Origin of the sequence: Pseudomonas imrae (assembly GCF_046352735.2) — a bacterium.
Classification (GTDB): Bacteria; Pseudomonadota; Gammaproteobacteria; order Pseudomonadales; family Pseudomonadaceae; genus Aquipseudomonas; species Aquipseudomonas imrae.
This window is the reverse complement of record NZ_CP110853.2, coordinates 3,502,175-3,559,845: the sequence shown is the minus strand read 5'-3', so window position 1 is coordinate 3,559,845 and position 57,671 is coordinate 3,502,175. Positions and strand designations below refer to the sequence as shown.

Genomic DNA, 57,671 nt, shown 5'->3' with positions numbered 1-57,671 from the left:
ACGCGCGAACTCATCGCCGGGAATGAACGCTTGTACTTCCACCGGGCACGGTTCGCCCCGCAGGTGCGCCGCCAGGCAATTCACATACGCCACATGGCGGCGCAGCAAGGTCGATTTGATCGGATTGACCTCGTGGCCCGGGTCATCCAGCAGCGTCAGTACCTGGCGGGCAAAGCTGCGAGAGTTATTGACCATCGCGCCCCATAGCGTGCGCGCTTCCCACCAGCGGTTGTAGGCACTGCTGTTGCGAAAACTGATCAGCACCACCAGCGCCGAACCCAGCAGTGTGAGGGGCATCAGCGGCAGGCTGATCTTGGTGTTGAGGAACAACATGAACTCCACAGTGACCGCAATATCCCAGAGCAACAGCCAGAACAGGGCCCAACCGACATAGCCCATGGTCTTGATAATCAGTCGGTACTTTTTGATGATGGCAGCTTTCAAACGGAAACCTCGCGGCGAGCGTTGGGCATCAGTGCCTTAGCTCGGACGGTGTTGCCGGACAAAGGTTCGCCGGGAAGTTACAACCAATGATCACAGGACCTGAAACGATTCAGGCTGAGCGGGCGCATACTCTGTAGTTGGTCAACGCTGACCGCGCCTCGCCTCCAGAATTCTCGGCCCCGGGCCATCCAGGCCAAGCGTGTCGTCGGGGTTGCGCAGGGGACAATCGTTGAGTGACAGGCAGCCGCAGCCAATGCAGTTATCCAGACTGTCGCGCAAGGCTTCCAGGGTTCTGATGCGCAGGTTGAGGCTTTCTCGCCAGGCTGATGACATCTCTCTCCACTGGGCGGCCGTCAGTTTGCTGTTGGGCGGGTAGCGGCCCAGCGCGTTCTTGATTTCTGCAAGTGGGATACCGGTACGCTGGGCCACCTTGATAATCGCGATGCTGCGCAGCACCAAGGCAGGGAAACGCCGTTGATTGCCGGCATTGCGGGTGCTGGCGATCAAGCCCTTTGACTCGTAGAAATGCAGGGTGGAGACCGTCACCCCACTGCGTTTGGCGACCTCACCGATGGTGAGTGATCGCATGCCATCAATGGTCTTTTCGGCTGTCATGGGGATTAACCTCAATATAGGTTGAGGTCTTATAGTCCCGCCCGATCTTTCCGGCAACTGCTTTGCGTCGCCGGTCTTTCAATCGATTTTGCGCCGGTACTTTACCCAGGGGGCCTCACCCAGCATCATGCGCCGCCAACAGTGCTGCACATCTGTACCGAAAAGGACCTGCAGTTGAACGAACATACATTGTCCATGCGCCTGGAGCAGGTGGCGGCGCATGTGCCAGCCGGTGCGCGACTGGCCGATATCGGCTCGGACCACGGTTACCTGCCGGTTGCGCTGATGCGCCGCGGTGCCATCGCGGCGGCGGTGGCCGGCGAAGCGGCCTTGACGCCGTTCCATGCGGCCGAGCGTACCGTGCGCGAGAATGGCCAGGATCGGCACGTCAGTGTGCGCCTGGCCGATGGCCTGGCAGCGATCGAGTCGGCGGACGGAATAACAGTGATCAGTATCTGCGGCATGGGTGGAGAGACCATCCGCGATATCCTCGAACGAGGCAAGGCGCGCCTGAGTGGCCACGAGCGCCTGATTCTGCAGCCCAACGGCGGCGAACAGCCGCTGCGACAGTGGCTGATGGAGAACGGTTACCCTATCTGCTGCGAGCAACTGCTGCGGGAAAACCGTTTCGACTACGAAATCATCGTCGCCGAACGCGGCGAGCCAGTGACCTACACCGCCGAGCAACTGTACTTCGGCCCACTGCACATGCAGGCCCGAAGCCCTGCATTCCTGGCCAAGTGGCAACGTATGCTGCGCCATAAGCAGCGGACCCTGAATGATTTTGCGCGAGCGCGCCAAGCAGTGCCCGTGGAGAAGGTGCAGGATATCGCTCGCCAGGTACGTTGGATCACCGAGCTGCTGGCGTGAGGCCAAGCCCAAGTGGCCCCGGCAAATGAGATATCATTCAAGCGTTTACCCGTTGAGTACAAACCATGAATCGCCGTAAAAAAATAAAGCAGTTGCTCAAGGCCCACGCCAAAAAGGCCAGTGCCAAATTGGCACCGGCCAGCAAGAATAGCTATGTGAGTAAAGCCGACCGATTGAAGCTGGCCGCCCAGGCCAGTGAAGATTCAACCACTTCTTCTGAAGAAACGGTTTCAGACCACGTTTAAATGCAATCAGGCAGAGGCCGCTTATTAAAGCCGACTGTGGCTATCTGCAACGCCTCCAACCAGATCAAGCTCGACGAGCCATCAATAACATCGACGCCGCAGCCGCCAACAGTCCAGCGCAGCAGCGGTTGAAGAGTCGTTTGCCACGGGGCTGGGCGAACCAGCGTCGCATGTGCAGGCCAATGTAGGCATAGATGCCGATGGCTATCCATTCCAGCATCAGGAACAGCAGTCCGAGCAGCGCAAACTGCGGGGCGACCTCCAGCGATGGGTCAACGAATTGCGGCAGGAATGCAGTAAAAATCAGGATCGCTTTAGGATTGCCCGCAGCAACCAGGAACTCCTGGCGTGCCAGCGTGAGGAGGCCGGTGGTTGCGGTTGTCGATTCATCTTGTGCCTGGGGCGCCGCGTTCCACAACTGATAGGCCAGGTAGAACAGATACGCCGCGCCAACAATCTTGATCCCGTAGAACACCAACTCTGAGGTTTGCAGCACCACTGCGAGCCCGGCCGAAGCCAATGCAATCATCGCTGTGAACGCCAGCAGGCGGCCGATACCCGCCAAACACGCAGTGCGGTATCCATAACGGGTCGCATTGCTGATCGACAGGAGGTTGTTGGGGCCTGGTGCCATATTCAGGGCAAAGCAGGCGGGAAGAAATAACGCCAGGGTCGATAGGTTCATGGAAATATCCATCGCTGTTTCGCGCCCAAGTGCAAGGCACTGAGTATATTGTCGGCTCACCGGGTTGCAGAGAGATTAGTCTGTTTTTTCAAGGCTGGACTGAGCATCCTTTGCGCGCTCAATCGCCGCAGTGATCGCGGCGCGGGCCTGGGGGCTGTTTTTCCAGCAAGTCGAACCGACGGCGGCTGAAGCCTGAGCCAATATATCGCTCACATTCGCTTGGCTGAGCAGTTCCAGAGAGTCTATGCCCATCTGTTCGAGGCGCCTGATAACGGTCGGCCCTACGCCTTTGAGTGCCAGCAAGGCACGTTGTTCTTCCAATGAAAATGGCATCGCTAAATTCCCTTTATTGAACGATGAGGTTTCTCACATCCGTGTCTTCAAGACAAGCCCCGACGGTGACAGGCAACCCAAGTCCCCCTTTAATCGCTTTACCGGTCTACCATGTGCTCCCCGGCGGCGTTGCAAGCGCTACCGACCTCCATCCTCCAAGGTAACGCCAATGACCTCGCTAGCCCGTACTGCCCGATTTCTTCTCTTGTCCGAGGTAGCACAATGAGCATCGATCAGATCAGCCTGCCCAAAGGCGTTGGTCCGCATGCCGCCAAGCTGATGGATGCTATCACCGGTGCTGACACGAAAGAGGACCTGAACCGCGCCGGCGGCAAGGCCGAAGGTTTTGTATTGGGCCTGGAAAGCACCAAGGCCATCAAAAGCCAGGTCGCCGAATCGCTGTATGTGGCGTATGACGACGCGGCGAGCCATCGGTTGAGCGAGTTGAAAGGCTAGGCGCCCGGCACGCGGTTTATCGCTGAGCCCATCGCGCACCACGCGGTGTACTCGGACAATGATGCCGCGGTACCCCTGTACCAGAAATTCGGCTTTGAAGTTGAAGGAACGCTGCGCAGATATGCCGTTCGTGATGGTGTGTTTGTAGGCGCACTTACCATGGCTCGCTTACGTTAAGCTTTAACTTGAATATGGAACGCTTGCTACATGCTTACACTGCCGAGAGGAGAAACCCAGGGAACCAAGGTGAGTCCTCGATGGCCATCCTCTAACGTGCTGCTGGTTCGTGGGTACGAAAACAAAGGCAGTCATCTTGGGTTCTTTAGAACACTGTCGCGGTGGACGGCTCACATATAGACGTTTCCATTTTAGGAGGAGTGTCGGGGGAGGGGCGATTTCTGTCGGTCAACACAGGCTATTCTGCCGATTCACAAGTCCTTTGCAACTGACACCAGTCCATCAAAGGCTGGGTTCGGAGCTTACGAGATAATTGATGTTTCCCGACCATTACAAATGAGAACTGCAGTGGTTTCATTGGCCTCTTGCTCAAGCTCGATCTGTGCTCTTTTGAGATAGCGTCGAATTCGAGAATCACGCGTTTGAACGGTTCGAAAACCATCAAGCACCAAGGACACTACAACGGACAAAGATGCGATAGCCCAGACATAAACCAAGCCTTCTGCCGACCAAGCTTGAGTTTTTTGAATATAGGCGCTGAAAAGACTTACAAGCAACGAGATCAAAATTACCGTAGTAAAATGCTGATTGATCATAAAGGGTTTAGGTGGAGAGATGAGGGTTTCGGAGTAGTCCACAATTGCTTTCAGCTTCGCTGGTGCATAACCCGCCTGCTTGATTTCCTGTAGAAAAATAGCATAGGCCAGGAAGTCGATTCGCTCTGACCACGGCTGATTGGATATATCGTACTGCTCGTACTCTACAGGGTAGTATTTTGCTAACCGTGACTCCATCGACTTGAAAAACACCAGCATGGAAATGGCAACGCCCGTTAGGCATACTATTGGCCAGAGGGGGTTTTGAAATACGTAGAGGGTGGACGATATTGCAATAATTGCCAGCGATGTTGCCAGCGCCGGCATGATATCTCGCTTACGGCCCTTTGCTTTTAATCGTTGATAGCTGAATACACGATTACTGTCGATATAGATGTTTTTTATCTGACACCAGTGCTTATGCATATCGTTATTCCTTCAGGCAGCAAGTATAGGCCGTTCACCTCGGTGTTTCAGATAATCTATATCGCTCCAAGGGTTGAATAGTCAATCGTTGGCAGCTAGACCTGCGAGTTCCCTGACCAGCCGTTTTAGGCCTGCCGACCGGCCTCAGGCGACGTATGAGTACCAGAGCTGCGGCGGCTCCCTTCCGAGCACCGTTCAATGGCAGAATCCTTTTATCTGAATCGTTTTGGAGAACATCATGCTTGGCGCCTTTGAACGCAGGCTCGACCCCTTTCCCCCTGACGAGGCGCCACCTCCACCCGACGGCCTGGGCCGGTTCCTGTGGGCCTGCACGCGGGGTGCCCGCGGTTACATCCTGGCGCTTGCACTGCTCAGTGCCGCTGTGTCGATTTACGAAGCCTGGCTGTTTTCCTTCCTCGGACAAGTCGTGGACCTGCTCTCGACCTGGCAGGCCGGCGGTGAGGCAGCGGCCCAGGAAAGTCGAGTGCTGTGGGGCATGGGTATCGTCATGGTAACCAGCGTCGGGCTGGTGGCATTGCGCACTATGGTCCAGCACCAGATAGTGGCCATCAACTTGCCGTTGCGGCTGCGCTGGGATTTCCATCGCCTGATGCTGCGGCAAAGCCTTGCATTTTTTTCCGATGAATTTTCCGGCCGAGTCACGACCAAGGTGATGCAGACTGCGTTGGCCGTGCGCGACGTGCTGTTTACCCTTATCGAGATCGTGCCCGGGATCGGGGTTTATTTCATCGCGATCATTGCATTGGCCGGCGGCTTCGCCCTCAAGCTGATGCTGCCATTCGTTGCCTGGGCCGTGTTGTTCGGGCTGGCCATGTGGTACTTCGTGCCCCGCCTTGGGAAAGTTGGGCAGGAACAGGCCAATGCGCGATCGATGATGACCGGGCGTATCTCCGACGCCTACACCAACATCACCACAGTGAAGCTGTTCTCCCACTCCAATCGTGAAGCGCATTTCGCGCGAGCGGCGATGGAGGACTTCAAGCAGACCGGCTTTCGGCAGATGCGCCTGGTCAGCCAGTTCGAGATCGTCAACCAGGCGTTGGTGGTGGGGTTGATCATGGCGGCAGGTGGTTATGCCCTGTGGCTCTGGCATCAAGGAGATGTCGGCGCCGGTGCCGTGGCGGCTATCACCGCCATGGCATTACGTATCAATGGCATGTCGAACTGGATCATGTGGCAAATGACCTCGCTGTTCGAGAGCATCGGCACCGTTCAGGATGGCATGGCGACGCTGACACTGGGTACCAAGGTCCAGGACGCGCCAGATGCGGGCGTGTTGGTGACGTCCGGCGGCGCGGTAACCTTCGATAATGTGCGCTTCAACTACAACGGCGAACGACAAGTGCTCGATGGGCTCAGCCTGAGCATCCGCCCGGGCGAGAAAATCGGCCTGGTCGGCCGTTCGGGTGCCGGTAAATCCACGCTGATCAATCTGCTGCTGCGTTTCTATGACATCGACAGTGGAGAGATTCGCATCGATGGGCAAAACATCGCACACGTGACGCAAGACAGCCTGCGCGGTGCTATTGGCATGGTCACTCAGGACACCTCGCTGCTGCACCGCTCCATCCGCGACAACATCGCCTACGGCCGCCCCGATGCAACCGACGCGCAAATTCGCGGCGCCGCGGCCAGCGCCCAGGCCGACGAATTCATCCGGCAACTGAGCGATCGTCAGGGCCATGCCGGTTACGACACCCTGGTGGGGGAGCGCGGCATCAAGCTGTCGGGTGGCCAGCGCCAACGCGTCGCGATTGCCCGCGTGATACTCAAGAACGCCCCGATCCTGCTTCTTGACGAAGCCACCAGCGCGCTGGATTCGGAAGTCGAAGTCGCCATCCAGGAAAGCCTCGATAAAATGATGCAGGGCAAGACTGTGATCGCCATCGCCCATCGACTGTCAACCATTGCCGCCATGGAGCGACTCATTGTCATGGATGAAGGACGCATCGTTGAACAGGGCACCCATTCTCAATTGCTCGAAAAGAACGGGGTCTATGCGCGGCTGTGGCAGCATCAAAGCGGCGGGTTTCTGGGGGAGGGCAATGGAGTGCTCGAAACTATGGATCAGGTGTGACTGCGTCGCGCTTATGACTGAGCGTTGGGTTCGAAAAATTTTACTTGGCTGGTCATCACATGGTCGAGCAGGCGCCGGTCGAATTGGCCCGCGCACTTAAGACATTCTTCAGCGAGGGCTGAGCGGTGCGACGGGCCAAAGGCGCGCGGTAGAGGCTATACTGGTCTCACCTTTTCAGTCTGATCCTCCTCGTGATCGCACAGCCCACCAGGCAGAGCACATGAAACCCTCGATACTCACCGCGGCGCTGCTCTGTCTGTTGCTTGGCACTGCCGCCAGGGCCGAGCAGTACCGGGTAGTCACTGAAGAGTGGGCGCCGTATAACTATCAAGAGAACAACCAGCTTACCGGCATGGCCACGGAAGTTGTCCGGGGCATCATGGCGTTGACCGGGGATGACTTTGCAATGGTGCTGCTACCCAGCATGCGTAGCCTCCATGTGCTCGATACCCGGACCAAAACCATCATGTATACCCTGTTCCGTACGGCAGAGCGCGAAGCGTTATACAAATGGGTCGGGCCGATCGTGGAAGAGTCGATTTATCCCTATCAACTCGCCAGTACACGCCAACCGGTGAATACCCTGGAGCAACTACTGCATGCTCCACGGGTCACTACCCGACATGCAGGCCTGATACCCGAGACCCTGCAGTCGCAGGGCTTCGGTAACCTTGAAAAAAGCGCAACCGAAAGTGTGCAGCTCTATCGCATGCTGCTGGCCGGACGCACCGACATCATCGTCGGTGACACCGCTGCCGGTGTGGCTTACTACAGCCGCCAGCTAAAGATCGCCCCCGGCACGCTGCGCCAGATTCCCGTCGAACTCTATCGCTCATCGTTGTACATCGCCTTCAGCCCCGACAGTGACGACAGACTGGTAGCCAACTGGGCCAATGCCCTGGAGCAACTGCGCCACTCGGGCGAGCTCAAGCGCATCCAGGATCGGTACAGTCGCCCCGTCGGCTTATAAGCGCGCGGAGCAAGCGTGGTCAGAACCGCCGTGATGGTCTACACCCAGCCCTCTAGGCGCATGGTCGCGCGCACCAGGCGTTGCTCTTCCAGTTCGATCTCCTTGAGATTGTCGCGGATGCTGTGAATATGCTCGCGTGCAGCGCGTTGGGCCTGTTCTGGCATGCGCGCGATGACCGCGTGATAGAGCCGGGCGTGCTGGCGGTCAATCTGGCGTTTTTGCAGTGGGCGGTGGTAGAGGTTGTTGACCGAGGCGAATACCGTGGTAAGCATCAGTTCGGTCAACGACTGCAGGGTGTGTAGCAACACTGGATTGTGCGAGGCCTCGCAGACTGCTAGGTGAAAGGCGTGGTCCAGGCGGGCATGCTCGCGTGGCTCGATCGGCACTGCCTGGCTATGAGCGGCGAGCATTTCCTCGTAGCGGCGCTTCAATAGGACGAAGTCGGTGTCTGTGCCGCGCAAGGCGGCCAGGCGGGCGGATTCGGCCTCCAGCAGCGCGCGCACCTCCAGCAGGTCATACAGGGTGCGCGGCTGCGAATTGAACAAGTGCATCAGCGGGCTGGCATCGCGGGTTCCGTTCAGCGTGGCAACCCGTGAGTCACGGCCGTGGGCGGTCTCGATGATGCCGCGCCCGCGCAATACCTTCAGCCCTTCACGCAGCGCCGAGCGGGATATCCCCAGTTTTTCGCACAACCGGCGCTCCGAAGGCAGTGCCTGGCCGACCTTGAGCACACCGTCGACGATCAGCCGCTCAATCCGTTCGGCAACGACATCACTGACCTGGCGGCGAATGCCAGACTTCTCTTCGAGCATATTGAGTACCTCGTACAACTGGTAGTACCAGTTCTGACTGGGCGATCACGCACCTTCCAATATAGCTATCAATACCTTTGCCTGTGGGGCTTTGGCTGCGATTGGCGGGGCGTTGCCTTGAAATAACTGGTCATACCAGCTTGCAAGGGAATAGACGGCGCATAGGCAAGGCTCTACACATAGCGCATAACAAGTGGACCGGCTCGCTACCGGTACTGCACAAAACAACATCAAGCGAGAAAGCCTGCCATGAGTATTCTGTACGACGAGCGTGTCGACGGTGCGCTGCCCAAGGTCGATAAGACAGCCCTGCTGGCTGAACTGCGCGAGCAGCTTCCGGACCTGGAAGTGCTGCATACCCGGGAAGATCTCAAACCCTACGAGTGCGACGGGCTTTCGGCCTACACCACCACGCCGATGCTGGTCGTATTGCCTGAGCGCATCGAGCAGGTCGAGCAGCTGCTCAGACTCTGCCATCAGCGCAATGTGCCGGTAGTAGCACGTGGGGCCGGAACGGGGTTGTCAGGGGGCGCGTTGCCGTTGGTCCAAGGCATCTTGCTGGTTATGGCGCGCTTCAAGCACATTCTTGAGGTCAATCCAGAGGGGCGCTTTGCCCGCGTCCAGCCAGGCGTCCGCAACATGGCCATCTCCCAGGCGGCGGCGCCTTACGACTTGTATTACGCACCCGATCCATCCTCGCAGATCGCTTGTTCGATCGGCGGTAACGTCGCCGAGAATGCCGGGGGCGTGCACTGCCTTAAGTATGGGCTGACCGTGCACAACCTGTTCAAGGTAGACATTCTCAGCGTCGAAGGAGAGCGCATGACGCTGGGCAGTGATGCCCTGGATTCACCCGGCTTCGACCTGCTTGCCTTGTTCACCGGTTCCGAAGGCATGCTGGGGATCATCACCGAAGTCACGGTCAAGCTGCTGCCCAAGCCCCAGGTGGCCAAGGTGCTGCTGGCCAGTTTTGACTCAGTGGAAAAAGCCGGGCGCGCGGTGGGTGAAATCATCGCGGCCGGTATCATCCCCGGCGGCCTGGAGATGATGGACAACCTGGCCATTCGCGCCGCTGAAGATTTTATTCACGCCGGCTATCCGGTGGACGCCGAGGCTATCCTGCTGTGCGAACTGGACGGTGTGGAAGCGGACGTGCATGACGAGTGCGAGCGCGTACGCGCGGTGCTGGACAACGCCGGCGCCACCGAAGTGCGCATGGCTCGCGATGAGGTTGAACGCGTCAAGTTCTGGGCCGGACGCAAGAATGCCTTCCCTGCGGTCGGGCGTATTTCGCCGGATTACTACTGCATGGACGGCACCATCCCGCGACGGGAATTGCCCGGCGTGCTCAGGGGCATCCGAGAGCTGTCAGAGGAATTCGGCCTGCGGGTGGCCAACGTGTTCCATGCCGGTGACGGCAACATGCACCCGCTGATCCTGTTTGATGCCAACCAGCCTGGCGAGCTTGTGCGCGCCGAGTCTTTGGGCGGCAAGATTCTCGAGCTGTGCGTCAAGGTCGGCGGCAGCATCACCGGCGAACATGGCGTGGGGCGCGAGAAGATCAATCAAATGTGTGCTCAGTTCAACAGCGACGAGCTGACCTTGTTCCACGCAGTCAAAGCAGCCTTCGATCCGAAGGGGTTGCTTAACCCCGGCAAAAACATTCCGACCCTGCACCGCTGTGCCGAATTCGGCGCCATGCACGTGCACCACGGCCAGTTGCCCTTTCCTGAACTGGAGCGTTTCTGATGGTTATGCAGCATGACTGCGACGCCAGTGCGGCGCTGCTGGAACAAGTCAATCACGCCCTTAACAGCTCACGTGCGTTGCGTATTCAGGGGGGCAACAGCAAGGCGTTTCTTGGTCGCAAGGTCGAGGGCGAAGTGCTCGACACCCGTGCCCATCGTGGCATCGTCAGCTACGACCCCACCGAGCTGGTCATTACCGCCCGCGCCGGCACGCCGCTGGCCGAGCTGGACGCAGCGCTGGACGCGGCAGGGCAGATGCTCACCTGCGAACCTGCGCTATTGGATGGCGCCGCGACCCTTGGCGGAATGGTCGCGGCAGGTCTTTCGGGCCCGCGCCGTCCCTGGTCCGGCGCGGTTCGCGACCTGGTCCTAGGCACTCGCTTGATCACCGGCACGGGCAAGCATCTGCGTTTTGGTGGCGAGGTGATGAAGAACGTTGCCGGCTACGACCTGTCGCGTCTGTTGGCCGGCAGCCTTGGCTGCCTGGGAGTCATCACCGAGGTGTCGCTTAAAGTACTGCCCAAGCCGCGCCAATGCCTCAGCTTGCGCCTGGAGATGGACACCGCCCTGGCCCTGCGCAAACTCGCCGAGTGGGGCCAGCAGCCCATTCCGTTGAGTGCCGCCAGCCATGACGGCCTGGCTTTGCACGTGCGTCTGGAAGGCGGGGAGGGCTCGGTGGCAGCCGCCCGCGAACGCCTCGGTGGCGAGCTGCTTGAGAACACATATTGGGCTGACCTGCGTGAGCAGCGTCTGGATTTTTTTGCGGGCTCGCCGCCGTTGTGGCGATTGTCAGTGCCGACCAACACCGGCGTCCTGGCGTTGCCCGGTGAGCAATTGATCGACTGGGGAGGCGCCCAGCGCTGGCTGAAATCCGAAGCCGATGCCGCACTGATCCGCCAGATCGCCGCCGAAGTCGGGGGCCACGCTACCTGCTTCACGGCTGGCCATTGCGATAGTCCATTCCATCCGCTGGCTGCGCCGTTGCTGCGTTATCACCGGCAGTTGAAAACCCGGCTCGACCCCCAGGGCGTTTTCAACCCTGGTCGCATGTATTGTGAGGTGTAGCCGTGCAGACCAATCTGAGTGAACAGGCCAAACAGCTACCGCGCGCCGAGGAAGCCGAACGCATTTTGCGCAGCTGTGTGCATTGCGGCTTCTGCAACGCGACTTGCCCGACCTACCAACTTATTGGCGACGAACTGGACGGCCCGCGTGGGCGTATCTACCTGATCAAGCAAGTGCTGGAGGGCAATGAAGTCACGGCCAAGACCCAACTGCACCTGGATCGCTGCCTGAGCTGCCGCAACTGTGAAACCACCTGCCCCTCGGGCGTGCAATATCACAATCTGCTGGATATCGGCCGCGCCGTGGTCGATGCTGCCGTACCGCGCCCGCTGGCTCAACGCGTATTGCGTGAAAGCCTGCGGGCGGTAGTGCCGAATGCTGCTTTGTTCAAGGGCTTGACCCTGGCGGGCCAGGTTTTCCGCCCACTGTTGCCGGCCAGTCTCAAGGCCAAGTTACCGCGCGCCCCGGTTACCTCCAAGCCACGGCCACAGCCACGTCATCCTCGTCGCGTGTTGATGCTTGAGGGCTGCGTGCAGCCCGGCCTGGCGCCCAACACCAATGCCGCCACGGCGCGAGTGCTCGATCGCCTCGGCATCAGCGTCACGCCGATCAATGAGGCCGGTTGTTGCGGTGCGGTGGACTATCACCTCAACGCCCAGGAGCAAGGCCTGCAACGTGCGCGGCAGAATATCGACGCCTGGTGGCCCGCCATTGAGCAAGGCGCCGAGGCGATAGTGCAAACCGCCAGCGGTTGCGGCGCCTTCGTCAAGGAGTACGGGAACCTGTTGGCGCAAGACCCGGCGTATGCCGAGAAAGCCAGGCGCGTCAGTACGCTGGCCAGGGATCTGGTCGAGGTGTTCGGCGCCGAACCCTTGGAGCAGCTCGCTGTGCGCGCCGACAAGCGCCTGGCTTTCCATTGCCCATGCACCCTGCAGCATGCACAAAAGCTTGGCGGCGCGGTGGAAAGCGTGCTCGCACGCCTCGGTTTTGGCCTGACGGCCGTGCCCGACAGCCACCTGTGTTGTGGTTCGTCCGGGACCTATTCGTTGACTCAGCCAGCGCTGTCCAGGCAGTTGCGCGACAACAAGCTCAACGCCCTTGAAAGCGGTAAACCGCAGGTGATTGTCACCGCCAACATCGGCTGCCAGACCCATCTCGACGGCGCCGGTCGCACCCCCGTGCGGCACTGGATCGAACTCGTTGAAGAAGCCCTGAACTAACCCGGAGAAAACCATGCTCAGCAAAGCCGTATTGAGTCAGGCCGAAGTCAGCAAAATGCTCACTGCCGCCCGCGACGAAGCCGAGAAAAACCATTGGTCCGTGACCATCAGCGTGGTCGACGACGGTGGCCATCCCCTGGCCCTGGAGCGTCTCGACGGTTGCGCTTCGATCGCGGCCTACATCGCCAGCGAAAAGGCGCGCAGCGCGGCCATCGGCAGGCGCGAAACCAAAGGCTACGAAGACATGGTCAATGGCGGGCGCAGTGCATTTCTGTCGGCGCCGTTGCTGACCTCGCTGGAAGGGGGCGTGCCGGTGATCGTTGACGGCCAGGTGATTGGCGCCGTGGGGGTTTCCGGGGTCAAGGCCGAGCAAGACGCGCAAGTGGCAAAGGCCGGTGTCGCCGCACTGGGCGGCGTCCAATCGTGAGGCGGCCTCCCTGTGACTCGCGCGTGCCGACTGGCGCCGCGCATGGAGCGTATTTTGGAGACTGAAAATGACTGAACGTGTGAATTGCCATCGCCTGCAAGTAGCCGCCAACCTGCAACGTTTCGTCGACGAGGAAGTGCTGCCCGGCAGCGGCATCCAGCGTGAGGCGTTCTGGGCCGGCTTCGACGCCCTGGTGCATGACCTGGCGCCACACAACCGTTCGCTGCTGGCCGAGCGGGATGCGCTGCAGGTAAAGCTGGATACTTGGCACCGCGAGCATCCCGGCCCGGTCCGCGACATGCCGGCCTACCGCGACTTCCTGGAATCCGTCGGCTACCTGTTGCCGCAACCCGACAGCGTGCGGGCCAGCACCGCCAATGTCGACAGCGAGATCACCGATCAGGCCGGTCCACAACTGGTGGTACCGGTGATGAATGCACGCTATGCACTGAACGCAGCCAACGCGCGCTGGGGCTCCTTGTACGATGCGCTGTACGGCACAGATGCCATCTGTGACGACGGTGACGCACAGAAGGGGCCGGGCTATAACCCGCGGCGTGGCGCCAAAGTCATTGCCTTCGCTCGCACCTTCCTCGATCAGGCTGCGCCGCTGTCCGATGGTTCGCATGCCGACTCGGTGGGTTACCAGGTGAGTGAAGGCCGACTTCAGGTGACCCTGGCCAACGGCAGCCGTAGCGGCCTGGCCCAGGCCGACAAGTTTGTCGGTTACCAGGGGGTGGCCAATGCGCCGACCGCCGTGTTGCTGAAAAACAATGGCCTGCATGTGGAAATCCAGATAGACGCCGCCAGCCAGGTGGGTGCCACCGATCCTGCAGGGGTCAAGGACTTGCTGGTTGAGTCTGCGCTGTCGACCATTCTTGATTGCGAAGACTCTGTCGCGGCGGTCGATGCGGCCGACAAGGTGCTGATCTATCGAAACTGGCTCGGCCTGATGAAAGGCGACCTCAGCGAAACCCTGGAAAAGGCCGGCAAACGAATCGTGCGCCGTCTCAACCCGGACCGTGAATACACCGCTGCCGACGGTGGCGAGTTGAAACTGCACGGCCGCTCGCTGCTGTTTGTACGTAACGTCGGGCATTTGATGAGTAACCCGGCGATTCTTGACAGTGAAGGCCGTGAGATCCCCGAAGGCATCCTCGACGCAGTGATGACCAGCTTGATCGCGGTGCATGACCTCAAGCGTCACGGTAACTCGCGTACCGGCAGCATTTATATCGTCAAGCCGAAGATGCACGGTCCGGCCGAAGTAGCCTTTGCCGATCAGTTGTTCAATCGCATCGAAGCGCTACTGCAGTTGCCTCGTCACACTCTGAAGATGGGCATCATGGACGAAGAGCGGCGTACCAGTATCAATCTCAAGGCCTGTATTGCCAGTGCAAGTGCACGGGTGGCCTTTATCAACACCGGTTTTCTCGATCGCACCGGTGATGAAATGCACACGGCCATGGAAGCCGGCGCCATGTTGCGCAAGGGCGACATGAAGAGCAGTGCCTGGATCCAGGCCTACGAGCGCAACAATGTGCTGGTTGGCCTGAGCTGCGGTTTGCGCGGACGGGCACAGATCGGCAAGGGCATGTGGGCCATGCCGGACCTGATGGCTGCCATGCTCGCGCAGAAGATCGCTCAACCCAGGGCCGGCGCGAACACGGCCTGGGTCCCGTCGCCGACCGCCGCCACGTTGCATGCCTTGCACTACCATCAGGTGGACGTGCAGGCGGTGCAGCGCGAGCTGGAAGCCATTGACCTGAACGGTGAGCGGGACGAACTGCTCCATGGCCTGCTCAGTGTGCCGGTGGCTGCCGAGCCGAATTGGAGCACCGGCCAGATCCAGGAAGAACTGGACAACAATTGCCAGGGCATCCTTGGCTATGTAGTGCGCTGGGTCGAGCAGGGCGTCGGTTGCTCCAAGGTGCCGGATATCCACAACGTCGGCCTGATGGAAGACCGCGCAACCCTGCGTATTTCCAGCCAGCACATCGCTAACTGGCTGCATCACAAGGTGGTCAGCGAGGCTCTGGTGCGCACCACTCTTGAACGTATGGCCAAGGTGGTCGACCAACAGAATGCGGGTGATCCCCTGTACCGACCGATGGCGCCCGATTATGCGGCCTCGATGGCGTTCCAGGCCGCCTGCGACTTGGTGTTCAAGGGCCGCGAGCAACCCTGCGGCTATACCGAGCCGCTGTTGCATGCCTGGCGGCTGCGGTTCAAGCAACAGGTCGGAGCGTAACGCCGGATAGCCGGCAACTGTGGTTCACAAAACAATAAAAAGGAACCAAAACCATGAGTCAAACACTACTGTCCATCCTCGCGTTCGTGCCGCTGGTCTTGGCGGGCGTGTTACTGATCGGCTTTCGCTGGCCAGCCAAATACGCCATGCCGGTGGTCTTCCTGCTCACGGCATTGATCGGCCTTGGTGCCTGGGATATGACGTTCAATCGGGTCTTGGCCTCTACGCTGCAGGGCCTGATTCTCACTGCGGCGATCCTGTGGATTGTGTTCGGCGCCATCTTGCTGCTCAACACGCTCAAGCATTCCGGTGGTATCAGCTCTATTCGCCGCGGCTTTGCCAATATCAGCCCCGACCGTCGGGTTCAGGCGCTGATCGTGGCCTGGCTGTTCGGCTGCTTCATCGAAGGTGCCTCGGGCTTCGGTACGCCAGCGGCGGTGGTCGCGCCGTTGATGGTTGCCCTGGGCTTCCCTGCCATGGCAGCGGTGGTGCTCGGCATGCTGGTGCAGTCCACGCCGGTCTCTTTCGGTGCGGTCGGCGCACCGATGGTCGTCGGCGTCGCGGGCGGACTCGACCAGACTGGTATCGGCGCGCAACTGGCCGCGGTCGGAAGCAGCTGGGATGTGTTCTTTCACCTGATCTTCTCGCGAGTGGCAATCGTCCATGCCCTCTGCGGGATTCTCATGCCGCTGATCATGGTCTGCATCATGACGCGCTTTTTCGGCAAGAACCAATCCTGGCGCGAAGGCCTGGTCATGGCGCCATTCGCGATCTTCACCGGGCTCGCCTTTGTCATTCCCTACGCCGCAGCCGGGGTATTCCTGGGGCCGGAATTTCCGTCGATGATCGGTGCGCTGGTGGGCCTGGGCATTGTGATCCCTGCGGCCAAGGCCGGCTTCCTGCTGCCAGGGAAAGCCTGGGATTTCGCCCCGGCCAGCGAGTGGCCGGCCGAGTGGATGGGCAAGATCGAGATGAAACTCGATGATATGGCCGGCAAGAAAGCGATTTCCGTGCCTATGGCATGGGCGCCCTATGTGTTGCTGGCGCTGTTGTTGGTGCTGTCGCGCAACATTGCGCCGCTGAAGGCCTGGCTGCTGTCGCTGAGCTTCGGTGCGAAAGACATTCTGGGCGAAGCGGGGGTCTCTGCCAGCCTGGAATTGCTCTACCTGCCGGGCGGCCTGCTTTGTGTGGTTGCGCTGATGACCTTTTTTCTGCACCGCATGCGCGCAAGCGAGTTGATGGCGGCCCTGGGCGATTCGAGCAAAACCTTGTTGGGCGCGGGCTTTGTGCTGATCTTCACCATACCGATGGTGCGTATTCTGATTAACTCCGGGGTAAATGCGTCGGACCTGGTGTCGATGCCGGTCGCCATGGCGCGTCTGGTCGCAGACAGTGTCGGCAGTGTCTACCCGATCTTTGCCCCGGCGGTGGGCGCGCTGGGTGCGTTCATTGCCGGCTCCAACACGGTGTCCAACCTGATGCTGGCGCAGTTTCAGTTCAATACTGCACAACTGCTGGGACTCTCTGGAGCGCTGATGGTGGCGTTGCAATCGGTGGGAGCGGCGGCCGGTAACATGATCGCCATTCACAACGTGGTGGCGGCATCGGCGACGGTCGGTTTGCTGGGGCGCGAAGGCATCACCCTGCGCAAGACCCTGCTGCCAACCCTGTACTACATCACCCTGGCCGGTATCATCGGCATGATTGGCTTTTATGTCCTGGGTATCAGCGATCCGCTGCAAGTGAAACCCTGATGTAGCCTGCCGGCAGCCCGTCTACAGGCGGGCTGCCCGCGTACTCAGCGACGATTGAGCCACACCGTCTGAGCATTACAGAATTCCCGTACACCAAAGTGTGACAACTCTCGGCCAAAACCACTTTTCTTCACGCCCCCAAACGCTACCCGAGGATCAGAAACGCTGTAGGCGTTGATAAAGATCCCGCCGGTTTCCAGTTGGTCAGCGATGTTGTATGCCTTTTCCAGGTCGACGGTAAATACGCTGGCCGTCAGCCCGAATTCGCTGCCGTTGGCCAAGTCCACGGCGTGGTCGGCGTCACGGGCGGTGATGATGGAGGCCACCGGGCCGAACAGTTCCTGTTTGAACGAAGTCATCTGGTGGGTGACGTCAGCCAGTACGGTGGGGGCGTAATAGTTGCCCGGGCCTTCGACTTTGTGACCGCCCAGCAGCAGGCTGGCGCCTTCTTCGAGGGTGGCCTGGACTTGCCCGTGCAGTTCGTTGCGCAGGTCCAAGCGTGCCATTGGGCCGACGTAGGTATCGACCGATGTCGGGTCGCCCATCACCAGTTGGCGGCTGGCTTCGACGAATCGGGCTGTGAAATCCTGCACCACGCCTTCTTCAATAATCAGGCGCTTGGCGGCGGCGCAGACTTGGCCGCAGTTCTGGAAGCGGCCGATGACTGCGGCTTGTACAGCTTCGTCGAGATTGGCGTCGTTGAGCACGATAAACGGATCGGAGCCACCGAGCTCCAGGACACATTTTTTCAGCGCTGCGCCGGCCTGGGAGCCGATAGCGATACCTGCGCGCACGCTACCGGTGAGGGTGACGGCAGCGATACGCGGGTCGGCGATGGCTTTGGACACGCCGTCCTGTGTGACGTTGATCACCTCGAACAGGCCGTCGACAAAGCCCGCGCGCTGTACGGCTTGTTTAATCAGGTAAGCGCTGCCCATTACGTTGGGTGCGTGTTTAAGTACGTAGGTGTTGCCACTGAGCAGGGTCGGTACGGCGCCACGCAGCACCTGCCAGACCGGGAAATTCCATGGCATGACGGCAAGGATCGGGCCCAGCGGGCGGTATTCGATATGGGCCTGGCCGTTATCCACCAGAGTCGGCTCCGGGGCGAGCATGGCCGGGCCGTGAGTGGCGTACCACTCGCACAGTTGGGCGCATTTCTCGATCTCCCCACGGGCTTGGGTGATGGGTTTGCCCATTTCCAGAGTAATCATCTGCGCCATCACGTGTGCCTGGTCGCGCAGGGTGGTGGCCAGTGCCCGCATCAACTCGGCGCGTTTGTCCACCGACGTACGGCGCCAGGTGCCGAATGCATGGGTGGCGCGGGTGAGGGCGGCGTCCAATTGCGATTCGGTTTCATACGGGTAGCTGCCGACTGTTTCGCCGGTGGCGGGGTTGATCGACAACGCGTGGCTCTGGTGGGAAATAGTTTGCATGGCACCGTCCGACTGAATGAATGGAATGGCATCAGCGTACGGGGCTGTATGTTTTCTAGAAACTGAATAATATTAAGCAATACATTCACAATTGGAGAATGACTTGGATCTGGTGCAGCTGGAAATTTTCAAGGCCGTTGCCGAGCAGGGCAGCATCAGCGCCGCCGCACAGTTGATTCATCGCGTGCCGTCGAACTTGACCACCCGAATCAAGCAACTGGAGCAGGATCTGGGCGTTGAGTTGTTTATCCGTGAGAAAAGCCGCCTGCGCCTGTCACCCGCCGGATGGAATTTTCTTGGCTATGCACGGCGTATTCTCGACCTGGTGCAAGAGGCTCGGGCGACGGTGGCAGGGGATGAACCCCAGGGGCCATTTGCCCTGGGTTCGCTGGAGAGCACCGCCGCAGTACGTATCCCGGCGTTGCTCGCGGCCTATAACCAGAAACACGCCAAGGTCGAATTGGACCTGAGCACCGGCCCCTCGGGGACGATGATTGAAGGGGTATTGTCAGGCCGGCTGGTGGCGGCGTTTGTCGATGGACCGGTATTGCATCCGATCCTGGAGGGCGTGGCGGTGTTTGAAGAGGAAATGGTCGTGATTGCGCCGCTGCATCACCCACCGATCACGCGGGGGCGGGATGTAAGCGGGGAGAGCATCTATACATTTCGCTCCAACTGCTCGTACCGGCATCACTTTGAGCGCTGGTTCTCCCAGGACGCAGCCGTGCCCGGCAAGATCTACGAAATGGAGTCGTACCACGGCATGCTCGCGTGCGTCAGCGCCGGGGCAGGCCTGGCGCTCATACCGCGCAGCATGTTGGAAAGCATGCCGGGGTTTACCACGGTGAGTGTGTGGCCACTGACGGACGCGTTCCGGGTTTTGCATACCTGGCTGATCTGGCGTCGGGGGACGGTGTCGCAGAGCCTGAACAGCTTTGTACGGCTTCTGGAGGAGCAGGGGCTTTGTAGGCGCGAGCGTGTGCCTATCCACCAAACTGCAGGGTGCTCATTGCCAGTCTAGCCATCAGCGCGGTTGCGCCCAATTGCACCAGCCACAGCGCCAACCCGCCGAGGAATACGCCGAGTGCTACTTGCACTACCAGGTTTTTCTGGCGCTTGGCTTGTGGTGTGCGGGGGCTGAAGTGCTCCAGTTCGTCGCGGTCGGCACGCAGGTTCAGGTCGTCGTTTCTCATGGGAATCTCATCGCAAGGGGCGGTTGTATCATCAGTCTAGGGGCTGTGTGCTGGAAGCAGGGAGTTTTCTGCAGGCACTAAAAAGGGGAAGCCAGTGGCCTCCCCTTTATGACATCACCAGCAGGTTTACAGGACCTGGACGATGGCCTTGGTCACCGCACCAATGTTCGCCTGGTTCAACGCTGCTACGCAGATACGGCCGGTGTCCAGCGCGTAGATACCGAACTCGGTACGCAGGCGGGTAACTTGTTCAACTGTCAGGCCAGAGTAGGAGAACATCCCGTTCTGTTGACCGACGAAGCTGAAGTCGTGGTCGGGAGCGGCCTTGGCCAGGTCAGCGACCATTTGCTCGCGCATACCGCGAATGCGCAGGCGCATTTCGGCCAGTTCCGCTTCCCATTGGGCGCGCAGTTCCGGGCTGTTGAGCACTGCAGCCACAATCGCCGCGCCGTGGGTCGGTGGGTTGGAGTAGTTGGTGCGGATCACGCGCTTGACCTGGGACAGGATGCGCGCGCTTTCTTCTTTGGACTCGCTGACGATGGACAGCGCACCTACGCGTTCGCCATACAACGAAAACGACTTGGAAAACGAGCTGGACACAAAGAAGGTCAGGCCCGACTCGGCGAACAGGCGCACAGCGGCGGCGTCTTCGTCGATGCCGGCGCCGAAGCCTTGGTAGGCCATGTCGAGGAACGGCACGTGGTTCTTCGCCTTGACCACTGCCAGTACGTCTTTCCAGTCCGCCGGGCTCAGGTCGACGCCGGTCGGGTTGTGGCAGCAGGCGTGGAGCACAACAATGGACTGCGGCGGCAGGGCGTTGAGGTCTTCGAGCAGGCCAGCGCGGTTTACATCGTGAGTAGCGGCGTCGTAGTAGCGGTAGTTCTGCACCGGAAAACCGGCGGTTTCAAACAGCGCGCGGTGGTTTTCCCAGCTTGGGTCGCTGATGGCCACGACGGCGTCGGGCAGCAGCTGCTTGAGGAAGTCAGCACCGATTTTCAGCGCCCCGGTGCCGCCCACTGCTTGGGCGGTGATAACGCGACCGGCAGTGAGCAGCGGCGAATCGTTGCCGAACAACAGCTTCTGTACGGCCTGGTCGTAGGCGGCGATACCGTCGATCGGTAGGTAGCCACGGGCGGCGTGTTGCGCCACGCGAATGGCTTCCGCTTCGGCAACGGCACGCAAGAGTGGAATCTTCCCCTCCTCATTGCAGTAAACGCCCACGCCAAGGTTGACCTTGGTGGTTCGGGTATCGGCGTTGAATGCTTCGTTGAGGCCCAGGATAGGATCGCGTGGTGCCATTTCGACAGCGGAGAACAGGCTCATTTTTGCGGCGGCTCTGAGTGGGGAAAGGAGGGTCGTGTCGCGCTCCAGCCGAATGCACTAGAGCGATGCACAAACGGGGAGCTAGTATAGAGGCCATCACTGCTCGCTGCGACAGCCGAAACGGCTTTTTGGCCAAGTTTTTTGGTTTATTTCTCGACCGTTAGTCTTATTGCAACATCAATGATGGCTGGCGTGCGGGACGATTGCCTTGAAACCACGCATGTTCGCCTCCACTTCTACAGCTATCATGGTTTTTTCCTGCAACGAGCGCTCCTTGAGCCTTCGTCGCATGTTGTCTTTTCCGTCCCTGCCGGCTGCATCGTGCCGGGGTGGCTTCAGAGGTACGTTATGTCGCAATTCCAGCTCGTCACCCGCTTCGAGCCCGCCGGCGATCAACCGGAAGCCATTCGCCTGATGGTCGAAGGTATCGAAGCCGGCCTGGCCCACCAGACCTTGCTTGGAGTGACCGGTTCGGGCAAGACATTCAGCATTGCCAACGTTATCGCCCAGGTCCAGCGCCCGACGCTGGTGCTGGCACCGAACAAGACCCTGGCTGCGCAGCTGTACGGTGAGTTCAAGGCGTTCTTCCCGAACAACGCGGTGGAGTACTTCGTTTCCTACTACGACTACTACCAGCCGGAAGCCTATGTTCCGTCTTCCGATACCTTTATCGAGAAAGACGCCTCGATCAACGACCATATCGAACAGATGCGCTTGTCGGCGACCAAAGCCCTGCTCGAACGCAAGGACGCGATCATCGTTACCACCGTGTCGTGCATCTACGGCCTGGGCAGCCCGGAAACCTATCTGAAAATGGTGTTGCACGTCGATCGGGGCGACAAGCTCGACCAGCGCGCCTTGCTGCGCCGCCTGGCGGATTTGCAATACACCCGCAACGACATGGACTTTGCGCGGGCGACGTTCCGTGTGCGTGGCGATGTGATCGACATTTACCCGGCGGAATCGGACCTGGAAGCGATCCGCATCGAACTGTTCGATGATGAGGTCGAAAGCCTGTCTGCCTTCGATCCGCTGACCGGCGAAGTGATCCGCAAACTGCCGCGCTTCACCTTCTACCCCAAAAGCCACTATGTAACCCCGCGTGAAACGCTGTTGGATGCCATGGAAGGGATCAAGGCCGAGCTGGCCGAGCGCCTGGAATATCTGCGCTCCAACAACAAGCTGGTGGAGGCCCAGCGGCTGGAGCAGCGCACCCGGTTTGACCTGGAGATGATTCTGGAATTGGGTTACTGCAACGGCATCGAAAACTATTCGCGCTACCTGTCCGGCCGCGAGTCCGGTGCGCCACCCCCTACGCTCTATGATTACCTGCCGGCGGATGCGTTGCTGGTGATCGATGAGTCCCATGTCAGCGTGCCGCAGGTCGGCGCCATGTATAAGGGCGACCGCTCGCGCAAGGAAACCCTGGTGGAATACGGTTTCCGCCTGCCTTCAGCCCTGGACAACCGGCCGATGCGTTTCGACGAATGGGAAAGCATCAGCCCGCAGACGATCTTTGTCTCGGCCACTCCTGGCAACTATGAGGCTGAACATGCGGGCCGGGTGATTGAACAGTTGGTGCGGCCTACTGGCCTGGTCGACCCGCAGATCGAAATCCGCCCTGCCTTGACCCAGGTCGACGACCTGCTTTCGGAAATCACCAAGCGTGTGGCACTGGAAGAGCGAGTCCTGGTGACTACGCTGACCAAGCGTATGTCCGAGGACTTGACCGACTACTTGGCCGACCACGGTGTACGGGTGCGCTATTTGCACTCGGATATCGACACTGTGGAGCGGGTAGAGATCATCCGCGATCTGCGCCTGGGTACATTCGATGTGCTGGTGGGCATCAACCTGCTGCGCGAAGGCCTGGATATGCCGGAAGTGTCCTTGGTGGCGATTCTGGATGCCGACAAGGAAGGCTTCCTGCGTTCCGAGCGCTCACTGATCCAGACCATTGGCCGCGCCGCGCGTAACCTCAATGGTCGGGCGATCCTGTATGCGGACCGGATCACCGGTTCCATGGAGCGGGCCATTGGCGAAACCGAGCGCCGTCGCGATAAGCAGATTGCATTCAACCTGGCCAATGGCATCACGCCCAAGGGTGTGTTCAAGGACGTCGCGGACATTATGGAAGGCGCCACCGTGCCGGGTTCGCGCAGCAAGAAGCGCAAGGGCATGGCCAAGGCCGCCGAAGAAAGCGCCAAGTACGAAAACGAACTGCGCTCGCCTAGTGAAATCACCAAGCGTATCCGTCAGTTGGAAGAGAAGATGTACCAGTTGGCGCGAGACCTGGAGTTTGAAGCGGCGGCGCAGATGCGCGATGAGATTGGCAAGTTGCGCGAGCGGTTGCTGGCCGTTTGATTTGCAGCTCCTGCGGCGCGGCCTTGCTCGCGAAGGCCACGCCGCAGGTCCAGCAGAATCAGCCACGCTGGAGCCCAACCACTCGGGGCTGTTACCATTCGCCCCTTGCTTCAATTTTCAGCTTCATTGCCCATTCGAGACCCGCCATGACCACCGTCCGCACGCGCATCGCGCCATCGCCCACTGGGGATCCCCACGTCGGCACTGCCTACATCGCCTTGTTCAACTACTGCTTTGCCAAGCAGCATGGCGGTGAATTCATCCTGCGGATCGAAGACACTGACCAACTGCGCTCGACCCGCGAGTCCGAGCAGCAGATTTTCGATGCCCTGCGCTGGCTGGGTATCACCTGGGCCGAAGGCCCGGATGTCGGCGGCCCTCACGGCCCGTACCGGCAGAGTGAGCGCAGCGAGATCTACAAAAAGTACACCCAGCAACTGGTCGATATGGGCCATGCCTTCCCGTGCTTCTGCACCGCCGAAGAGCTGGACCAGATGCGTGCCGAACAACAGGCCCGGGGTGAAACCCCGCGCTACGATGGTCGTGCGCTGTTGTTGTCCAAGGAAGAAGTTGCCCAGCGGCTGGCAGCTGGCGAACCTCACGTCATCCGCATGAAAGTGCCGAGCGAAGGCGTGTGTGTGGTGCCGGACATGCTGCGCGGCGATGTCGAGATCCCGTGGGATCGCATGGACATGCAAGTGCTGATGAAGACCGACGGCTTGCCGACCTACTTCCTGGCCAACGTGGTCGATGACCACCTGATGGGCATCACCCACGTGCTGCGCGGCGAAGAGTGGCTGCCATCGGCGCCGAAACTGATCCTGTTGTACGAGTATTTCGGCTGGGAGCAGCCGCAGTTGTGCTACATGCCGCTGCTGCGTAACCCGGACAAGAGCAAGCTGTCCAAGCGCAAGAATCCGACCTCGGTGACGTTCTACGAGCGCATGGGCTTTATGCCTGAAGCGATGCTCAATTACCTGGGCCGCATGGGTTGGTCGATGCCCGATGAACGCGAGAAATTCTCGCTGCAGGAAATGGTCGACAACTTCGACCTGTCCCGTGTTTCCCTCGGTGGGCCGATCTTTGACATCGAGAAGCTGTCCTGGCTCAACGGCCAGTGGCTGCGTGACCTGCCGGTGCAAGAGTTTGCCAGCCGCGTGCAGCAGTGGGCGTTGAACCCTGAATACATGATGAAGATTGCTCCGCTGGTGCAGGGCAGGGTGGAAACGTTCAGCCAGGTCGCACCGTTGGCCAGTTTCTTCTTCGCTGGCGGCGTGAGCCCGGATGCCAAGCTGTTCGAGTCCAAGAAGCTTTCGGGCGACCAGGTTCGCCAGTTGATGCAGTTGATCCTGTGGAAGCTGGAAAGCCTGCGCCAGTGGGAGAAAGATGCGATCACCGCGACGATCCAGGCCGTCGTCGAATCCCTGGAACTGAAGCTGCGCGACGCCATGCCGCTGATGTTTGCCGCCATTACCGGGCAAGCCAGTTCGGTCTCGGTACTGGATGCGATGGAAATCCTGGGTCCGGACCTGACGCGTTTCCGCCTTCGCCAAGCCCTTGATTTGCTTGGCGGTGTGTCGAAGAAAGAAAACAAGGAATGGGAAAAGCTGCTGGGCGCCATCGCTTAAGCTGCCTGTTGTAACGACGAAACCCAGGTTTTCCGGGGTTTCGTCGGTAAGTGATTGTTATCCCGGCAAAAAACTTTGGAAAATGTTGAAAATAAATTTGACACGTTTCCAAACCGCCATTAAGATTCGCCCCGTCCTCACCGACGAGGGGCTATAGCTCAGCTGGGAGAGCGCTTGCATGGCATGCAAGAGGTCAACGGTTCGATCCCGTTTAGCTCCACCAATTTATAGGTTCAAGGTCTGGCCACACCGTCCTTGAATCGATCAAGACTGACTCAGAAACAGCTTGATCGTGTTGTACAGAAGGTTTTGTCCCCTTCGTCTAGTGGCCTAGGACACCGCCCTTTCACGGCGGTAACAGGGGTTCGAGTCCCCTAGGGGACGCCAGTTTCAACAAGCAGTTCGCAAGGTCTGCTGCGCCGCGAGGCGAAAAATCCGGGGCTATAGCTCAGCTGGGAGAGCGCTTGCATGGCATGCAAGAGGTCAACGGTTCGATCCCGTTTAGCTCCACCAATTTACACGTTCAAGGTCTGGCCACACCGGCCTTGAACTGATCAGGTCAAGTTTCAAGGTCAGCCTGATCACGGTGTACAGAAGGTTTGTGTCCCCTTCGTCTAGTGGCCTAGGACACCGCCCTTTCACGGCGGTAACAGGGGTTCGAGTCCCCTAGGGGACGCCACGATTACCCGCTCTGCGGGATTTTTAAGGGTCATTCAATTATTGAATGGCCCTTTTGTTTGTCTAGCGTTTGGGTTTTCTCCCTCCTTCTCCATAAAGTCTCTTCTGACCAACGGTCGAATTCACCGCTTGCTAAAAAGTATTATGAGTATAATATTTTATTCGTAATATTTGGAGGCCGTCATGAGTGATAAAAAAGCACAAACCCGCGAACGCATTTTGCAGGCTGCCAGCGCTGCGTTGATACAACGCGGCCCGGCCGAGCCGAGTGTGGGTGAGGTCATGGGTGCGGCGGGGCTGACAGTTGGCGGCTTCTATGCGCACTTTGAAAGCAAGGACGCCTTGATGCTGGAGGTCTTCGCGCAATTGCTGGCAGGGCGCCGAGCGGCTATTGATGATATGGATGCAAGCCTTACCGGCGAGGAGCGTCGTGCTCTGGTGGCGGCATTCTATCTCTCACGCAAACACCGGGACTCCACCGAGCAAGCCTGTCCGATGCCGGCAACGGTAGGCGAGATAGGGCGCTTGCCGGACGGTTTTCGCGAAGTGTTGAACGAACACATCCAGTTGATGGCCGCCCAGCTGGCTTCCAGCCCGGAAGAAACCGACAAGGCGCTGGCAGATATGGCGCTGATGATTGGTGGTTTGTTCCTGGCTCGCGGCCTGGGGCCGGGAGAATTGTCGGATCGCGTATTGCGCGCCTCCAAGTCGGCAGTGCGCTGAGAAAGGCTTGCGAGCCTGGGGAGTGAATGATGGGCACGTTAAAGTGGATTCGTGGCGTCAACGGCACCTTGGGCAGGCTGGCGCCGCAAACCATCGCAAGCAAGATGCGTCGGGTGTTCATGACGCCCCGGGATTTACCGCCGCGTGATTGGGAGTTGCCGTTGCTGGCGCAATCAGAGCGCATCACATTGCGCTTCGGCCTGTCCGCCCTGCGTTGGGGGCAAGGTCCGGCTGTATTGATGATGCACGGATGGGAAGGGCGTCCGACGCAATTTGCCAGCCTGATCAACGCGTTGGTGGCAGCTGGCTACTCGGTGATCGCCCTCGATGGCCCGGCCCATGGCCGCTCGCCGGGTCGCGAAGCTCACGTATTGCTGTTCGCCAGGGCGATGCTGGAGGCTGCTGCCGAGTTACCGCCGCTGCACGCTGTAGTCGGTCACTCCATGGGTGGTGCGAGTGCGATGCTGGCCGTGCAGTTGGGGCTGCGGACCAACGCATTGGTGAGTATTGCCGCGCCGTCGCGGTTTCTCGATGTGTTGCGTGGCTTTGCCGGCATGGTCGGCCTGCCGGCTCGGGCGCGCTCGGCGTTTATCCAGGAGGTTGAACACGCCTTCGGCATGCCGCTAAGGCACTTGGATGTTGCACATTATCAACTGAACCTGCCGGGCTTGATCGTGCATGCCGACGACGATGATTTTGTGTCGGTCAGGGCCTCGCAAGCGATTCACGAGGCCTGGTTCGACAGCCGTCTGTTGCGTCTGGAGCAAGGCGGGCATCAAAAAGTACTGGCTGATCCACGGGTGATCGAAGGTGTACTGGCGTTAGTTGCTGGTTGCCATCAGCCTGAGCGTCAGACCGCTTGAGTTGACCGATGAGTTACACTGCTCGCCGCCGACACTAATCGACCGGGAGCAAGGCATGGGCTGGGACTTGGCAACGCCGTTTATCATTGATCTGCAGGTCGGGCCTGAGGATATAGACGGCCTGGGTCACGCCAATAACGCGGTGTATGTGGCTTGGCTGGAGCGTTGTGCCTGGCGCCACTCCCAGCGCCTGGGGTTGGATCTTACCGAGTACCGGCGCCTTGACCGAGCCATGGCCGTAGTGCGCCATGAAATCGATTACCTGGCAGCTGGCTATGAAGGCGATGAACTGCAGCTGGCAACCTGGATTGTCGACTGGGATCAGCGCCTGAAAATGACCCGGCATTTCCAACTGATGCGGCCCAGCGACGGCAGCACCTTGTTGCGCGCGCAAACCACCTTTGTGTGTATCGAAATGTCCAGCGGGAAACCCAAGCGCATGCCGGCGGAGTTCATCGACGGCTATGGCATGGCGTTGTACACCGGACACATGGATTAACCGTTGCTCTGGGAAATCAGTAAACTGCGCTGCGTTTCTTCGTTGCCATGTTTTTCGTTGAGTGTTTCCCATGCAAATTGCTTTGGCGCCCATGGAGGGGTTGGTCGACAACATCCTGCGGGACGTGCTGACTCGTGTCGGCGGTATCGATTGGTGTGTGACCGAGTTCATCCGGGTCAACGACCGTCTGCTGACGCCGGCCTATTTTCACAAGCTCGCGCCGGAACTGCTGCACGGTGCACAAACCGCTGCCGGCGTACCATTGCGTGTGCAGCTACTCGGTTCCGATCCGGTGTGCCTGGCGGAAAACGCAGCGTTGGCCTGTGAGCTGGGCTCGGAAGTTATCGACCTGAACTTCGGTTGCCCGGCCAAGACGGTGAACAAGTCCCGAGGTGGCGCGGTGCTGCTCAAGGAGCCGGAGTTGCTCAACCAGATCGTCGAACATGTGCGTCGGGCGGTGCCTGCACATATTCCGGTGACCGCCAAGATGCGCCTGGGCTTCGATAGTCCGGACGGTGCGCTAGTGTGCGCCACGGCTCTGGCCGAGGGCGGCGCGGCTCACATCGTTGTGCATGCGCGGACCAAGACCGATGGCTACAAACCGCCTGCCCACTGGGAGTGGATCCCGAGGGTGCAGGACGTGGTCAAGGTGCCGGTATTCGCCAATGGCGATATATGGAGCGTCGAGGATTGGCGGCGCTGTCGGGAAATAAGTGGCGTGGAAGACATCATGCTCGGCCGTGGCCTTGTCGCATGTCCTGACCTGGCTCGGCAAATTGCTGCGGCGCATGCGGGTGAAGACGTGGTGCCAATGAGCTGGATGGAGATGCAACCGATGCTCCAGGAGTTTTGGCGGCAATCGGTGGCGCAATTGACTGAGCGTCAGGCGCCGGGTCGTTTGAAGCAGTGGTTGGCCATGCTGACGCGCAATTACCCTCAGGCGGTGGAGTTGTTTACGGCGTTGCGCCGCGAAACCGACCTGCAGCAAGTCAGTCGTTTGTTGGGAATGGAACACCCCGAAATGATGTGAATTTTTTCGCAACGATCTCTTGAAATGCAATCAGCGGTCCTTATCTAGGGAGTACACGATGCCGGATTCGGGTCGTGGAGATAAAGAACCTTGCTGAGATTTCAGGAGATTTGAACCATGAGTACTGCATTTTCCCTGGCACCACTGTTCCGCTCTTCCGTGGGTTTCGACCGTTTCAACGACTTGTTCGAAACCGCCTTGCGCAATGAGCCCGGCAGTAGCTATCCGCCCTATAACGTCGAGAAACATGGTGACGATCAATACCGCATTGTGATCGCGGCCGCCGGTTTCCAGGAAGACGATCTTGAGCTGCAGGTAGAGAAGGGCGTATTGACCATCAGTGGTGGCAAGCGCGATTCCAAGGCCCAGAGCGTGACTTACTTGCACCAAGGCATTGCCCAGCGCGCTTTCAAACTGTCGTTCCGCTTGGCAGACCACATTGAAATCAAGGCTGCAGACCTGAGCAATGGCCTGCTGAGTATCGACCTGTTGCGGGTGGTACCAGAAGAGGCCAAGGCCAAGCGTATCCCGATCAACGGAGCGCAGAAGCCGGCATTGCAACATTGAGTTTATTTTTATAGCTGCCTTATGAAATTAAGAAGGGCGCCTCTGGCGCCTTTTTTTTGTTCAGCGATTTTTAGTCTGAGTATTTGAATGCCTGGGCTCTCGCACGGGCAAATAGCATGAACGGCATAGCGCGGTTTAAAAAAATAGTGTCATCTCCTTTCTCTTTTGACAGTGTTTTAGCTGATGTGACTATTTTTTATATAGTGCCATCGCTGGGATGGCGGCTTTATCAAGAAGTCTATAGGGAAAAGTCCGAATATTTATGTGGATGTCCTTGTGTGTGCAGCGATTTCAGGAACTCAAACGTTTTTCTCTCCACGAAAGTATGGGCTGTGAGGCAGCTATTGTGTTCCAGTCCATACATAGCAGTCGCCACTCTGGCTGTTTAAATGCACTAGAGCTTCGCTGAGAAGAGAGGAATGAAAAATGCCAATGCATTTCCATTAATCCAATGACGTTCAACTCTGAGTTCAATATGAATCAACTGCTTCTCCGACAGGTGATGGGGCGGAGAAGCATACTGCGGAAGAAATAATAATGTCCTCCATGAATATTAGTAATGTCCAGAATGTTGTGTGTGATTGTTCAGTAGCAAGGTCGAGCTTTCCAGATGTATTGGATAAAAGCGCTCCATTACATAGTAAAGGAATAAATTTTTCGTCCAGTAGTACTGCGGCGAATGAAAGCGTTGTGCAGTTGCAGGCAGGTCTAGGTGACGTGGGAGCAGCTTTTCAAAAGATTGCTTCCATGTTTACCTCTTTGTTTGATCGCCTTTTAACAATGTTTTCAAATAAAGTTGATGGCGGTGGGGGTGATCTCGATATTGAATCTTCACCCGTCTTGCCCAAGGTGACTCCGGAAGTAATCCCGCCAACGCAAGACACCACTTCTGCCCCGCTTCCCGACTTGTCGAGTAAGCGTAATGGTGCGAAGGCTGACAATATATGGAGCGGCTTTCGCCAGGGGCCCGATGGTAATTGCGTGACGGTCTCGGCGATCAAGGCCGCGATGCACAAATTCGGGCAAAGCCCTACCGATATTTATAAACAAGTAAAGAAGTTGAGTGATGGTTATAGCGTGACCATGCGCGATGGCTTTGAGTTGACGTTGACCAGCCGAGAGTTGGCAGCAGGGGTGCGTGGTGCGAGGTTTTTCGGTAATGACAAAGGCATGCTCAAGGACGCTCAATTCATGTTCGCTGTCAGTGCCAAGCGTGCGTACCTGGAGAATAACGATGGTCGAGCCGCTAGAAGCTTTGATGCGGCGGTGCGAAGTCTCAATGACGGTGAGGATGAACGTGGTGCGGGCGAGGGTTTCAAGCGCCTTGGCTTGAAAGAGTATATGCGCAGTGTTCCTGTAAGTGCATTGGCTCGCGGGCAGATAGGCATGGTTAATCGAACTGGACATTCAGTGGCTGTTATCGAAGGCCGGGAAGAATTGTGGGGTCGTCAGGGCGGCAGGCCAACTCATGGACAAGCGGTGGCTTTGGTTGGATGAGTATGAGTTCAAGTGTGCGCCTATAAAAGCAAGATCATGAGTATGGATGGAAGTTGAGTCATTGTAGTACTTTCCTGCGCAGGGTTTGGTTTCGTTGTATTTATTCTGGAGTTTATGATGAGTATCTCTATGCTTGTAAGTTATAGTGCTGGTAATTGCGTACAGTACAAGGATCGGCAAAATGATCCTGCCCCACAAACAGGCTCGCGGCATAGTGAGGCAGGTTTGGCTATTGATTACTCTGCGGCGACGCGGGGGGCGAGCGAGATGCCACGGTCATTTCGGTTAGCGCCTTCAGTCATGCGTGTCACTTCAAGTTTTACGCAGACTTTAAACACAGGTGCGACTGAAAACCCGTGGCCTCAGAGTTTTTCTTCAAAGAAGAGCGGTAATAAACCTCGTGACATACTGAATGCCTTTACGGCCACTCAACGCAATTTTGGTGAGTCCTTTGACAACAGTACACATGCGGCTGTTATCAAACTGATGATGATGACCTTTGGCCAAAGTCCACACGATATGTTTCGTGAGGTGAAAGCGTCAGGCAATGGCTACGAAGTGACGATGAAGGATGAATATAAAGTTCAAGTATCCCACGCCGAGCTAAAGCAAGTGGCACAAGCCTCACGGTTCGGCGGCAGTGACAGTTCCGCTATAAAGGATGCAAACTTTGCTCTTGCCGCCTATGTGAAGCGTAAACAGCAGATACAAGGCCTCGGCAGTTTTGAAAGTGCTTTGGCAGCGACCCTCAAAGGGGACACAGTCAAAAGATGCCTGGAAGGCATGGGCGTGATAGGGGCGGCGCGCTATGTTTCGTCAAGCAATATGACGGGGAAGGGGGCTATGGGTGTCATGGGGACCCATACCTTTGGTGGGGCCTTGGTCATGGAGGGCATTAAGCATGAATACAATCAGCGTCAGCCGGTCAATAACAGCTATGGATACATGCTCTTCAATGATGAGTCGGTTGTTGAGCCTCCCAGCACCGTTGATAAAGGTAATCTGAAACTGTCCAGCAAGCCGGTGGGCGTCAAGCCCGATAATCTGTTCAGTGGGTTCTATCAAGGTGTGCAGGGCAACTGCGTCACCGTGTCGGCGATCAAGGCGGCGATGATGAGGTTTGGGCAAAATCCCGAAGGTATCTATCGGCAAGTCAGCAAGACAGCCAGCGGCTATGAAGTCGTCATGAGAGATTCCTTTAAGCTGACCGTGACTGACGAAGAGTTGAAAAAGGCCAAGGCGGGCTCACATTTTTTTGGCAGCGATCCGGGGCTGCTGGCGGATGCAAACTTTATGTACGCCGTGAGTGCAAAGCGTGCGCAGATAGAAAATAACGACTTTCGCGCCAACCGCAGTTTTGAATTGGCCATGGAAACACTCAACGATGGAGAATATCCAGGCGAGGCTTTCGACAGGCTTGGGTTGTTTGCATATGTGCGCAACAGCAGTGCGAAAGAGCTGGCCAGCGGCGCCATTGGCACTGTGGCCAATGGGGAGCACTCCATGGCAGTCATTGATGGGGCATTGGACAGGTACGGAGTGAAGGAGCGCCTGTTGCCTTCGAACTGGAGTAACGGGTACACCACAGCGCTGAAGTTAGTCTGATGGCTGGGCACTTTCGCTGATGGATAGGCGACGTTTCCTTGCGCCTTACCTCAGTAGTTGCCTGAACCCGTCCATGGGAAGCGGGAGGCTGTGCAGATAGCCTTGATACAGGTGGCAACCCAGCCCTTGCAGGAATGCCAGTTGCTCTGGGTTTTCCACGCCCTCGGCAATCACCTCCAGATTCAGGCTGTGAGCCATGGCTACGATGGCGCGGATGATCTCTGCATCATTGGGATCATGTGTGGCCTCCCTCACGAAGGACTGATCGATCTTCAAGGCATCCACTGGCAGGCGTTTAAGGTACGTCAGTGACGAGTAACCTGTACCGAAATCGTCCATGGCAAAACTGACACCGAGTTTTTTCAGGCGATGCATTTTGCCGATGGTGTCATCAAGGTTCTGAATCACGATGCCTTCGGTGATCTCCAGTTTCAACAGGCTCAATGGTAATCGGTGCTGCATCAGGCTGCGTTCCACGCGCTCGACAAAATCGTTCTGGCGAAACTGTCGAGGGCTGATGTTGACGCACAGGCTGAAATTCAAAGGGTCTATCAGTCCCTCGGCAATCAACTGGGCAAAAGCGCCGCAAGCCTCATCGAGGATCCAGGCCCCCACTTCCACGACCAAACCGCTGTCTTCCAGCACTTTGATGAATTCACTGGGAGACTGCGCACCCAGTTGCGGATGTTGCCAGCGCACCAGTGCTTCGGCGCCCACGATGCGATTGCCTCGTGCATCTACCTGTGGTTGATAGTGCACGCTGAATTCGCCGCGCGACAGCGCCAGGCGCAGATCGGTTTCCATGCGCAACCGCTCGCTGGCCGTGTGTTGCATGCTGTTGTGAAACATTTGGGTGGCGTTGCGACCCGAGTCCTTGGCCCGATACAAGGCAATATCTGCACGCTTGAGCAGGTCTGCCGGTGTAGAGCCGTGATCGGGAATCAACGCAATGCCAATGCTGGGGGTGACCTGCAAGCGCTGTCCGTCAAGGAACATCGGCTCGGACAACAAGTCACGCAGGGTGTCGGCCAGTGCCTGGACCTGAGCACCGACGGCCACCAGCGAACCCTCCAGGCCGCTGAGCAGCACCACGAACTCATCGCCGCCCAGGCGTGCAACCGTGTCCTCGATGCGCACGCTGGCCTCCAGGCGCGCGGTGACAATTTTCAGCACGGTATCGCCCACCGGATGGCCGAGTGAATCATTGATGTGCTTGAAGTGGTCGAGGTCGAGAAACAGCAGCGCGCCCCGCAAATCGTGATGCTTGAGCAGGTGGATCTGCTGGCTCAGGCGGTCCATCAGCAAGGCGCGATTGGGCAGGTTGGTCAGTGGGTCGTGGTAGGCCAGGTGACGGATTTGCGCCTGGGCATTTTTCAGCAGGCTGACGTCACGTGCGGTCAGCAGTAGGCAAGGGGTTTCATCGAGGGTAATAGGCTCCACCGATACATCCACCGCCAGCGAGGCTCCCTGCTTGTTGCGCCAGAGCATTTCCAGGTGACGGACCCGGCCTTTGGCCTGCAATTCGGCCAGCAGCGCAGCGCGCTGGTTTTCGTCGGCCCAGATGCCGATCTGGTAGAGCGTCAGGCCTATGGCTTCTTCGGCCTGATAACCGGTCAATCGACAGAAGCCATCATTGACCTCCAGATAACGGCCGGTATCGCGCTCGGTGATCGACACAGCGTCGGGGCTGGAATGAAACGCCTTGGCGAACTTCTCTTCGCTGGCTTTGAGCGCGGCTTCGGAGCGCTGTTGTTGGGTGATGTCGCGAAGAGTGGTGACGATACACGGCTGCTCACCCACTTTGATCAAGCGACTGGCAATCACACACGTCAGGCTGCGGCCATCTTTGTGGCGGACGCTGAGCGAAAAATTGTTCACCACCTGTTCCCGGGTCACTTGTTCGGCGCGTTGCCGGTGCTGGGCGGACTCATCCCACAGGCCGGTTTGCTCGGCGCTGTGGCCGATGATTTGGGCGGCAGTCCAGCCGAATGTCTGGGTGAAACTCGGATTGATCTCGATGAACTGACCGGTCGCAAGGCTGGTTACGCAAATCGGGTCGGGACTGGCGAGGAACAGGCTGGCGAATTTTTCTTCAGAGGCGCTCAGGCGCTGTTCACGCTCTACCTGGTCGGTGATGTCCAGCAACGTGCCGGCCATGCGCAACGGTGTACCGTTGGCATCCCGATAGAGCCGCGCGCGGCTTTCCAGGTAGCGCGAGCTGCCGTCCTCCAACGGCACGCGGTAAGTCAATTGATAATTGCCGGCCGGGCCTTCGCGCAGCGTGCGGTAGGCATCGCGCATGTTCGCGCGTTCTTCATCAGGCATGCCTTCGAAAAAAGCCTCGAAAGACTCATGAAACGGCGTTGGCGCCAGGCCGTGCAGCTGCGCCGCTCGCGCCGAGCCATACAGCATGCCGCTGGGGATGTGCCAGTCCCAGGTACCCATTTGTGCTGAGTCGAGGGCCAGGTCCAGGCGCTCCTGGCTGTCCTTGAGAGCTTGTTCGGCGTTTTTGCGTTCGGTGGTGTCCAGAAATGTGCTGATCAGGTAGTCCTCGCCATCCAGCTCGACTTTCTGGGCGCTCAGGGTGCCGTCAAGCACCCGTGCGTCGCTGGCGCGAAACTGCACCTCCATGGTAATAGGCTCGCCCTTGCGCTGTGTGGCCTTGACCAGTTGCAAGCGCTGCTGCGGATGCACCCACAGGCCCAGATCCAGCGTGGTGCGGCCAATGGCATCGGCTACAGGCCAGCCGAACAGACTTTCAAAATATTGGTTGGCCTCGGTGATCAGGCCGTCTTGCTGGCGGGTAAACAGGACCATGTTCGGTGACAGGTGAAACAGCGTCGCAAAGCGTTTCTCCGAATGAGCGAGTGCTTGTTCGCGTTCGCGCTGATGAGTGATCTCACGTATCACCCCGATCATACGGCGTCGGCCGCTCGGGTCCGGGAGGAGGCTGCCATTGATTTCCAGCCAGTGCAGGCTGCCGTCGGGCCATTTAATGCGGTGATGCATGGCGTGCTCGAAGGGCTCCCCGGCCAATACCGCATGAAACGCCCGGACTGCCCGATCCCGGTCTTCGGCGGGTAGTAGGTCGAGGTAGGCCAGGTCCATGGGCAGCGGCTGTCGAGGGTCAAAACCGAACAACGCCTGAGTGCCCCGTGACCAACTGATCTGTCCGCTATCGATGTCCCAACTCCAGGCGCCAAGCCGTGCGGCATTCAGCGCCGCCAACAGTTGCGGGGCGTTTTCCCAGCTTTGCTCCGCCTGCTGCGGGTCCAGGGTGTGAATGTGCGGCAATGGTGGCTTGGGGTCGACGGGGTTTGGCATTATCAAGGCGCCTTGGCTCAATGGGCGTTCGGCGTGGGGTCAGGGTCTACGGGGTGCAAGGCTTCATACCGACACCCCTGTCGGATCGACCTGTGCATCCAGTAGGCTCATGAAGGCCCGCGCAGCGTTCGACAGCGTCCTTTCGGTGTGCACGATATAGCCTAGCTGGCGGCTGAGCTGTATGCCCGGCAAAGCGATGCTCGCCACCTGATCATCCAGCATGGTGCGCGGCAGCACGCTCCAGGCCAGGCCAATGGAAACCATCATCTTGATGGTCTCCAGATAGTTGGTGCTCATGGCGATGTTCGGTGCCAGACCCTGGGCCTCGAACAACCGATGCACAATATGGTGGGTAAAGGTGTTTCCTCCGGGAAATACCGCCGGATGCCGGGCGATGTCCGCCAGGCTGATACTACCGTTATTGATCAGACTGTGTTCAGGCGCGACGACAAAGTCCAGCGGGTCATCCCAGACTGCCGTGGCCCTTACCAGTGAATGAGGCTCCGGAGCCAGGGTAATGACGGCGACTTCTGCGCGGCCATGAAGAATTTCTTCGTAGGCAACTTCTGAATCTAGAAACTGAATATCCAGCGCAACGTTCGGGTATTCCCGAGTGAACGTGCGCAACACCGGAGGCAGGCGATGCAGGCCGATGTGATGGCTGGTGGCCAAGGTCAAGCGCCCGCTGACTTCCCCTGTCAGGTTGGTCAGGGCGCGCCGGGTGTCATCCAGCACGTTGAGGATCTGATAGGCGCGAGGCAGCAGGGCGCGTCCGGCCTCCGTCAGGCCCACCTCGCGACCCAGCCGGTCAAACAATCGGACCTTCAATTGCTGCTCCAAACCCGCAATGCGTTTGCTGATAGCAGGCTGAGTCAGATGCAGCCGCTCCCCTGCACCGGAGAAGCTGCCGGTTTCGGCGATGGCAATAAATGCGTTGAGGTTGGCCAGATCCATGCGTGTATTCCAGTTGGTTATCCAAAGCATAAAAAATATGAATTTGAGTTATTTAATGTAACGCCATAGCATCAGCCTCACAAGCCAAAGGGTTATTGAACTGTTCAACGCCCAGGGCATAGAAACACGCTGATGAGGACCGACTGATGGCCGGCAAGACGCTTTACGACAAGCTTTGGGATTCCCATGAAGTGAAACGGCGCGATGATGGGTCGTCGCTGATCTACATCGACCGTCACATCATCCATGAAGTGACCTCGCCACAAGCGTTCGAAGGCCTGCGACTGGCCGGGCGCAAGCCTTGGCGCGTGGACTCGATCATTGCCACGCCCGATCACAACGTGCCGACCACACCGGAGCGCAAGGGCGGCATCGACGCTATTGTCGACACCGTGTCGCGTCTGCAGGTGCAGACTCTGGACGACTATTGCGATGAGTACGGCATCACCGAATTCAAGATGAATGACGTGCGCCAGGGTATCGTCCACGTGATCGGCCCGGAGCAGGGCGCCACGTTGCCAGGCATGACCGTGGTCTGCGGCGACTCGCACACCTCGACTCACGGCGCATTTGGTGCATTGGCCCACGGCATCGGTACCTCTGAGGTCGAGCATGTGTTTGCCACCCAGTGCCTGGTGGCCAAGAAAATGAAAAACATGCTGGTGTCCGTCGAAGGGCAATTGCCTTTTGGTGTCACAGCCAAGGACATTGTGCTCGCGGTAATCGGCAAGATCGGCACCGCTGGCGGCAACGGTCACGCTATCGAGTTCGCTGGCAGCGCGATTCGCGACCTGTCCATTGAAGGCCGCATGACCATCTGCAACATGTCCATCGAAGCCGGTGCCCGTGTGGGCATGGTGGCCGCAGACGAAAAAACCGTGGAGTACGTCAAGGGTCGTCCTTTCGCCCCGAAAGGCTCCGATTGGGACGCTGCGGTCGAGGCCTGGAAAGACCTGGTCTCCGATGACGACGCGGTGTTTGACACGGTGGTCGAGCTCGACGCTGCCCAGATCAAGCCACAGGTCAGCTGGGGGACCTCGCCGGAAATGGTCCTGGCGGTTGACCAAAATGTGCCGGACCCTGCCCAGGAGCAGGATTTGGTCAAGCGCGGTTCCATCGAGCGCGCCCTGAAGTACATGGGCCTGAAAGCCAACCAGGCAATCACTGATATTCAGTTGGATCGCGTGTTTATCGGTTCCTGCACCAATTCTCGGATCGAAGATTTGCGCGCCGCGGCGGTGATCGCCAAGGGCCGTAAAGTCGCCTCGACTATCAAGCAGGCAATCGTGGTGCCGGGTTCGGGGCTGGTGAAGGCCCAAGCCGAAGCTGAAGGGCTGGATAAGATCTTCCTCGAGGCCGGCTTTGAATGGCGCGAACCGGGCTGCTCCATGTGCCTTGCGATGAACCCGGACCGTTTGGAGTCGGGCGAACATTGCGCGTCCACTTCCAACCGTAATTTCGAAGGGCGTCAGGGCGCCGGTGGCCGCACGCATCTGGTCAGCCCGGCCATGGCTGCCGCGGCTGCCGTCAACGGTCGTTTCATCGACGTTCGCGAATTGATCTGAGGAATACCCGATGAGAGCTTTTACCCAACACACAGGTCTTGTAGCGCCGTTGGACCGTGCCAACGTCGACACGGATCAGATTATTCCCAAGCAGTTCCTCAAGTCGATCAAGCGCACCGGTTTTGGTCCCAACCTGTTCGACGAATGGCGCTACCTGGACGTGGGCTATGCCTACCAGGACAACTCCAAGCGCCCGCTGAACAAGGACTTCGTGCTCAATGCCGAACGATACCAGGGCGCCAGCGTGTTGCTGGCCCGGGAAAACTTCGGCTGCGGTTCAAGCCGCGAGCACGCACCGTGGGCTCTTGAGGAGTATGGCTTTCGTAGCATTATCGCACCGAGCTACGCCGACATCTTCTTCAACAACAGCTTTAAGAACGGCCTGTTGCCGATCATCTTGACCGACGAAGAAGTGGACGAGTTGTTCAAGCAAGTGGAAGCCTGCGCGGGCTACCAGTTGACCGTCGACCTCGCCGCACAGACCGTGACCCGTCCGGATGGCAAGGTGTATCACTTTGAAGTGGATGCCTTCCGCAAACATTGCCTGATCAACGGCCTGGACGATATTGGCCTGACCTTGCAGGACGGCGAGGCGATTGCCGCGTTTGAAGCCAGACACCGGGCGAGCCAGCCTTGGTTGTTTCGCGATGCTTGATTTGATGTAGCAGGACCGCCGTCATCGAGAGCAAGTCCTCTCCCACATGGGAACGCATTTCAAATGGGGGAGAGGGCTTGCTCCCGATGGGGCCAGTGTTAACAACACAAAACCCAAGGAAACCACCATGACCACCACCGCCCACACCCAAGTCGTGCAAAAACAATTCGGCGAACAGGCCTCGGCCTACCTGAACAGTGCCGTGCATGCCCAAGGTACCGAATTTGCGCTGCTCCAGGCCGAACTGGTCGGGCAGGGCGGTGCGCGACTACTGGACCTGGGGTGTGGCGCCGGTCATGTGAGCTTCCACGTGGCGTCGCTGGTTAAAGAAGTGGTGGCCTACGACCTCTCCCAGCAGATGCTCGATGTGGTCGCCGCGGCAGCGCTGGATCGTGGCCTGGGCAACATTCGCACGGTACACGGTGCCGCCGAACGCTTGCCGTTCGCCGATGGCGAGTTCGACTTTGTGTTCAGCCGCTACTCCGCGCACCACTGGAGTGACCTTGGCCTAGCCTTGCGCGAAGTACGCCGGGTGCTCAAGCCTGGTGGCGTGGCGGCGTTTGTGGACGTCTTGTCGCCGGGTAGCCCGCTGTTGGACACTTACCTGCAAACGGTCGAAGTGCTGCGCGACACCAGTCATGTGCGCGATTATTCTGCCGGCGAGTGGATGTGCCAGCTCAACGAAGCCGGCTTGCACGTGCGCAGCAGCAGTCGTCAGCGCCTGCGCCTGGAATACACCTCCTGGGTCGAGCGCATGCGCACGCCGCAAGTCCTGCGCGCCGCGATCCTTGAACTACAGCAGGTGATGGGTCAGGAAGTCCGCGATTATTTTGAGATTGAAGCCGACGGCACCTTCAGCACCGATGTGCTGGTGGTGTGGGCCGAGCGTTAATAATTTTTCCCGACCTGCCCATGGGCGGGTCGCCCGATGAAACGAGGAAAGCATGAGCAAGCAGATTTTGATTCTTCCAGGCGACGGTATCGGTCCGGAAATCATGGCAGAAGCAGTCAAGGTCCTGGAATTGGCCAACACCAAGTACAGCCTGGGCTTTGAGTTGAGCCACGATGTGATCGGTGGCGCTGCCATCGACAAGCACGGCGTGCCCCTGGCCGATCAAACCCTGGAGCGTGCCCGCGCGGCTGACGCTGTGCTGCTGGGCGCCGTGGGCGGCCCGAAATGGGACAAGATCGAACGTGATATCCGCCCTGAGCGCGGCCTGCTGAAGATCCGTGCGCAGTTGGGCCTGTTCGGCAACCTGCGCCCGGCGATTCTCTACCCGCAACTGGCCGACGCATCGAGCCTCAAGCCAGAAGTAGTGGCGGGGCTGGATATCCTGATCGTGCGTGAACTGACCGGTGGTATCTACTTCGGTTCGCCACGTGGCGTGCGCGAGTTGGATAATGGCGAGCGCCAGGCATACGACACGCTGCCATACAGCGAAAGTGAAATCCGCCGTATCGCCCGCGTCGGTTTCGACATGGCCCGTGTGCGTGGCAAGAAGGTCTGCTCGGTGGACAAAGCCAACGTGTTGGCTTCCAGTCAGTTGTGGCGCGAGATCGTCGAAGAGGTTGCCAAGGACTATCCGGACGTCGAACTGAGCCACATGTACGTCGACAACGCCGCGATGCAACTGGTTCGCGCACCGAAGCAGTTCGATGTGATTGTCACCGACAACCTGTTTGGCGACATTCTTTCCGACCAGGCCTCGATGCTCACCGGTTCCATCGGCATGCTGCCGTCGGCGTCCCTGGACACCAATAACAAGGGGATGTACGAGCCCTGCCACGGCTCGGCGCCGGACATCGCGGGCCAAGGCATTGCCAACCCACTGGCGACCATTTTGTCGGTCTCGATGATGCTGCGTTACAGCTTCAATCTGGCGGATGCCGCCGATGCCATCGAGAAGGCTGTAAGCCTGGTTCTTGATCAGGGTTTGCGTACCGGTGACATCTGGTCGCAAGGTTGTACCAAAGTGGGCACGCAGGAAATGGGCGACGCAGTAGTCGCCGCGCTGCGGAATCTGTAATCTCTCGGGCCCGCTTGCAGTTGTCGCTGCAAGGCGGCCCACTTTTTAACAAGGTGTAGTTGCGATGAAACGTGTAGGTCTGATCGGTTGGCGCGGTATGGTCGGTTCCGTGCTCATGCAGCGGATGCTGGAAGAGCAGGATTTCGATCTTATCGAGCCGGTGTTTTTCACCACTTCGAATGTGGGTGGCCAAGGGCCGTCCGTGGGCAAGGATATTGCGCCGCTCAAGGACGCCTACAGCATTGAAGAGCTCAAGACCCTCGACGTCATTCTGACCTGCCAGGGTGGCGACTATACCAGCGAAGTCTTCCCCAAGCTGCGCGAAGCCGGCTGGCAGGGTTACTGGATCGATGCCGCCTCCAGCCTGCGCATGCAGGATGATGCCGTGATCATCCTTGACCCGGTGAACCGCAAGGTCATCGACCAGCAGTTGGATGCAGGCACCAGGAACTACGTCGGCGGCAATTGCACCGTCAGCCTGATGCTGATGGGCCTGGGTGGCCTGTTCGAGGCTGGCTTGGTGGAGTGGATGAGCGCGATGACTTATCAGGCGGCCTCGGGGGCCGGTGCGCAGAACATGCGTGAACTGATCAAGCAAATGGGGGCGACCCACGCCGCTGTCGCCGATCAATTGGCTGACCCGGCCAGCGCGATCCTCGACATTGACCGTCGTGTGGCCGAAGCCATGCGCAGCGATGCCTACCCCACCGAGAACTTCGGCGTGCCGTTGGCCGGTAGCCTGATCCCATGGATCGACAAAGAACTGCCGAACGGCCAGAGCCGTGAAGAATGGAAGGCGCAGGCCGAGACCAACAAAATTCTCGGTCGCTTCAAGAACCCGATCCCGGTGGATGGGATTTGCGTGCGCATTGGCGCCATGCGTTGCCACAGCCAGGCGCTGACCATCAAGTTGAACAAAGATGTGCCGATCGCCGATATCGAAGGGCTGATCAGCCAGCACAACCCATGGGTCAAGCTGGTGCCGAACAACCGCGAAATCAGCATGCAGGAGCTGAGCCCGACCAAGGTTACCGGCACCTTGAATGTACCGGTGGGCCGTCTGCGCAAGTTGAACATGGGCAGCCAGTTCCTCGGTGCGTTCACCGTTGGCGACCAACTGCTGTGGGGCGCTGCTGAGCCGTTGCGTCGCATGCTGCGGATCTTGCTGGAACGTTGATCGCTTGAGGTAATAAGAGAACCCCGCGCTCTGGTGACAGGCGCGGGTTTTTTGTTGCTTGTCAGGGCCCCATCGAGAGCAAGCCCCTCCCACATTTGCCTCCATTCCAAAGAGGGAGCTCGGTTGAATGTGGGAGGGGGCTTGCTCCCGATGAGGCCATCAGCGGCGCTACAAAACCCAGGCCAATTGCCTCGCCCCCTACCACCCGGTAAAGTGCCGCTCCCCCCGCAATGCCCGAGGCAGCTACCATGACCCAGACCTTTGAAATCGCCGTGATCGGCGCCACCGGTACCGTTGGTGAAACCCTGGTGCAGATTCTCGAAGAGCTGGATTTTCCGGTGGGCACCCTGTACCTGTTGGCAGGCAGTAACTCCGCCGGCGCGTCGGTACCGTTTCGTGGCAAGAACGTGCGGGTCAAGGAAGTCGATGAGTTCGACTTCAGCAAGGCGCAACTGGCGTTCTTTGCCGCTGGCCCTGCGGTAACCCTGAGCTTCGCGCCACGGGCCACGGCGGCAGGGTGTTCGGTGATCGACTTGTCCGGCGCCCTGCCCGCCGGGCAGGCGCTTCAAGTGGTGCCTGAAGCTAATGCTCATGTTCTCGATGGCCTGAAAAAACCGTTCCAGCTTGGCAGCCCAAGCCCGTCCGCCACCAACCTGGCGGTGGTCCTGGCGCCGTTGCGCGGTTTGCTGGATATCCAGCGTGTCAGCGTTACCGCGAACCTGGCGGTGTCGGCGCAAGGCCGCGAAGCGGTCAGTGAGTTGGCCCGCCAGACGGCGGAACTGCTGAACGTGCGCCCGCTGGAGCCGAAGTTCTTCGATCGGCAAATGGCCTTCAACCTGCTGGCACAAGTCGGCACGCCAGACGCCCAGGGTCATACAGTCCTGGAGAAGCGTCTCGTACACGAACTTCGTGCGGTTCTGGAATTACCTTTGCTAAAGATTTCCGCAACTTGCGTTCAAGCCCCGGTGTTTTTTGGCGATAGCCTGACTGTGTCGTTGCAGTTGGACGCGCCGGTCGACCTTGCGGCAGTTAGCCGCGCGCTCGACGCCGCGCCGGGCATAGAGCTTGTGGATGAGGGTGATTACCCCACCGCCGTGGGCGATGCAGTGGGCCAGGACGTGGTCTATGTGGGCCGGGTTCGCGCCGGGGTGGATGACCCGGCGGAACTTAATCTGTGGCTGACGTCAGATAACGTACGCAAAGGCGCCGCACTCAATGCCGTACAACTGGCGCAGTTGTTGATAAAAGACCTTGTGTAAAAGATACTTGGCGGCAATTTGTAGATTGATTCTAGCCAGGCGCTATGCTTGGGCTCCTTGCAGGAAAAATTGCGTGTCGGTGACTTATCGGCTCGCCATGCCGAATGGCAGCGATACCCAACCTTCTCGCAGGCCGGGGAGTGTTCAGACAAAGGATGAGGCTATGGTTCAAGTTCGCAAACTGGTGTTAGCAATAGCGGCCGCCTCGGCGCTGTCTTCCGGTATGGCGCAGGCGCTGCAACTGGGGGAAATGACTCTCAAGTCGCAGCTGAACCAGCCATTGTCTGTGGAGATCGAGTTGCTGGATGTGGGTGGCCTGAGCGCCTCCGATATTGTCCCCGGCCTTGCGTCCTCCCAAGCCTTTGTAGATGCAGGCGTCGACCGCCAGGCATTCCTTGATGAGCTGACTTTCACGCCTGTGCTCAATCCTGGCGGGCGCAGCGTGGTGCGTGTCACCTCCGGTAAGCCGTTGCCGGATTCCTATGTGCGCTTCCTGTTGCAGGTGCAATGGCCTAACGGCCGGCTGATGCGTGATTACAGTGTCTTGCTGGACCCGGCCAAGTTCGACCAGGCGCCGCCAGCCAGCACACCGACTCCACGCCTCGGCGCGCCTTCGGCCTCCGGGAAGACCACGGTTGATGAATACACCACGAATTCCCGCGATACCTTGTGGGAAATCGCCGCCAAGCACCGTAACGGCGGTTCGATTCAGCAGACCATGTTGGCTATCCAGGCACTGAACCCGGACGCGTTTCTCGATGGCAACATCAATCGTCTGAAGTCCGGCACCGTCCTGCGTCTGCCTGATTCCGTGCAAAGCACCAGTCTGGCACAGCCCCAGGCGATTGCCGAGGTGAGTGCGCAGAACGCGGCCTGGCGCCAAGGGCGTCGCGGGGGAGGCAATCAGGTGGCGGGGCGCCAGCAACTGGATGCCACTAAACGCACCCAGGCCGGCGCGGCTCCTTCGCAGACCGCGGCGAAAGACAACCTGAGCCTGGTCTCGGCTGATGCCGCGAAAACCGGCGTAAAGGGCGCTGTCGGCGACAACAAGGCGCTGAACAACCAATTGGCGGTGACCCAGGAAAGCCTGGATTCGGCCCGGCGCGAAAACGAAGAACTCAAAAGCCGCATGGCTGATCTGCAAAGCCAGTTGGACAAGCTGCAACGCTTGATCGAGCTCAAGAACAACCAGTTGGCCCAGTTGCAGGCCGATGGTGGCGCCCCGGCACAGCCTGCGGCGATGCCCGCCGAACTGGCAGCGGCTCCTGGCGCCGAGGCACCAGCAGCGGTCGTAGCGCCCGCCCAGGCGTCGACCAAGGCTGATGCGCCCGCCACGACTGAGGGCAAGTTCAACGAGCTGTTGACCAACCCCATTGTCCTGGGGGTGATCGGTGGTGCGGCGGGCTTGCTGGTGCTGTTGCTCCTGTTGCTATGGGCCCGCCATCGCAACGCACGCCTGGAAGAGGAAAAGCACCTGCGCATGGCGCGAGCGTTGGAAGAGCCTGAGTTTTCGTCGAACCTTGAGCGGGACCTGCCCTCAGACAGTTTCGAAGGCCTTGACGTCCCGCCGGCAAACGTCAAGCTGGCTCCAGCTTCAGCTCCCGTCGCTCCTGCTGTCGTTGTGGCGGCGGCCATCAAGCCGATTATCGAGGCGGGTTCCACTGACGCCTTGGCGCAAGCGCAATCCCACCTGGATCGTGGCCACCTGAACCAGGCGGCTGCAATCCTGGCAGAGGCCATCCCGCTGGAGCCCAAGCGCAGTGACCTGCGTCTGAAGCTGATGGAAGTCTACGGCCAGCAAGGCGACAAAGACGGTTTTGTGACTCAGGAGCGCCAACTGGTCGCCAATGGCGAAAACCATGCCCAGGTCGAGCTGCTGAAAAGCCGCTTCCCGGCCATGGCCGTGATGGCTGCCGGCGTCAGTGCGGCGGTCGCGGCTGCGGCGCTGGATGCCCAGTACGTCAAAGATCTGCTCAAGGATGAACCAGCGCCGGTTGCCGCTCCTTTGGACGAGGACTTTGATCTGAGCCTGGACGAGCTTGAAGCTGCTTCGCCGACAGCGCTGGACCCGCAAGTCGAAGACTTGAGTTTTGACTCGGTGTTACAGCAACAAACCCAAGCCAAAGCGGATCCGGGCGACTTGTCCGATTTTGATCTCGACTTGCCGTTGGATTCACCAACCTCCCAGGCTGACGATGACTTCCTTTCGGGGCTGGAAGATCAGATGAAGGATCTGCCGCCTGTAGAGCCGCCCACTCTGACACCAGCCGCACTGGATGACATTGAGCTACCGGAAGATTTCGATTTGTCTCTGGCGGATGAGCCGGATGCGCCGGAAACGACCACGCCGAACGCTTTTGCTTCAGAGTTGAATGATGTCAACGTCGAGCTGGAGCGCCTGTCCCAGAGCCTTGAGCATCCACCTATAGAACCGAGCTTCACGGCTGAAGATGCGGCATTGGGCAGTGACGATCCGGAATTCGATTTCCTCTCCGGTACCGATGAGGTGGCCACCAAACTGGACCTGGCCCGGGCCTACTTCGAAATGGGAGATGCGGATGGTGCGCGGGATATCCTCTCTGAGGTATTGGCTGAAGGGGATGATGAGCAGAAAACCGAAGCCAGGGAAATGCTCGGCCGCCTGGCCTGAACGGTCTCGCTGGACACTGCGGCAACCTTCGGGTTGCCGTTTTTGTTGGTGCTGGCAACTAAAAAAGCCAGAGACATGGCGTTGACGTCTCGCAGCCTTATAATGGCCGCCTTTGCGCAACTCATCGGGCTCTCAGTTCTTGGCAAATATAGATAACGCGGCCGCCGAAATGGCGGCCGCCGGCTTTTTCAGGATCGCCTTGGGCGTGGAATACAAAGGCTCGCGCTACCGCGGCTGGCAGCGTCAGGCCTCTGGCGTGCCGACCGTTCAGGAAACGCTGGAAAAAGCGCTGTCGAAAGTCGCTGATTCACCGGTTTCGCTGATGTGTGCCGGGCGTACGGATGCTGGCGTGCATGCCTGCGGTCAGGTGGTGCATTTTGATACCCAGGTCGAGCGTTCCATGAAAGCCTGGGTCATGGGTGCCAATATCAACCTGCCCCACGACATCAGCGTCAGTTGGGCCAAGGTCATGCCGGCGCACTTCCATGCACGGTTCAAGGCCATTGCCAGGCGCTACCGCTATGTGATCTACAACGATCAGATCCGTCCGGCCCACTTGAACGAAGAAATCACCTGGAACCACCGCCCGCTTGATGTCGAGCGCATGGCCGAGGCTGCCCAGCACTTGGTGGGTATTCATGATTTCAGCGCCTTTCGGGCTGGCCAATGCCAGGCGAAGTCGCCAATCAAGGAAGTCCATCACCTGCGGGTGAGCCGTCACGGCAAGATGATTGTGCTGGATATCCGTGCTGGTGCTTTTTTGCATCATATGGTGCGCAATATCGCCGGGGTGTTGATGACGATCGGTACTGGCGAGCGTCCGGTGGAGTGGGCCAGGGAAGTACTGGAAAGCCGGGTTCGTCGTACCGGTGGGGTCACGGCGCACCCGTTTGGCCTGTATCTGGTGGATGTCGAGTATCGGGATGAGTTCGAGCTGCCGGAGCGTTTTATCGGGCCACACTTCTTGACCGGTTTCACTGAACTTGGCGGCTGACGCCCGGAAAAGCATTTGTTACCATCCGGGACTTTCCCGGATAACCCCTGAGGTTCCCACAACATGTCAGCCGTTCGCAGCAAGATTTGCGGGATTACCCGCATGGAAGACGCGCTGGCTGCGGTTGAGGCGGGCGCCGATGCCATTGGCTTCGTGTTCTATGCCAAAAGCCCGCGGGCGGTTACGGCCCAGCAAGCGCGGGCGATTATTGCCGGCCTGCCGCCGTTCGTGACCACCGTGGGGCTTTTCGTTAACGCCAGCGCCTGTGAACTCAATGAGACCCTTGATGCCGTGCCGCTGGACATGTTGCAGTTTCACGGCGACGAAACCCCTGATCAGTGCGAGGGCTATCACCGTCCATATATCAAGGCCCTGCGGGTCAGGGCCGGTGACGATATTGCCGCCAGCTGTGCGGCGTACACCGGGGCCAGTGGGATTTTGCTCGACGCGTATGTCGAAGGTATTCCGGGTGGCACTGGGGAATCATTCGATTGGTCGTTGATCCCCAGGGGGCTGGGCAAGCCAATCATCCTGGCTGGCGGTCTGTCTGCCGACAATGTGGCGCAGGCCATTGCCCAGGTTCTCCCCTACGCCGTCGACGTCAGTGGCGGGGTGGAGCAGGGCAAGGGCATCAAGGATTCAGGCAAGATTCACGCATTCATGCAGGCAGTGCGCAGCAGCAGTGGCTTGATGTGACGGCTGGCAGGTTGCCGCCGTCAGTAACTACCACTGTGTAAAACAGGCCGGCGCTGCCTTGGGGCGGCGCGGAATGAAGTGGCAACCACGCGCTGGCGGGTTGTCTGGAAGGCTGAGGGCAGATTCAGGAAATGGCTGGTCGAACGTCTGACCCCGTCCTGATTCTGTCATCGCCACATCAATGAATTTAGCTCAAGGGCATACGCGGGGCTGTGTTCAAGCCACCGGTACTGGAGAAAGAAAGCATGAGCAACTGGTTAGTAGACAAACTGATCCCCTCGATCATGCGTTCCGAGGTGAAGAAAAGCTCGGTTCCTGAAGGTCTTTGGCATAAGTGCCCTTCCTGCGACGCTGTGTTGTACCGTCCCGAGCTGGAAAAGACCTTGGACGTTTGCCCCAAGTGCAACCACCACATGCGTATCGGCGCCCGTGCCCGTATCGACATTTTCCTCGACGCCGATGGTCGTGCCGAGCTGGGCGCTGACCTGGAGCCGGTGGATCGTCTCAAGTTCCGTGATGGCAAGAAGTACAAGGACCGCCTGACGGCTGCGCAAAAGCAGACCGGTGAGAAGGATGCGTTGATTTCCGTCAGTGGCAAGCTATTGGGTATGCCCGTCGTGGTGTCGGCGTTTGAGTTCTCCTTCATGGGTGGTTCCATGGGCGCCATTGTGGGTGAGCGCTTCGTGCGTGCCGCCAACTACGCCCTGGAAAACCGTTGCCCAATGATCTGCTTCGCCGCTTCCGGTGGTGCGCGGATGCAGGAAGCGTTGATCTCGCTGATGCAAATGGCCAAGACCTCCGCAGTGCTGGCGCGTTTGCGTGAAGAGGGCATCCCATTCATCTCGGTATTGACCGACCCGGTCTACGGCGGCGTTTCCGCCAGCCTGGCAATGCTGGGTGACGTGATCGTTGGCGAGCCCAAGGCACTGATCGGTTTTGCCGGCCCACGTGTGATCGAGCAAACCGTGCGCGAAAAACTGCCGGAAGGCTTCCAGCGCAGCGAATTTCTGCTGGAGCACGGCGCGATCGACATGATTATCGCCCGTTCCGAACTGCGTCCGCGCCTGGGCAACCTGCTGGCGCAAATGATGGGCTTGCCGACGCCGGTGTACGTTGCGCCGACTGTTGAGCCAATCGTGGTTCCGCCGGTCCCAGCAAACCTATGACCCAGCGTACCCTCGGCGAATGGCTAGCCTACCTTGAGCAGTTGCATCCGTCGGCCATCGACATGGGGCTGGAGCGCTCGCAACAGGTAGCGGCCCGCCTTGGGTTGGGCAAGCCAGCGCCGCGGGTGATCACAGTCACCGGCACCAACGGTAAAGGTTCTACTTGTGCCTTTGTCGCGGCGTTGATGCAGGCCCAGGGGCTGAAAGTCGGTGTTTATAGCTCGCCGCATTTGCTGCGTTACAACGAGCGGGTGCAGCTCAATGGCGTCGAAGCCAGTGATGAGCAACTGTGTGAAGCGTTTGCCGCGCTTGAAGCTGGGCGTGGCGAGACTTCCCTTACGTATTTCGAAATGGGCACTCTGGCGGCGTTCTGGCTGTTCGAGCGTGCGCAGTTGGATGCGGTAGTGCTGGAGGTCGGTCTCGGTGGGCGCCTGGATACAGTAAATGTCGTGGACGCAGACCTGGCGCTGGTGACTAGCATCGGTGTCGATCACGTGGACTATCTTGGTGATACCCGTGAGTCCGTGGCTTACGAGAAGGCCGGAATCTTCCGTCGGGGCAAGCCCGCCCTGTGTGGTGATCTCGACCCGCCGTACACTTTGCTGGACAAGGTGCGTGAGCTGGACTGCCCGTTCTTCCAGCGTGGGCGTGATTTCAATCTCGAAATCGGCGATCAGCATTGGCAATGGCGCGGGCGTGACGCGCGCGGCCAGACGGTAGAGTTGCGCGATCTCGCGCTGCTCAATCTGCCGATGGAAAACGCTGCGCTCGCCCTGCAAGCCTACCTGCTGCTTGATCTGCCGTGGAATGCCGAGCAGATTGGCGCTACCTTGCTGGGTACGCAGGTGGTGGGGCGCCTGGATCGTCGCGTTTTCGAATGCAATGGCAAACGCTTGAACCTGCTGTTGGATGTGGGGCATAACCCGCATGCGGCCGAGTACCTGGCGCAACGTCTGGCGCGCATGCCGCCTGTGGGCCGGCGTCTGGCGGTGTTCGGGCTGTTGGTCGACAAGGATTTAAGTGGCGTGGTTGCGCCGTTGTTGGGCCATGTCCAGGCTTGGGCGGTGGCGCCATTGGACACCAGTCGCAGTCGTCCTGCCGTTGATTTGCAGGTAGCACTACAGAACCTTGGCGCGTCGGTGACGTCCCATGCCAGCGTATCCGCTGCATTGGAGGCGCAGTGCGCGGTTGCAACGGCCGAGGACGAGATTCTGTTGTTCGGATCATTTTATTGTGTTGCCGAGGCGCTTGAATGGTTGGCCCGGCGCTCCACGGAGGAAGCTGCACATGGCATTACTGGATAGCGCATATAAGCAGCGAATGGTTGGAGCCCTGGTGCTGGTGGCATTGGCGGTGATCTTCCTGCCGATGTTGTTTTCCCGTCAGGATGAACAACGCCAGGTCGTCGTCGACGCACCGTCCGCCCCTCAGGTGCCCACCGTGCCCCAGGTTCAGGTCGAGCCTGTGGTGGTGCCTGAGCCTCAGGCGTTGCCGCAGGAACCTGTGCCGACCGACGAAGAGATCGCCGAGCAGCAGGCGCCGTCGATGCCGGTCCAGCCTAGTGCTCCGGTAGTGGAGCCTGCCCCTGTACTTGCTGCACCAGCGGTTGCGGCCAAGCCAGCAACGCCGGCTCCAGCACCCAAGCCCGTGGCTCCGCAGCCTGCTGCGCCAGGCAAGCCGGAAGTCGGGCAAAGCCGCATTGATCCCAATGGCCTGCCGATCAGTTGGTCTGTGCAGCTCGCCAGTCTGTCCAATCGGGAAAGTGCCGAAGCCTTGCAGAAAAAACTGCGTAGCCAGGGCTATAACGCCTATATCCGTACGGTCGACGGCAAGAACCGGGTATTTGTCGGACCCCTGATCGAGCGGGCCGAGGCTGATCGTTTGCGTGACTTGCTGGGCCGCCAGCAAAACCTGAAAGGGTTCGTCACCCGGTTCCAGCCCGAGCGCGGCTGAGCAGGCAATACGATCTGAATGTGGGAGCGGGCTTGCCCGCTCCCACATTGGTTTCTGAGGTTCTTTAAATGGCCCAGGCTCGTCACAAGCTACTGATTTACAAGGCACCGACAATCACAGCTTACCGATAGCCCGGCGCTCTGCTAAAATGCGCCGCCTTATCCGTCTGTAGGCTGCACTGTGCCATTTACCTGGGTTGACTGGGCGATCGTTGCAATCGTCGCCATCTCCGCTTTGATCAGTCTAAGTCGCGGCTTCGTAAAAGAAGCGTTGTCGTTGCTGACCTGGGTCGTCGCAGGAGTCGTAGCCTGGATGTTCGGCGGCTCCCTGGCCGTGTACCTTGCCGGATACATCGAAACACCTTCGGCGCGCGTTATCGCGGGCTGCGCCATCATGTTCATCGCCACGCTGCTGGTGGGAGCAATGGTCAATTATCTTATCGGCGAATTGATACGTGTCACCGGCCTCTCCGGGACCGATCGATTTCTCGGCATGGCCTTCGGCGCGGCGCGTGGCGCGTTGCTGGTGGTCGTTGCGGTCGGGCTTTTGAGCCTGGGCCCGGTACAGCAGGATTCATGGTGGCAGGAGTCGAGTCTCGTGCCAAAATTTCTATTGGTTGCAGACTGGTCCAAGAACCTCATATTGGGGTGGAGCAGTCAGTGGCTGGCCAGCGGAGTCAGCGTACCCGCTGATATTCCGTTCAAGGAGCATTTCTTGCCAGGCAACACGCCCGAGTAAGCTGTGTTCAGTCAAGATTCATTAAGTAGGGGTTGCGTCGCATGTGTGGCATCGTCGGTATCGTCGGTAAGTCGAACGTCAATCAGGCGCTGTATGACGCGCTAACCGTCCTCCAGCACCGCGGCCAGGACGCTGCCGGTATTGTGACCAGCCACGACGGCCGGTTATTCCTGCGCAAGGACAATGGTCTGGTACGTGACGTGTTTCATCAGCGTCATATGCAGCGCCTAGTCGGGCACATGGGCATTGGCCATGTGCGTTACCCGACCGCTGGTAGCTCGACCTCGGCCGAAGCTCAACCGTTTTACGTCAACTCGCCGTATGGCATCACGTTGGCGCATAACGGTAACTTGACCAATGTCGAGCAGTTGGCCAAGGAGATTTACGAATCTGATTTGCGTCACGTCAACACCAGCTCCGACTCGGAAGTGCTGCTCAACGTGTTTGCCCACGAACTGGCCCAGCGCGGCAAGTTGCAGCCGACCGAAGAAGATGTGTTCGCGGCAGTGATCGACGTGCACAACCGTTGCGTCGGCGGCTATGCGGTCGTGGCAATGATCACCGGTTACGGCATCGTCGGCTTCCGCGACCCGCACGGCATCCGTCCTATCGTGTTCGGCCAGCGTCACACCGACGAAGGCGTCGAGTACATGATTGCCTCCGAAAGCGTGTCCCTGGATGTGCTGGGTTTCACCCTGATCCGCGACCTGGCGCCGGGCGAAGCGGTTTACATCACTGAGGATGGCAAGCTGCACACCCGTCAGTGCGCTGTAGCGCCGAAACTCACCCCGTGCATCTTCGAACACGTCTACCTGGCGCGTCCGGACTCGATCATCGATGGCGTTTCGGTGTACAAGGCGCGTCTGCGCATGGGCGAGAAGCTGGCCGAGAAGATCCTGCGCGAGCGTCCTGAGCACGACATCGATGTGGTCATCCCGATCCCCGACACCAGCCGTACGGCTGCACTGGAGCTGGCCAACCACTTGGGCGTCAAGTTCCGTGAAGGCTTCGTCAAGAACCGTTACATCGGCCGGACTTTCATCATGCCGGGCCAGGCGGCTCGCAAGAAGTCGGTGCGCCAGAAGCTCAATGCGATCGAGTTGGAGTTCCGTGGCAAGAACGTGATGCTGGTGGACGACTCCATCGTGCGTGGTACCACGTGCAAGCAAATCATCCAGATGGCCCGCGAAGCCGGTGCGAAGAACGTGTACTTCTGTTCCGCAGCGCCTGCCGTTCGCTACCCGAACGTCTACGGCATCGACATGCCGAGCGCTCATGAGCTGATCGCTCACAATCGTTCGACCCAGGATGTCGCCGACCTGATCGGTGCCGACTGGCTGATCTACCAGGACCTTCCGGACTTGATCGAAGCGGTCGGTGGCGGCAAGATCAAGATCGACCAGTTCGATTGTGCCGTCTTCGATGGCAAGTACGTGACCGGTGACGTCGACGAGGCTTACCTGAACAAGATCGAGCAGGCGCGTAACGACTCTTCCAAGATCAAGACCCAGGCGGTCAGCGCGATCATCGATCTGTACAACAACTGAGTAGATACCGGCCCTGAGGGGCCGGTTTTGTATCTTAAATAAAGAATTGAGTTGAGGAGTGGCAGCATGAGTCAGGAATGGGATGCCGGTCGGTTGGACAGCGACCTCGATGGCGTGGCTTTCGATACCCTGGCTGTGCGTGCCGGACAGCACCGTACGCCGGAAGGTGAGCACGGTGATCCAATGTTTTTCACTTCCAGCTATGTGTTCCGCACGGCGGCAGATGCTGCTGCGCGTTTTGCCGGGGAAGTCCCGGGCAATGTCTACTCCCGCTACACCAACCCGACTGTGCGCGCATTCGAAGAGCGTATCGCCGCGCTGGAAGGGGCTGAGCAGGCTGTCGCCACGGCGACGGGCATGGCGGCCATCCTCGCGGTGGTCATGAGCCTGTGCAGTGCCGGCGATCACGTATTGGTGTCACGCAGCGTGTTTGGCTCAACCATCAGTCTGTTCGAGAAGTACTTCAAGCGTTTCGGCATCGAAGTCGACTACGTGCCGTTGGTGGATCTGTCGGGCTGGGATGCGGCCATCAAGGCCAACACCAGGCTGCTGTTTGTCGAATCGCCGTCCAATCCGCTGGCTGAACTGGTAGACATCGCCGCCCTGGCGCAAGTCGCTCACGCCAAAGGTGCAATGCTGGTAGTTGATAACTGCTTCTGCACGCCGGCATTGCAACAGCCGTTGAAGCTGGGTGCCGATATCGTGGTGCATTCGGCGACCAAGTTCATCGACGGCCAGGGGCGCTGCATGGGCGGCGTGGTTGCCGGCCGCAGCGAGCAAATGAAGGAAGTGGTGGGATTCTTACGCACTGCAGGGCCGACATTGAGCCCGTTCAATGCCTGGATCTTCCTCAAGGGCCTGGAAACCCTGAGCCTGCGGATGAAGGCCCATTGCGCCAACGCCCAGGCGCTGGCCGAGTGGCTGGAGCAGCAGGACGGTATCGAGAAGGTCCATTACGCCGGCCTGAAAAGCCACCCGCAGCACGAGTTGGCCCAGCGCCAGCAGCGCGGCTTCGGGGCGGTGGTGAGCTTTGAGGTCCGGGGCGGCAAAGAGGGGGCCTGGCGCTTTATCGATGCCACGCGTTTGATCTCTATCACTGCCAACCTGGGCGACAGTAAAACCACCATCACCCATCCTAGTACTACTTCCCATGGTCGCCTGGCGCCACAAGAGCGTGAGGCAGCCGGTATCCGGGACAGTCTGATTCGCGTCGCAGTGGGCCTGGAGGACGTAGCCGATTTGCAGGCTGACCTGGCTCGCGGGCTGGCTGCCTTGTGATCGAGTGGTCCAGAGAGGCGGGTGGGGCGAGCAATGGTCGGGTCGCCCTGGTGACCGGAGCGGCGCGCGGCATCGGCCTGGGCATTGCGGCCTGGTTGATCAGCGAAGGCTGGCAGGTGGTGTTGACGGATCTGGACCGTGAGCGCGGCGCCAAGGTGTCCAAGGTGCTGGGTGACAATGCCTGGTTTATTACCATGGACGTGGCTGATGAGCAGCAGGTCGCTCTCGGCGTTGCCGAAGTGCTTGGCCAGTTCGGTCGCCTGGATGCTCTGGTGTGCAACGCTGCCGTGGCTGATCCGCGCAATATCACCCTGGAAAGCCTGGACCTGGCTCACTGGAATCGTGTGCTGGCGGTGAATCTTGGCGGCCCGATGTTGTTGGCCAAGCATTGCGCCCCGTATTTGCGCGCCCATGGCGGTGCCATCGTCAACCTGGCCTCGACTCGGGCTAGGCAATCGGAGCCGGATACCGAGGCTTATGCGGCCAGCAAGGGGGGGCTGCTGGCACTGACTCATGCGTTGGCGATGAGCCTGGGTCCCGAGGTTCGGGTCAACGCCGTCAGCCCTGGCTGGATCGATGCCCGTGACCTTGCTGCCAGGCGTGCCGAGCCATTGACTGAGGCGGATCATGCCCAGCATCCCGCTGGTCGGGTTGGTACCGTGGAGGATGTGGCGGCGATGGTGGCTTGGTTGCTGTCGCGCCAGGCCGGATTTGTCACCGGGCAAGAGTTTGTCGTGGACGGTGGTATGAGCAAGAAGATGGTTTATAGCGAGTAGTGCAGATAGCGGTCTTGAGCTGTTTTGTCTTTTTCTGAAAAACTTCAAGCAGGCTATTGACTTAGGTCCGCTACCTGCGTAAATTTCGCGGCCTCAACGAAGCAAAGGGTGATTAGCTCAGCTGGGAGAGCATCTGCCTTACAAGCAGAGGGTCGGCGGTTCGATCCCGTCATCACCCACCACTTCTTGAGAGTTTTGCCTTTGGGCAAGACGCAACGTTAAAGTTGCACCGACGCGCAGCGGTAGTTCAGTCGGTTAGAATACCGGCCTGTCACGCCGGGGGTCGCGGGTTCGAGTCCCGTCCGCTGCGCCATATTTTCCAGGCCCGAATTTTCGGGTTTGAGATTGAACAGCCAAGGCTGGTCAGTCAGATGTTTGAAGGCGGTTGAAGCTAATGCTTCAGCAGTCTGAGCGATACGCAGCGGTAGTTCAGTCGGTTAGAATACCGGCCTGTCACGCCGGGGGTCGCGGGTTCGAGTCCCGTCCGCTGCGCCATATCTGTCTCAAGGCCCACTGAACGCCTTGAAGCACAAAGAAAGCCGTTGGCTTCTTTGATCCGATAGCAAAAACCCTGGTCGAAAGACCGGGGTTTTTTGTTTCTGCGATTTGATAATCAGCTGGGGCCGATGATCCGGCTCCAGCTGTTTCCTCAGAAGCCCAGCTTGTCCCGTAGCCCGTAATACCAGGCTCCCATTGCCGCAAATGGCGTGCGCAGGAGTTGCCCGCCCGGGAATGGGTAATGTGGCAGGTCGGCAAACGCATCAAAACGTTCTGCCTGGCCTCTCAGGGCCTCCGCCAGTACCTTGCCTGCCAGGTGGGTATACGTCACACCATGACCGCTGCAGCCTTGGGAGTAATAGATATTGTCTCCCAGGCGACCGACCTGAGGCAGGCGCGACAGGGTCAGTAGGAAATTGCCTGTCCAGGCGTAGTCGATCCCCACGTCCTTCAACTGCGGGCAAGCCTTGAGCATCTTCGGTCGGATGATCGCTTCAATGTTCGCCGGGTCACGTGCCCCATACACTACGCCTCCGCCGAAGATGAGGCGTTTATCGCTGGTCAGGCGGTAGTAGTCGAGTAGGTAATTACAGTCTTCGACACAATAGTCCTGCGGTAACAGGGTCTTGGCCAGCTCATCTCCCAACGGTGCGGTGGTAATCACTTGTGTGCCGCACGGCATGGACTTGGCCGCCAGTTCGGGCACCAGGTTGCCCAGGTACGCATTACCCGCGACGATGATGAACTTGGCCCTGACTTTGCCCTGGGCTGTATGCACCACCGGATTGGCGCCGCGCTCGATGCGCACTGCCGCCGACTGTTCGTAGATTGTGCCGCCGAGGGATTCAACGGCCGTAGCTTCACCCAGGGCCAGGTTGAGTGGGTGGATATGTCCGCCGCTCATGTCGAGCAGGCCGCCGACATAGTTGTCGCAAGCCACTACTTCGCGGATGCGCCGTTCGTCCAGCAACTCAAGCTGCGCGTGTCCGTAGCGCTCCCACAGGCGCTTCTGTGACTCCAGGTGGCCCATGTGCTTGCTGTTGAGCGCAGCAAACACGCCGCCATCCTTCAGGTCGCACTGGATCTGATATTTGGCTACCCGCTCCCGAATGATCCTGCCACCTTCAAACGCCATCTGCCCCAGTAACTGTGCCTGTCCAGGGCCGACGCTGCGCTCTATCACATCGATATCGCGGCTGTAGCTGTTGACGATCTGCCCGCCATTGCGACCCGAGGCGCCAAAGCCGACTTTAGCGGCCTCCAGTACGGTCACGCGAAAACCGTTTTCCAGTAGAAACAGCGCACTGGAAAGTCCGGTATAGCCAGCGCCGATCACGCATACATCGGTTTCCACTTCGCCTTCCAGGGCGGGCCGAGGATGAGCCGCATTGGCGGACGCGGCGTAATACGATTGGGGGTAGGGGGTGTTCGCCATCCTGGAACCTCTGTTTTATATTTTTTACGAGTGCGCCGATCCTACCTGAGTTGAAAATCCGCTGCCAGCCACCCAAAAATCACGTCGCACCGCCAAGAAATAAAAAATACGCATATTCATAGGCTTAGCTGCAAAAAAGGTGTTGACACCCCCTGGGAATTCCGTAGAATGCCGCCTCACAGCAGGCACGTAGCTCAGTTGGTTAGAGCACCACCTTGACATGGTGGGGGTCGTTGGTTCGAGTCCAATCGCGCCTACCAAACAAAATCCGCTCTGCTGGGCGGTCTAGAAGGGCTCACCGAAAGGTGGGCCCTTTTTTGTGCTTTGGGTTTCATGCAGAACGTTCACAAAATATAGGGTTCGTTCACACTGAGCAATGTG

The 57,671-nt window shown here is 59.1% G+C and carries 49 protein-coding genes, 8 tRNA genes and 1 pseudogene (1 of these 58 cut by a window edge); 46 read left to right on the top strand and 12 right to left on the bottom strand.

The features are described from left to right. Positions 1–444 carry the start of a bestrophin family protein gene (locus OQ460_RS15940; protein ID WP_410018382.1) on the bottom strand. It extends 468 nt beyond the left edge of the window, so only the first 444 of its 912 coding nucleotides appear in the window; its start codon is at positions 442–444; the stop codon falls past the left edge of the window. 141 nt (positions 445–585) lie between these two features. Beyond that, positions 586–1,059, bottom strand: a complete 474-nt coding sequence (gene soxR, locus OQ460_RS15935) for a redox-sensitive transcriptional activator SoxR (RefSeq protein ID WP_410018381.1) — start codon at positions 1,057–1,059, stop codon at positions 586–588. Positions 1,060–1,233: 174 nt separating this feature from the next. Between soxR and OQ460_RS15930 the strand changes: the two genes are divergently transcribed. Next, positions 1,234–1,929, top strand: coding sequence for a tRNA (adenine(22)-N(1))-methyltransferase (locus tag OQ460_RS15930; protein ID WP_410018380.1), 696 nt, complete (start codon positions 1,234–1,236; stop codon positions 1,927–1,929). A gap of 65 nt (positions 1,930–1,994) precedes the next feature. Further along, the gene (locus OQ460_RS15925; RefSeq protein WP_410018379.1) at positions 1,995–2,174 is read left to right on the top strand and encodes a DUF2986 domain-containing protein; all 180 of its coding nucleotides are present in this window, start codon (positions 1,995–1,997) and stop codon (positions 2,172–2,174) included. Positions 2,175–2,238: 64 nt separating this feature from the next. Here the strand turns inward: OQ460_RS15925 and OQ460_RS15920 are convergent, their stop codons facing one another. Both OQ460_RS15920 and OQ460_RS15915 read right to left on the bottom strand, forming a co-directional pair. Continuing rightward, positions 2,239–2,859 (bottom strand): LysE family translocator, encoded by a 621-nt coding sequence (locus OQ460_RS15920; RefSeq protein WP_410018378.1) that lies wholly within the window; start codon positions 2,857–2,859, stop codon positions 2,239–2,241. 75 nt (positions 2,860–2,934) lie between these two features. Then, positions 2,935–3,192, bottom strand: a complete 258-nt coding sequence (locus OQ460_RS15915; protein WP_410018377.1) for a helix-hairpin-helix domain-containing protein — start codon at positions 3,190–3,192, stop codon at positions 2,935–2,937. Positions 3,193–3,414: 222 nt separating this feature from the next. Between OQ460_RS15915 and OQ460_RS15910 the strand changes: the two genes are divergently transcribed. Next, entirely contained in the window at positions 3,415–3,648 is a 234-nt protein-coding gene (locus tag OQ460_RS15910) for a hypothetical protein (protein ID WP_410018376.1), read from the top strand. A 45-nt stretch (positions 3,649–3,693) separates the two neighbouring features. Continuing rightward, positions 3,694–3,825, top strand: a pseudogene (locus OQ460_RS15905) (GNAT family N-acetyltransferase); the annotation flags it as partial. Between the two features lie 302 nt (positions 3,826–4,127). On the opposite strand, the gene OQ460_RS15900 reads toward OQ460_RS15905, so the two are convergent. Further along, positions 4,128–4,847: a hypothetical protein gene (locus OQ460_RS15900; RefSeq protein ID WP_410018375.1), complete on the bottom strand. Its 720-nt coding sequence runs from the start codon at positions 4,845–4,847 to the stop codon at positions 4,128–4,130. Positions 4,848–5,085: 238 nt separating this feature from the next. On the opposite strand from OQ460_RS15900, the gene OQ460_RS15895 reads away from it, so the two are divergent. Together OQ460_RS15895 and OQ460_RS15890 are read left to right on the top strand one after the other, a co-directional pair. Then, positions 5,086–6,945, top strand: coding sequence for an ABC transporter ATP-binding protein (locus OQ460_RS15895; RefSeq protein WP_410018374.1), 1,860 nt, complete (start codon positions 5,086–5,088; stop codon positions 6,943–6,945). Positions 6,946–7,165: 220 nt separating this feature from the next. After that, positions 7,166–7,915, top strand: a complete 750-nt coding sequence (locus tag OQ460_RS15890) for a substrate-binding periplasmic protein (protein WP_410018373.1) — start codon at positions 7,166–7,168, stop codon at positions 7,913–7,915. A 38-nt stretch (positions 7,916–7,953) separates the two neighbouring features. Here OQ460_RS15890 and glcC read toward each other — a convergent pair whose 3' ends face one another. Then, the gene (gene glcC / locus OQ460_RS15885; protein ID WP_410018372.1) at positions 7,954–8,727 is read right to left on the bottom strand and encodes a transcriptional regulator GlcC; all 774 of its coding nucleotides are present in this window, start codon (positions 8,725–8,727) and stop codon (positions 7,954–7,956) included. Positions 8,728–8,976: 249 nt separating this feature from the next. Here glcC and glcD point away from each other — a divergent pair, with 249 nt between their 5' ends. The 6 genes from glcD (at position 8,977) to OQ460_RS15855 (ending at position 17,192) form a co-directional block, all read left to right on the top strand. Then, positions 8,977–10,476, top strand: coding sequence for a glycolate oxidase subunit GlcD (gene glcD / locus OQ460_RS15880; protein WP_410018371.1), 1,500 nt, complete (start codon positions 8,977–8,979; stop codon positions 10,474–10,476). 5 nt (positions 10,477–10,481) lie between these two features. Further along, the gene (gene glcE, locus OQ460_RS15875) at positions 10,482–11,540 is read left to right on the top strand and encodes a glycolate oxidase subunit GlcE (RefSeq protein WP_410022027.1); all 1,059 of its coding nucleotides are present in this window, start codon (positions 10,482–10,484) and stop codon (positions 11,538–11,540) included. 2 nt (positions 11,541–11,542) lie between these two features. Beyond that, entirely contained in the window at positions 11,543–12,760 is a 1,218-nt protein-coding gene (glcF, locus tag OQ460_RS15870) for a glycolate oxidase subunit GlcF (RefSeq protein ID WP_410018370.1), read from the top strand. A gap of 13 nt (positions 12,761–12,773) precedes the next feature. After that, a complete protein-coding gene (locus OQ460_RS15865; RefSeq protein WP_410018369.1) occupies positions 12,774–13,187 on the top strand; it encodes a heme-binding protein in 414 nt (137 codons plus the stop codon). A 67-nt stretch (positions 13,188–13,254) separates the two neighbouring features. Beyond that, positions 13,255–15,438: a malate synthase G gene (locus OQ460_RS15860; RefSeq protein WP_410018368.1), complete on the top strand. Its 2,184-nt coding sequence runs from the start codon at positions 13,255–13,257 to the stop codon at positions 15,436–15,438. 53 nt (positions 15,439–15,491) lie between these two features. Further along, a complete protein-coding gene (locus OQ460_RS15855) occupies positions 15,492–17,192 on the top strand; it encodes an L-lactate permease (protein WP_410018367.1) in 1,701 nt (566 codons plus the stop codon). Positions 17,193–17,236: 44 nt separating this feature from the next. Here the strand turns inward: OQ460_RS15855 and OQ460_RS15850 are convergent, their stop codons facing one another. Beyond that, the gene (locus OQ460_RS15850) at positions 17,237–18,628 is read right to left on the bottom strand and encodes an aldehyde dehydrogenase family protein (protein WP_410018366.1); all 1,392 of its coding nucleotides are present in this window, start codon (positions 18,626–18,628) and stop codon (positions 17,237–17,239) included. Positions 18,629–18,731: 103 nt separating this feature from the next. On the opposite strand from OQ460_RS15850, the gene ptrR reads away from it, so the two are divergent. Then, positions 18,732–19,649 carry a putrescine utilization regulator PtrR gene (gene ptrR, locus OQ460_RS15845; protein ID WP_410018365.1) on the top strand — a complete coding sequence of 306 codons (918 nt, stop codon included), beginning with the start codon at positions 18,732–18,734 and terminating at the stop codon, positions 19,647–19,649. Here the strand turns inward: ptrR and OQ460_RS15840 are convergent. Both OQ460_RS15840 and OQ460_RS15835 read right to left on the bottom strand, forming a co-directional pair. After that, positions 19,612–19,821 (bottom strand): hypothetical protein, encoded by a 210-nt coding sequence (locus OQ460_RS15840; RefSeq protein ID WP_410018364.1) that lies wholly within the window; start codon positions 19,819–19,821, stop codon positions 19,612–19,614. The two genes, ptrR and OQ460_RS15840, sit on opposite strands and share 38 nt — an antisense overlap. 126 nt (positions 19,822–19,947) lie before the next feature. After that, a complete protein-coding gene (locus OQ460_RS15835) occupies positions 19,948–21,144 on the bottom strand; it encodes an amino acid aminotransferase (RefSeq protein WP_410018363.1) in 1,197 nt (398 codons plus the stop codon). A 348-nt stretch (positions 21,145–21,492) separates the two neighbouring features. Here OQ460_RS15835 and uvrB point away from each other — a divergent pair, with 348 nt between their 5' ends. The 13 genes from uvrB to OQ460_RS15770 all read left to right on the top strand — a co-directional run bounded on the left by uvrB (position 21,493) and on the right by OQ460_RS15770 (position 32,598). Next, positions 21,493–23,508, top strand: coding sequence for an excinuclease ABC subunit UvrB (gene uvrB, locus OQ460_RS15830; protein ID WP_410018362.1), 2,016 nt, complete (start codon positions 21,493–21,495; stop codon positions 23,506–23,508). 146 nt (positions 23,509–23,654) lie between these two features. Then, a complete protein-coding gene (gene gltX, locus OQ460_RS15825) occupies positions 23,655–25,136 on the top strand; it encodes a glutamate--tRNA ligase (protein ID WP_410018361.1) in 1,482 nt (493 codons plus the stop codon). A 147-nt stretch (positions 25,137–25,283) separates the two neighbouring features. Beyond that, positions 25,284–25,359 (top strand) — tRNA-Ala (locus OQ460_RS15820). 88 nt (positions 25,360–25,447) lie between these two features. After that, positions 25,448–25,523: transfer RNA gene (locus OQ460_RS15815), tRNA-Glu, on the top strand. Positions 25,524–25,573: 50 nt separating this feature from the next. Next, positions 25,574–25,649: transfer RNA gene (locus OQ460_RS15810), tRNA-Ala, on the top strand. Between the two features lie 90 nt (positions 25,650–25,739). Beyond that, positions 25,740–25,815, top strand: a tRNA-Glu gene (locus OQ460_RS15805). Between the two features lie 182 nt (positions 25,816–25,997). Further along, complete coding sequence (locus OQ460_RS15800; RefSeq protein WP_410018360.1) at positions 25,998–26,537, top strand: TetR/AcrR family transcriptional regulator; 540 nt, start codon at positions 25,998–26,000, stop codon at positions 26,535–26,537. 29 nt (positions 26,538–26,566) lie between these two features. Continuing rightward, positions 26,567–27,400 (top strand): alpha/beta hydrolase, encoded by an 834-nt coding sequence (locus OQ460_RS15795; protein ID WP_410022026.1) that lies wholly within the window; start codon positions 26,567–26,569, stop codon positions 27,398–27,400. 55 nt (positions 27,401–27,455) lie between these two features. After that, complete coding sequence (locus tag OQ460_RS15790; protein WP_410018359.1) at positions 27,456–27,899, top strand: acyl-CoA thioesterase; 444 nt, start codon at positions 27,456–27,458, stop codon at positions 27,897–27,899. Positions 27,900–27,969: 70 nt separating this feature from the next. Next, positions 27,970–28,929 (top strand): tRNA dihydrouridine synthase, encoded by a 960-nt coding sequence (locus tag OQ460_RS15785; protein WP_410018358.1) that lies wholly within the window; start codon positions 27,970–27,972, stop codon positions 28,927–28,929. Positions 28,930–29,046: 117 nt separating this feature from the next. Beyond that, positions 29,047–29,496 carry an Hsp20 family protein gene (locus OQ460_RS15780; RefSeq protein ID WP_410018357.1) on the top strand — a complete coding sequence of 150 codons (450 nt, stop codon included), beginning with the start codon at positions 29,047–29,049 and terminating at the stop codon, positions 29,494–29,496. A 537-nt stretch (positions 29,497–30,033) separates the two neighbouring features. Then, positions 30,034–30,993 carry a hypothetical protein gene (locus tag OQ460_RS15775; RefSeq protein ID WP_410018356.1) on the top strand — a complete coding sequence of 320 codons (960 nt, stop codon included), beginning with the start codon at positions 30,034–30,036 and terminating at the stop codon, positions 30,991–30,993. Positions 30,994–31,293: 300 nt separating this feature from the next. Continuing rightward, complete coding sequence (locus OQ460_RS15770; RefSeq protein ID WP_410018355.1) at positions 31,294–32,598, top strand: hypothetical protein; 1,305 nt, start codon at positions 31,294–31,296, stop codon at positions 32,596–32,598. 45 nt (positions 32,599–32,643) lie between these two features. Here OQ460_RS15770 and OQ460_RS15765 read toward each other — a convergent pair whose 3' ends face one another. Beyond that, positions 32,644–35,922 (bottom strand): PAS domain S-box protein, encoded by a 3,279-nt coding sequence (locus OQ460_RS15765; protein ID WP_410018354.1) that lies wholly within the window; start codon positions 35,920–35,922, stop codon positions 32,644–32,646. Between the two features lie 63 nt (positions 35,923–35,985). Continuing rightward, on the bottom strand, positions 35,986–36,876 hold the full coding sequence (locus OQ460_RS15760) for a LysR family transcriptional regulator (protein ID WP_410018353.1): 891 nt from the start codon (positions 36,874–36,876) through the stop codon (positions 35,986–35,988). Between the two features lie 146 nt (positions 36,877–37,022). Between OQ460_RS15760 and leuC the strand changes: the two genes are divergently transcribed. The 19 genes from leuC to OQ460_RS15665 all read left to right on the top strand — a co-directional run bounded on the left by leuC (position 37,023) and on the right by OQ460_RS15665 (position 55,852). Beyond that, entirely contained in the window at positions 37,023–38,441 is a 1,419-nt protein-coding gene (gene leuC / locus OQ460_RS15755; RefSeq protein ID WP_410018352.1) for a 3-isopropylmalate dehydratase large subunit, read from the top strand. Between the two features lie 10 nt (positions 38,442–38,451). After that, positions 38,452–39,096: a 3-isopropylmalate dehydratase small subunit gene (gene leuD, locus OQ460_RS15750; protein ID WP_410018351.1), complete on the top strand. Its 645-nt coding sequence runs from the start codon at positions 38,452–38,454 to the stop codon at positions 39,094–39,096. 127 nt (positions 39,097–39,223) lie between these two features. Then, positions 39,224–39,988, top strand: coding sequence for a class I SAM-dependent methyltransferase (locus OQ460_RS15745; RefSeq protein WP_410018350.1), 765 nt, complete (start codon positions 39,224–39,226; stop codon positions 39,986–39,988). Positions 39,989–40,040: 52 nt separating this feature from the next. Further along, complete coding sequence (gene leuB, locus OQ460_RS15740; RefSeq protein ID WP_410018349.1) at positions 40,041–41,123, top strand: 3-isopropylmalate dehydrogenase; 1,083 nt, start codon at positions 40,041–40,043, stop codon at positions 41,121–41,123. 64 nt (positions 41,124–41,187) lie between these two features. After that, entirely contained in the window at positions 41,188–42,300 is a 1,113-nt protein-coding gene (gene asd, locus OQ460_RS15735; protein WP_124363600.1) for an aspartate-semialdehyde dehydrogenase, read from the top strand. A gap of 248 nt (positions 42,301–42,548) precedes the next feature. Beyond that, positions 42,549–43,559: an aspartate-semialdehyde dehydrogenase gene (locus tag OQ460_RS15730; protein WP_410018348.1), complete on the top strand. Its 1,011-nt coding sequence runs from the start codon at positions 42,549–42,551 to the stop codon at positions 43,557–43,559. A gap of 163 nt (positions 43,560–43,722) precedes the next feature. Beyond that, positions 43,723–46,209, top strand: a complete 2,487-nt coding sequence (locus tag OQ460_RS15725) for a FimV/HubP family polar landmark protein (protein WP_410018347.1) — start codon at positions 43,723–43,725, stop codon at positions 46,207–46,209. 169 nt (positions 46,210–46,378) lie between these two features. Further along, positions 46,379–47,203: a tRNA pseudouridine(38-40) synthase TruA gene (gene truA / locus OQ460_RS15720; protein ID WP_410022025.1), complete on the top strand. Its 825-nt coding sequence runs from the start codon at positions 46,379–46,381 to the stop codon at positions 47,201–47,203. A gap of 63 nt (positions 47,204–47,266) precedes the next feature. Then, positions 47,267–47,899 carry a phosphoribosylanthranilate isomerase gene (locus tag OQ460_RS15715; RefSeq protein ID WP_410018346.1) on the top strand — a complete coding sequence of 211 codons (633 nt, stop codon included), beginning with the start codon at positions 47,267–47,269 and terminating at the stop codon, positions 47,897–47,899. A 245-nt stretch (positions 47,900–48,144) separates the two neighbouring features. Continuing rightward, entirely contained in the window at positions 48,145–49,065 is a 921-nt protein-coding gene (gene accD / locus OQ460_RS15710) for an acetyl-CoA carboxylase, carboxyltransferase subunit beta (protein WP_410018345.1), read from the top strand. Continuing rightward, entirely contained in the window at positions 49,062–50,369 is a 1,308-nt protein-coding gene (gene folC / locus OQ460_RS15705; protein ID WP_410018344.1) for a bifunctional tetrahydrofolate synthase/dihydrofolate synthase, read from the top strand. The genes accD and folC overlap by 4 nt, the downstream gene beginning before the upstream one ends. Further along, complete coding sequence (locus OQ460_RS15700) at positions 50,353–51,018, top strand: SPOR domain-containing protein (RefSeq protein ID WP_410018343.1); 666 nt, start codon at positions 50,353–50,355, stop codon at positions 51,016–51,018. The genes folC and OQ460_RS15700 overlap by 17 nt, the downstream gene beginning before the upstream one ends. Before the next feature lie 180 nt (positions 51,019–51,198). Beyond that, on the top strand, positions 51,199–51,756 hold the full coding sequence (locus OQ460_RS15695) for a CvpA family protein (protein ID WP_410018342.1): 558 nt from the start codon (positions 51,199–51,201) through the stop codon (positions 51,754–51,756). 41 nt (positions 51,757–51,797) lie between these two features. Further along, complete coding sequence (gene purF / locus OQ460_RS15690; protein WP_124363594.1) at positions 51,798–53,303, top strand: amidophosphoribosyltransferase; 1,506 nt, start codon at positions 51,798–51,800, stop codon at positions 53,301–53,303. Positions 53,304–53,369: 66 nt separating this feature from the next. Continuing rightward, entirely contained in the window at positions 53,370–54,581 is a 1,212-nt protein-coding gene (locus tag OQ460_RS15685; protein WP_410018341.1) for an O-succinylhomoserine sulfhydrylase, read from the top strand. After that, positions 54,578–55,357: an SDR family oxidoreductase gene (locus OQ460_RS15680; RefSeq protein WP_410018340.1), complete on the top strand. Its 780-nt coding sequence runs from the start codon at positions 54,578–54,580 to the stop codon at positions 55,355–55,357. The genes OQ460_RS15685 and OQ460_RS15680 overlap by 4 nt, the downstream gene beginning before the upstream one ends. Positions 55,358–55,463: 106 nt before the next feature. After that, positions 55,464–55,539: transfer RNA gene (locus OQ460_RS15675), tRNA-Val, on the top strand. 54 nt (positions 55,540–55,593) lie between these two features. Next, positions 55,594–55,670 (top strand) — tRNA-Asp (locus tag OQ460_RS15670). 105 nt (positions 55,671–55,775) lie between these two features. Next, positions 55,776–55,852: transfer RNA gene (locus OQ460_RS15665), tRNA-Asp, on the top strand. 154 nt (positions 55,853–56,006) lie between these two features. On the opposite strand, the gene OQ460_RS15660 is transcribed toward OQ460_RS15665, so the two are convergent. Further along, positions 56,007–57,290, bottom strand: a complete 1,284-nt coding sequence (locus tag OQ460_RS15660) for an NAD(P)/FAD-dependent oxidoreductase (RefSeq protein WP_410018339.1) — start codon at positions 57,288–57,290, stop codon at positions 56,007–56,009. Between the two features lie 183 nt (positions 57,291–57,473). On the opposite strand from OQ460_RS15660, the gene OQ460_RS15655 reads away from it, so the two are divergent. Beyond that, a tRNA-Val gene (locus OQ460_RS15655) sits at positions 57,474–57,550 on the top strand. Positions 57,551–57,671 lie beyond the last annotated feature (121 nt).

Coding starts and splice junctions, on each gene's coding strand:
- soxR (WP_410018381.1), bottom strand. CDS start 1,059: ATGACAGCCGAAAAGACCATTGATGGCATGCGATCACTCACCATCGGT.
- OQ460_RS15925 (WP_410018379.1), top strand. CDS start 1,995: ATGAATCGCCGTAAAAAAATAAAGCAGTTGCTCAAGGCCCACGCCAAA.
- OQ460_RS15920 (WP_410018378.1), bottom strand. CDS start 2,859: ATGAACCTATCGACCCTGGCGTTATTTCTTCCCGCCTGCTTTGCCCTG.
- OQ460_RS15915 (WP_410018377.1), bottom strand. CDS start 3,192: ATGCCATTTTCATTGGAAGAACAACGTGCCTTGCTGGCACTCAAAGGC.
- OQ460_RS15910 (WP_410018376.1), top strand. CDS start 3,415: ATGAGCATCGATCAGATCAGCCTGCCCAAAGGCGTTGGTCCGCATGCC.
- OQ460_RS15900 (WP_410018375.1), bottom strand. CDS start 4,847: ATGCATAAGCACTGGTGTCAGATAAAAAACATCTATATCGACAGTAAT.
- OQ460_RS15895 (WP_410018374.1), top strand. CDS start 5,086: ATGCTTGGCGCCTTTGAACGCAGGCTCGACCCCTTTCCCCCTGACGAG.
- OQ460_RS15890 (WP_410018373.1), top strand. CDS start 7,166: ATGAAACCCTCGATACTCACCGCGGCGCTGCTCTGTCTGTTGCTTGGC.
- glcC (WP_410018372.1), bottom strand. CDS start 8,727: ATGCTCGAAGAGAAGTCTGGCATTCGCCGCCAGGTCAGTGATGTCGTT.
- glcD (WP_410018371.1), top strand. CDS start 8,977: ATGAGTATTCTGTACGACGAGCGTGTCGACGGTGCGCTGCCCAAGGTC.
- glcE (WP_410022027.1), top strand. CDS start 10,482: ATGCAGCATGACTGCGACGCCAGTGCGGCGCTGCTGGAACAAGTCAAT.
- OQ460_RS15865 (WP_410018369.1), top strand. CDS start 12,774: ATGCTCAGCAAAGCCGTATTGAGTCAGGCCGAAGTCAGCAAAATGCTC.
- OQ460_RS15860 (WP_410018368.1), top strand. CDS start 13,255: ATGACTGAACGTGTGAATTGCCATCGCCTGCAAGTAGCCGCCAACCTG.
- OQ460_RS15855 (WP_410018367.1), top strand. CDS start 15,492: ATGAGTCAAACACTACTGTCCATCCTCGCGTTCGTGCCGCTGGTCTTG.
- OQ460_RS15850 (WP_410018366.1), bottom strand. CDS start 18,628: ATGCAAACTATTTCCCACCAGAGCCACGCGTTGTCGATCAACCCCGCC.
- OQ460_RS15840 (WP_410018364.1), bottom strand. CDS start 19,821: ATGAGAAACGACGACCTGAACCTGCGTGCCGACCGCGACGAACTGGAG.
- OQ460_RS15835 (WP_410018363.1), bottom strand. CDS start 21,144: ATGAGCCTGTTCTCCGCTGTCGAAATGGCACCACGCGATCCTATCCTG.
- uvrB (WP_410018362.1), top strand. CDS start 21,493: ATGTCGCAATTCCAGCTCGTCACCCGCTTCGAGCCCGCCGGCGATCAA.
- gltX (WP_410018361.1), top strand. CDS start 23,655: ATGACCACCGTCCGCACGCGCATCGCGCCATCGCCCACTGGGGATCCC.
- OQ460_RS15800 (WP_410018360.1), top strand. CDS start 25,998: ATGAGTGATAAAAAAGCACAAACCCGCGAACGCATTTTGCAGGCTGCC.
- OQ460_RS15795 (WP_410022026.1), top strand. CDS start 26,567: ATGGGCACGTTAAAGTGGATTCGTGGCGTCAACGGCACCTTGGGCAGG.
- OQ460_RS15790 (WP_410018359.1), top strand. CDS start 27,456: ATGGGCTGGGACTTGGCAACGCCGTTTATCATTGATCTGCAGGTCGGG.
- OQ460_RS15785 (WP_410018358.1), top strand. CDS start 27,970: ATGCAAATTGCTTTGGCGCCCATGGAGGGGTTGGTCGACAACATCCTG.
- OQ460_RS15780 (WP_410018357.1), top strand. CDS start 29,047: ATGAGTACTGCATTTTCCCTGGCACCACTGTTCCGCTCTTCCGTGGGT.
- OQ460_RS15775 (WP_410018356.1), top strand. CDS start 30,034: ATGTCCTCCATGAATATTAGTAATGTCCAGAATGTTGTGTGTGATTGT.
- OQ460_RS15770 (WP_410018355.1), top strand. CDS start 31,294: ATGCGTGTCACTTCAAGTTTTACGCAGACTTTAAACACAGGTGCGACT.
- OQ460_RS15765 (WP_410018354.1), bottom strand. CDS start 35,922: ATGCCAAACCCCGTCGACCCCAAGCCACCATTGCCGCACATTCACACC.
- OQ460_RS15760 (WP_410018353.1), bottom strand. CDS start 36,876: ATGGATCTGGCCAACCTCAACGCATTTATTGCCATCGCCGAAACCGGC.
- leuC (WP_410018352.1), top strand. CDS start 37,023: ATGGCCGGCAAGACGCTTTACGACAAGCTTTGGGATTCCCATGAAGTG.
- leuD (WP_410018351.1), top strand. CDS start 38,452: ATGAGAGCTTTTACCCAACACACAGGTCTTGTAGCGCCGTTGGACCGT.
- OQ460_RS15745 (WP_410018350.1), top strand. CDS start 39,224: ATGACCACCACCGCCCACACCCAAGTCGTGCAAAAACAATTCGGCGAA.
- leuB (WP_410018349.1), top strand. CDS start 40,041: ATGAGCAAGCAGATTTTGATTCTTCCAGGCGACGGTATCGGTCCGGAA.
- asd (WP_124363600.1), top strand. CDS start 41,188: ATGAAACGTGTAGGTCTGATCGGTTGGCGCGGTATGGTCGGTTCCGTG.
- OQ460_RS15730 (WP_410018348.1), top strand. CDS start 42,549: ATGACCCAGACCTTTGAAATCGCCGTGATCGGCGCCACCGGTACCGTT.
- OQ460_RS15725 (WP_410018347.1), top strand. CDS start 43,723: ATGGTTCAAGTTCGCAAACTGGTGTTAGCAATAGCGGCCGCCTCGGCG.
- truA (WP_410022025.1), top strand. CDS start 46,379: ATGGCGGCCGCCGGCTTTTTCAGGATCGCCTTGGGCGTGGAATACAAA.
- OQ460_RS15715 (WP_410018346.1), top strand. CDS start 47,267: ATGTCAGCCGTTCGCAGCAAGATTTGCGGGATTACCCGCATGGAAGAC.
- accD (WP_410018345.1), top strand. CDS start 48,145: ATGAGCAACTGGTTAGTAGACAAACTGATCCCCTCGATCATGCGTTCC.
- folC (WP_410018344.1), top strand. CDS start 49,062: ATGACCCAGCGTACCCTCGGCGAATGGCTAGCCTACCTTGAGCAGTTG.
- OQ460_RS15700 (WP_410018343.1), top strand. CDS start 50,353: ATGGCATTACTGGATAGCGCATATAAGCAGCGAATGGTTGGAGCCCTG.
- purF (WP_124363594.1), top strand. CDS start 51,798: ATGTGTGGCATCGTCGGTATCGTCGGTAAGTCGAACGTCAATCAGGCG.
- OQ460_RS15685 (WP_410018341.1), top strand. CDS start 53,370: ATGAGTCAGGAATGGGATGCCGGTCGGTTGGACAGCGACCTCGATGGC.
- OQ460_RS15660 (WP_410018339.1), bottom strand. CDS start 57,290: ATGGCGAACACCCCCTACCCCCAATCGTATTACGCCGCGTCCGCCAAT.